Source organism: uncultured Oscillibacter sp. (assembly GCF_950073225.1).
In the GTDB taxonomy this organism is placed as follows: Bacteria; Bacillota; Clostridia; order Oscillospirales; family Oscillospiraceae; genus Oscillibacter.
In genome coordinates, this window is the sequence record NZ_CATMPS010000010.1 from 1 (window position 1) to 56445 (window position 56445).

At 60.4% G+C, this 56445-nt stretch carries 53 protein-coding genes and 2 tRNA genes (1 of these 55 only partly in view); 28 read left to right on the forward strand and 27 right to left on the reverse strand.

The features are described 5' to 3' along the window. Positions 1–32: 32 nt before the first annotated feature. From Q1M04_RS07005 to Q1M04_RS07020, 4 genes are all read right to left on the reverse strand, one after another. The gene (locus tag Q1M04_RS07005; RefSeq protein ID WP_300447080.1) at positions 33–2369 is read right to left on the reverse strand and encodes a hypothetical protein; all 2337 of its coding nucleotides are present in this window, start codon (positions 2367–2369) and stop codon (positions 33–35) included. A 420-nt stretch (positions 2370–2789) separates the two neighbouring features. Further along, positions 2790–3086, reverse strand: coding sequence for a hypothetical protein (locus tag Q1M04_RS07010; protein ID WP_297983628.1), 297 nt, complete (start codon positions 3084–3086; stop codon positions 2790–2792). A gap of 6 nt (positions 3087–3092) precedes the next feature. Next, positions 3093–4295, reverse strand: a complete 1203-nt coding sequence (locus tag Q1M04_RS07015; protein WP_297997786.1) for a hypothetical protein — start codon at positions 4293–4295, stop codon at positions 3093–3095. Beyond that, positions 4292–5287 (reverse strand): hypothetical protein, encoded by a 996-nt coding sequence (locus tag Q1M04_RS07020; protein WP_297997787.1) that lies wholly within the window; start codon positions 5285–5287, stop codon positions 4292–4294. The genes Q1M04_RS07015 and Q1M04_RS07020 overlap by 4 nt, the downstream gene beginning before the upstream one ends. 150 nt (positions 5288–5437) lie before the next feature. On the opposite strand from Q1M04_RS07020, the gene Q1M04_RS07025 reads away from it, so the two are divergent. Next, positions 5438–6577: a site-specific integrase gene (locus Q1M04_RS07025; RefSeq protein WP_297997789.1), complete on the forward strand. Its 1140-nt coding sequence runs from the start codon at positions 5438–5440 to the stop codon at positions 6575–6577. 127 nt (positions 6578–6704) lie between these two features. On the opposite strand, the gene Q1M04_RS07030 is transcribed toward Q1M04_RS07025, so the two are convergent. Beyond that, positions 6705–6781 (reverse strand) — tRNA-Arg (locus Q1M04_RS07030). A 248-nt stretch (positions 6782–7029) separates the two neighbouring features. Here Q1M04_RS07030 and Q1M04_RS07035 point away from each other — a divergent pair. Then, the gene (locus Q1M04_RS07035; protein WP_204790937.1) at positions 7030–7278 is read left to right on the forward strand and encodes an HPr family phosphocarrier protein; all 249 of its coding nucleotides are present in this window, start codon (positions 7030–7032) and stop codon (positions 7276–7278) included. A 44-nt stretch (positions 7279–7322) separates the two neighbouring features. Here the strand turns inward: Q1M04_RS07035 and Q1M04_RS07040 are convergent, their stop codons facing one another. From Q1M04_RS07040 to mtaB, 3 genes are all read right to left on the reverse strand, one after another. Continuing rightward, positions 7323–9503 carry an S-layer homology domain-containing protein gene (locus Q1M04_RS07040; protein ID WP_297997790.1) on the reverse strand — a complete coding sequence of 727 codons (2181 nt, stop codon included), beginning with the start codon at positions 9501–9503 and terminating at the stop codon, positions 7323–7325. A gap of 83 nt (positions 9504–9586) precedes the next feature. Beyond that, positions 9587–10162 (reverse strand): 5'-deoxynucleotidase, encoded by a 576-nt coding sequence (gene yfbR, locus Q1M04_RS07045; protein ID WP_297997791.1) that lies wholly within the window; start codon positions 10160–10162, stop codon positions 9587–9589. Between the two features lie 4 nt (positions 10163–10166). Further along, positions 10167–11468 (reverse strand): tRNA (N(6)-L-threonylcarbamoyladenosine(37)-C(2))-methylthiotransferase MtaB, encoded by a 1302-nt coding sequence (mtaB, locus tag Q1M04_RS07050; protein WP_297997792.1) that lies wholly within the window; start codon positions 11466–11468, stop codon positions 10167–10169. A gap of 117 nt (positions 11469–11585) precedes the next feature. On the opposite strand from mtaB, the gene Q1M04_RS07055 reads away from it, so the two are divergent. From Q1M04_RS07055 to Q1M04_RS07090, 9 genes are all read left to right on the forward strand, one after another. Then, positions 11586–12713 carry a cysteine desulfurase family protein gene (locus Q1M04_RS07055; protein ID WP_297997794.1) on the forward strand — a complete coding sequence of 376 codons (1128 nt, stop codon included), beginning with the start codon at positions 11586–11588 and terminating at the stop codon, positions 12711–12713. A 32-nt stretch (positions 12714–12745) separates the two neighbouring features. Then, a complete protein-coding gene (locus tag Q1M04_RS07060; protein WP_295738134.1) occupies positions 12746–14134 on the forward strand; it encodes an MATE family efflux transporter in 1389 nt (462 codons plus the stop codon). Further along, entirely contained in the window at positions 14131–14952 is an 822-nt protein-coding gene (locus tag Q1M04_RS07065) for a putative RNA methyltransferase (protein ID WP_297997795.1), read from the forward strand. The genes Q1M04_RS07060 and Q1M04_RS07065 overlap by 4 nt, the downstream gene beginning before the upstream one ends. Positions 14953–14965: 13 nt before the next feature. Continuing rightward, entirely contained in the window at positions 14966–15667 is a 702-nt protein-coding gene (locus Q1M04_RS07070; protein WP_293279992.1) for a cysteine hydrolase family protein, read from the forward strand. Positions 15668–15928: 261 nt separating this feature from the next. Next, entirely contained in the window at positions 15929–16831 is a 903-nt protein-coding gene (iolE, locus tag Q1M04_RS07075) for a myo-inosose-2 dehydratase (protein WP_293279993.1), read from the forward strand. A 156-nt stretch (positions 16832–16987) separates the two neighbouring features. After that, positions 16988–17788 carry a 5-deoxy-glucuronate isomerase gene (locus Q1M04_RS07080; protein ID WP_297997797.1) on the forward strand — a complete coding sequence of 267 codons (801 nt, stop codon included), beginning with the start codon at positions 16988–16990 and terminating at the stop codon, positions 17786–17788. Between the two features lie 21 nt (positions 17789–17809). Continuing rightward, positions 17810–19738, forward strand: coding sequence for a 3D-(3,5/4)-trihydroxycyclohexane-1,2-dione acylhydrolase (decyclizing) (gene iolD, locus Q1M04_RS07085; protein ID WP_297997798.1), 1929 nt, complete (start codon positions 17810–17812; stop codon positions 19736–19738). Positions 19739–19741: 3 nt separating this feature from the next. Further along, positions 19742–19954: a PF20097 family protein gene (locus Q1M04_RS16125; RefSeq protein ID WP_366131689.1), complete on the forward strand. Its 213-nt coding sequence runs from the start codon at positions 19742–19744 to the stop codon at positions 19952–19954. A gap of 17 nt (positions 19955–19971) precedes the next feature. Continuing rightward, entirely contained in the window at positions 19972–21009 is a 1038-nt protein-coding gene (locus Q1M04_RS07090) for a Gfo/Idh/MocA family protein (RefSeq protein WP_295758199.1), read from the forward strand. A 139-nt stretch (positions 21010–21148) separates the two neighbouring features. On the opposite strand, the gene Q1M04_RS07095 is transcribed toward Q1M04_RS07090, so the two are convergent. The 5 genes from Q1M04_RS07095 to Q1M04_RS07115 form a co-directional block, all read right to left on the reverse strand. Next, on the reverse strand, positions 21149–22066 hold the full coding sequence (locus tag Q1M04_RS07095; protein ID WP_295758197.1) for a diguanylate cyclase: 918 nt from the start codon (positions 22064–22066) through the stop codon (positions 21149–21151). 221 nt (positions 22067–22287) lie between these two features. Beyond that, complete coding sequence (locus Q1M04_RS07100) at positions 22288–22938, reverse strand: AAA family ATPase (RefSeq protein WP_293281663.1); 651 nt, start codon at positions 22936–22938, stop codon at positions 22288–22290. Positions 22939–23082: 144 nt separating this feature from the next. After that, complete coding sequence (locus Q1M04_RS07105; protein ID WP_204790211.1) at positions 23083–23238, reverse strand: rubredoxin; 156 nt, start codon at positions 23236–23238, stop codon at positions 23083–23085. A 20-nt stretch (positions 23239–23258) separates the two neighbouring features. After that, the gene (locus Q1M04_RS07110; protein ID WP_297294225.1) at positions 23259–23825 is read right to left on the reverse strand and encodes an NADH peroxidase; all 567 of its coding nucleotides are present in this window, start codon (positions 23823–23825) and stop codon (positions 23259–23261) included. A 200-nt stretch (positions 23826–24025) separates the two neighbouring features. Then, complete coding sequence (locus tag Q1M04_RS07115; protein ID WP_293280651.1) at positions 24026–25567, reverse strand: 4Fe-4S dicluster domain-containing protein; 1542 nt, start codon at positions 25565–25567, stop codon at positions 24026–24028. Between the two features lie 442 nt (positions 25568–26009). On the opposite strand from Q1M04_RS07115, the gene Q1M04_RS07120 reads away from it, so the two are divergent. From Q1M04_RS07120 to Q1M04_RS07140, 5 genes are all read left to right on the forward strand, one after another. Further along, positions 26010–27140: a DUF4340 domain-containing protein gene (locus Q1M04_RS07120; protein ID WP_297997806.1), complete on the forward strand. Its 1131-nt coding sequence runs from the start codon at positions 26010–26012 to the stop codon at positions 27138–27140. A 12-nt stretch (positions 27141–27152) separates the two neighbouring features. Then, the gene (locus Q1M04_RS07125; protein WP_297997808.1) at positions 27153–27830 is read left to right on the forward strand and encodes a response regulator transcription factor; all 678 of its coding nucleotides are present in this window, start codon (positions 27153–27155) and stop codon (positions 27828–27830) included. Between the two features lie 101 nt (positions 27831–27931). Continuing rightward, positions 27932–29161 (forward strand): cell wall metabolism sensor histidine kinase WalK, encoded by a 1230-nt coding sequence (locus Q1M04_RS07130; protein WP_297294222.1) that lies wholly within the window; start codon positions 27932–27934, stop codon positions 29159–29161. A gap of 75 nt (positions 29162–29236) precedes the next feature. Beyond that, positions 29237–29383, forward strand: a complete 147-nt coding sequence (locus Q1M04_RS07135) for a hypothetical protein (protein ID WP_297311461.1) — start codon at positions 29237–29239, stop codon at positions 29381–29383. A gap of 166 nt (positions 29384–29549) precedes the next feature. Beyond that, complete coding sequence (locus Q1M04_RS07140; RefSeq protein WP_297997810.1) at positions 29550–30809, forward strand: S41 family peptidase; 1260 nt, start codon at positions 29550–29552, stop codon at positions 30807–30809. Between the two features lie 134 nt (positions 30810–30943). On the opposite strand, the gene Q1M04_RS07145 is transcribed toward Q1M04_RS07140, so the two are convergent. From Q1M04_RS07145 to rsmA, 4 genes are read right to left on the reverse strand one after another with little or no spacing between them, the layout of a single operon-like run. Beyond that, positions 30944–32683: an NFACT family protein gene (locus tag Q1M04_RS07145; protein WP_297997812.1), complete on the reverse strand. Its 1740-nt coding sequence runs from the start codon at positions 32681–32683 to the stop codon at positions 30944–30946. Continuing rightward, on the reverse strand, positions 32673–33089 hold the full coding sequence (locus Q1M04_RS07150; protein WP_297997815.1) for a Mini-ribonuclease 3: 417 nt from the start codon (positions 33087–33089) through the stop codon (positions 32673–32675). The genes Q1M04_RS07145 and Q1M04_RS07150 overlap by 11 nt, the downstream gene beginning before the upstream one ends. 35 nt (positions 33090–33124) lie before the next feature. After that, positions 33125–33298: a hypothetical protein gene (locus Q1M04_RS07155; RefSeq protein WP_293280014.1), complete on the reverse strand. Its 174-nt coding sequence runs from the start codon at positions 33296–33298 to the stop codon at positions 33125–33127. 20 nt (positions 33299–33318) lie between these two features. Next, positions 33319–34170, reverse strand: a complete 852-nt coding sequence (rsmA, locus tag Q1M04_RS07160; protein WP_297997818.1) for a 16S rRNA (adenine(1518)-N(6)/adenine(1519)-N(6))-dimethyltransferase RsmA — start codon at positions 34168–34170, stop codon at positions 33319–33321. Positions 34171–34306: 136 nt separating this feature from the next. On the opposite strand from rsmA, the gene Q1M04_RS07165 reads away from it, so the two are divergent. Continuing rightward, positions 34307–34927 (forward strand): CatA-like O-acetyltransferase, encoded by a 621-nt coding sequence (locus Q1M04_RS07165; protein WP_297997820.1) that lies wholly within the window; start codon positions 34307–34309, stop codon positions 34925–34927. Positions 34928–34969: 42 nt separating this feature from the next. On the opposite strand, the gene Q1M04_RS07170 is transcribed toward Q1M04_RS07165, so the two are convergent. Together Q1M04_RS07170 and Q1M04_RS07175 are read right to left on the reverse strand one after the other, a co-directional pair. After that, complete coding sequence (locus Q1M04_RS07170; RefSeq protein WP_297997821.1) at positions 34970–36805, reverse strand: hypothetical protein; 1836 nt, start codon at positions 36803–36805, stop codon at positions 34970–34972. Then, positions 36798–37280, reverse strand: a complete 483-nt coding sequence (locus Q1M04_RS07175) for an RNA polymerase sigma factor (protein WP_293280018.1) — start codon at positions 37278–37280, stop codon at positions 36798–36800. Before Q1M04_RS07175 ends, Q1M04_RS07170 begins: the two co-directional genes overlap by 8 nt. A 162-nt stretch (positions 37281–37442) precedes the next feature. On the opposite strand from Q1M04_RS07175, the gene Q1M04_RS07180 reads away from it, so the two are divergent. Then, a complete protein-coding gene (locus Q1M04_RS07180) occupies positions 37443–38105 on the forward strand; it encodes a nitroreductase family protein (RefSeq protein ID WP_297997824.1) in 663 nt (220 codons plus the stop codon). Positions 38106–38142: 37 nt separating this feature from the next. Here Q1M04_RS07180 and Q1M04_RS07185 read toward each other — a convergent pair whose 3' ends face one another. Continuing rightward, positions 38143–38652 carry a QueT transporter family protein gene (locus tag Q1M04_RS07185; protein ID WP_293280020.1) on the reverse strand — a complete coding sequence of 170 codons (510 nt, stop codon included), beginning with the start codon at positions 38650–38652 and terminating at the stop codon, positions 38143–38145. 218 nt (positions 38653–38870) lie between these two features. Here Q1M04_RS07185 and Q1M04_RS07190 point away from each other — a divergent pair, with 218 nt between their 5' ends. The 6 genes from Q1M04_RS07190 to Q1M04_RS07215 all read left to right on the forward strand — a co-directional run bounded on the left by Q1M04_RS07190 (position 38871) and on the right by Q1M04_RS07215 (position 47147). Next, complete coding sequence (locus Q1M04_RS07190) at positions 38871–39869, forward strand: LacI family DNA-binding transcriptional regulator (RefSeq protein WP_297997826.1); 999 nt, start codon at positions 38871–38873, stop codon at positions 39867–39869. 459 nt (positions 39870–40328) lie between these two features. Beyond that, positions 40329–40694 carry a hypothetical protein gene (locus Q1M04_RS07195; RefSeq protein ID WP_297301186.1) on the forward strand — a complete coding sequence of 122 codons (366 nt, stop codon included), beginning with the start codon at positions 40329–40331 and terminating at the stop codon, positions 40692–40694. Continuing rightward, on the forward strand, positions 40691–41986 hold the full coding sequence (locus Q1M04_RS07200) for an IS4 family transposase (RefSeq protein WP_297997828.1): 1296 nt from the start codon (positions 40691–40693) through the stop codon (positions 41984–41986). Before Q1M04_RS07195 ends, Q1M04_RS07200 begins: the two co-directional genes overlap by 4 nt. A 487-nt stretch (positions 41987–42473) precedes the next feature. Beyond that, on the forward strand, positions 42474–45236 hold the full coding sequence (locus Q1M04_RS07205) for a DNA methyltransferase (RefSeq protein WP_297997830.1): 2763 nt from the start codon (positions 42474–42476) through the stop codon (positions 45234–45236). Between the two features lie 24 nt (positions 45237–45260). After that, positions 45261–45911, forward strand: coding sequence for a hypothetical protein (locus Q1M04_RS07210; RefSeq protein WP_297997831.1), 651 nt, complete (start codon positions 45261–45263; stop codon positions 45909–45911). Positions 45912–46262: 351 nt separating this feature from the next. Next, positions 46263–47147, forward strand: coding sequence for a hypothetical protein (locus tag Q1M04_RS07215; protein WP_299963936.1), 885 nt, complete (start codon positions 46263–46265; stop codon positions 47145–47147). A 60-nt stretch (positions 47148–47207) separates the two neighbouring features. Here Q1M04_RS07215 and Q1M04_RS07220 read toward each other — a convergent pair whose 3' ends face one another. From Q1M04_RS07220 to Q1M04_RS07230, 3 genes are all read right to left on the reverse strand, one after another. Then, positions 47208–47348: a rubredoxin gene (locus tag Q1M04_RS07220; protein ID WP_297997892.1), complete on the reverse strand. Its 141-nt coding sequence runs from the start codon at positions 47346–47348 to the stop codon at positions 47208–47210. An 82-nt stretch (positions 47349–47430) separates the two neighbouring features. Next, positions 47431–48429 carry a GGGtGRT protein gene (locus Q1M04_RS07225; RefSeq protein WP_297997833.1) on the reverse strand — a complete coding sequence of 333 codons (999 nt, stop codon included), beginning with the start codon at positions 48427–48429 and terminating at the stop codon, positions 47431–47433. A 19-nt stretch (positions 48430–48448) separates the two neighbouring features. After that, positions 48449–49141 carry an iron-sulfur cluster assembly scaffold protein gene (locus Q1M04_RS07230; protein WP_295758066.1) on the reverse strand — a complete coding sequence of 231 codons (693 nt, stop codon included), beginning with the start codon at positions 49139–49141 and terminating at the stop codon, positions 48449–48451. 270 nt (positions 49142–49411) lie between these two features. Here Q1M04_RS07230 and Q1M04_RS07235 point away from each other — a divergent pair. Together Q1M04_RS07235 and Q1M04_RS07240 are read left to right on the forward strand one after the other, a co-directional pair. After that, positions 49412–49503 (forward strand) — tRNA-Ser (locus tag Q1M04_RS07235). Positions 49504–49892: 389 nt separating this feature from the next. Then, positions 49893–51125, forward strand: coding sequence for an S-layer homology domain-containing protein (locus Q1M04_RS07240; RefSeq protein ID WP_297997834.1), 1233 nt, complete (start codon positions 49893–49895; stop codon positions 51123–51125). 156 nt (positions 51126–51281) lie between these two features. Here Q1M04_RS07240 and Q1M04_RS07245 read toward each other — a convergent pair whose 3' ends face one another. Beyond that, positions 51282–51929 (reverse strand): HAD family phosphatase, encoded by a 648-nt coding sequence (locus Q1M04_RS07245; protein ID WP_293280496.1) that lies wholly within the window; start codon positions 51927–51929, stop codon positions 51282–51284. Between the two features lie 13 nt (positions 51930–51942). Then, complete coding sequence (locus Q1M04_RS07250) at positions 51943–53229, reverse strand: methionine gamma-lyase family protein (RefSeq protein ID WP_297997836.1); 1287 nt, start codon at positions 53227–53229, stop codon at positions 51943–51945. Positions 53230–53520: 291 nt separating this feature from the next. Between Q1M04_RS07250 and Q1M04_RS07255 the strand changes: the two genes are divergently transcribed. Both Q1M04_RS07255 and Q1M04_RS07260 read left to right on the forward strand, forming a co-directional pair. Continuing rightward, positions 53521–54459, forward strand: a complete 939-nt coding sequence (locus Q1M04_RS07255) for a DnaD domain protein (protein WP_297997837.1) — start codon at positions 53521–53523, stop codon at positions 54457–54459. A 3-nt stretch (positions 54460–54462) separates the two neighbouring features. Beyond that, positions 54463–55458, forward strand: coding sequence for an ATP-binding protein (locus Q1M04_RS07260; RefSeq protein ID WP_293280490.1), 996 nt, complete (start codon positions 54463–54465; stop codon positions 55456–55458). Here Q1M04_RS07260 and Q1M04_RS07265 read toward each other — a convergent pair. Both Q1M04_RS07265 and Q1M04_RS07270 read right to left on the reverse strand, forming a co-directional pair. Next, on the reverse strand, positions 55401–56081 hold the full coding sequence (locus tag Q1M04_RS07265; protein WP_295757124.1) for a VTT domain-containing protein: 681 nt from the start codon (positions 56079–56081) through the stop codon (positions 55401–55403). The genes Q1M04_RS07260 and Q1M04_RS07265 overlap by 58 nt on opposite strands. Before the next feature lie 105 nt (positions 56082–56186). Then, positions 56187–56445: the 3' portion of a VanW family protein gene (locus Q1M04_RS07270; RefSeq protein WP_297997838.1), read on the reverse strand. Its footprint extends 1538 nt past the window's final position; only the last 259 of its 1797 coding nucleotides appear in the window; its start codon lies off the right edge, out of view; the stop codon is at positions 56187–56189.

Consider the following 56445-nt stretch of genomic DNA (forward strand, 5'->3'; position numbering starts at 1 on the left):
ATATGTACACTTACAACATCATTGATGAAGTATCAGTGCTCTTGTAAATGAACATTGTCGTATGTATCCCTCGGTTTGCTATGTTTCCGAGGGAATAAAAGTCGTTGTATGTTGATTGTATAGCTTTCCCGAATAGCGGTATTGGCCATTCGGAATAAGTGTTCTTTGTCTTGGATTTCCATTTTGTGTTCAGGATGCAGTAATGATTGTATCACATCCTCCTCTGTTACCACGGTATTGGCCAAACCAACGAAAAAGCCTGACCGATTACGATTTGATACCGTTACTTCAACAAGATCGACTTGAGAATCCTGCACGCTGGCAGACCTCTGATTGGCAATCCGTTTTGCGGAAAGATATTTTATCCTGTTGAGTTCCGTATACCGGTTCCAAATGGTCTCAATATTGATTCGACTGTCAAAACGCCCCTTTTTATTCTGGAGCGATTGCATGAAGTGGTAAATCAAAAGCTCGTCGAGATGGATGAAACGCGGCGTCCAGTACAGCCGCTCTTGATCTAGAGTTAGAGTATCCGAATTGCTCCAGGGATCCTTTTGAATCTCCAGGAAGGAATATGTGGATATCTGGTCGAACGGCAGGTAATTCAGCAGGGGAAAGGTGACTAAATTGTGGTTGAACATATTGCTTTTTCGAAACTTTTTTGCCAGCTCGATGTTCTTTTGGGATTTTTGCGAGGTCGTGTTCCAGCGATAGTCCAGCGCCATTGCAATTGAGATAGATATGCCGCGCTGCTCCTTTAAGCTTTTCTTCAACTGTCGGTAAATGGTGGGTTTCTTCTTTGCATATACCGCTTTATCTTCTAAATGGTCAAGGGTAAGCTCGTGATCGATATATTCCGCTATGCCGCGATAAAATCTCTGCGCGAATGGGTCGTGCCGTTTTTTGTCACAGCTCAAAACTTTTAGTTGAAGGATCAATTCAAAAATAGATGTCCAGCTTCCTATAAATTCAAATGCGGAGCTCCCGCTGTAAAATTCCAGGAGATCCTCGATGAACTCCACAATCTTTTTTCGATTGGACTCTGGGATATATGTGTTTTTGATTAGCTGCTTCATCATAGTAACGCTTCTGGAAACAGCGTAATTATTGCTCTGCAATACGCCGATATCACGAATTTTTGTGCTGCCTCCAATGCTGTTGAAGAAGTACGCCGTGTCATTGAAACAATCTTTGATTAGATCAAACTCCGGAAGAAGGTTTGCCTCACTGGAATTGCATTTGATCTGCTTTTCCGCGACTTCTATTAAGACATTAGGAGCGCTTTGCTCAAAGAAAAAGCAGTTGATCTTTCTTTTTTGAATGGAGATCGACTCAAAGCCAGAAAAAACATAGTCCTCACCCTGTGTTGCGTATTTTTTCTTGATTACTCCCCGCTTTATCAGCAGCTCGCAAATAAACTCTGGTGTGACTTGACTCGCGTGAACCTCCGTGGGAATGATGATGATCATATCATCAACATATCTGCCGTAATGGATCGGGGTAAGGGCTTCTCCAATATTCTGGTCAAATTGATATAGATATAACTCACGCAGGAGGATAGGGCTTAACAGGCCGATGGGGAAAATAGTTGCGTTGTTCTCAATGTCGATTCCTATCTTATATTGAGAGATCAATTTTGTATAAGCCTGATAGATCTGTTCCTCGACGTCGGTGATGAAAGTAATCTCCCTCAAACGGGGATCATCGTCCAAAAGTGAACACAGTGTGTTGAATTTGAATCTGACTGAATAATAAAAACTTTTTAAATCCAAGCTGAACATCAATTGGTCGTACTTTTTCAAGCCTTGACGTAGCCGGGTAAACGCATCTTTCTGCCATTGGGAATAATTTTCAAAATACGGCTCAAAGCACCGGTTGGATTCAAAGTCTATACCCTCATATAGGTCATCCTGTCCGACATGAAAAATGCTGGATTTGAACTTGCCGGCATAAGAGCATGTGCTTGTCCCATATTTTTGCTGTCCGATCTTAGCTAGATATAGTGTCCAGAGGCAGTCAATGATAAGCAGTTCAATCGGGACATCAATAAAAAAATTGACCTTTGCTATATTTTTATGATGATCGATAGTTCCGACTATAGCGGCGGGCGGCGCGGAGACGGCGGCGAGACTCTTGGGAAGGACCACGTAATCCAACTCCGCAATTAACGCATCGAAATATTCCCTGTCTTCTGAAACGAGCGCCTCGGTCAGCTTATCGAAGGTCTGGGAAAACAGCATGTCGTCAGACTCGAATTCCGCGATCTTCTTTTTTGTGAAAAGCAGAGTTTTGTCATAAAAATAATATGACTTCAGCTTCTTGTAAGCTCCATGCAGCATGTTTTTCATTTGTTCATGGGTATATTGCATATGTTCCGCCTCCACTTCAAAGGCCTTAAAAATATGACGGAATTAGGACACGACTGATCTGTCATGACAGCGGCAAGCCTGTTACGAACCATTATAATCCCAAATGTCAAAAATTGCAATAAAATAGAAGGACAGCACAGTTTTTGCCGGCTTCTGTCTGATGGGTATACGAGGAAAAAGGTTCCTGAAATATCATGAACACGATATTCTGACGATAAAAGCCGACCCTATTTTTGCGCGCCCTCAACAACAACGGCTCCGTCCCGGGAGGGACGGGGCCGTTGTTGTTGAGGGCGCGGAACCGATTAAGGTCTCACTGGACCAGGTTCCGGTAGAAGTACGTCACAATGTCAGCCGGGGCAACATCTGGGAGGGCACGAAAGTGCCGCCTACGCCAGTGGCGACGCCGTTTTCCAATGCCTACAGCACCGTGTTGTGGTAGTAGATCCTGTTCGGTACACCGGTGAAGAGGTTGGAGCCGCCGGAGGCGTTCAGAAAAACGTAGTTCAGCTCGTCAGATATTAGAGAGTTGCCGCTATTTCGCAGGGCCAGGAAGCGGCTGTCAGAGATATTCACCAGCTGGGGAGTGAAGCGGTGGCAGCCAGCAAGCGTGTGGGTTTTGATGGAGTGCCGGTCAAAGTCGCTTTTGCTGACGGTGTAGATGATGGCGGAGCGCAATATGAAGGAGATATAATTGATATACAATTTTAAGCTCAAGCGTTTTCACAACTCCCGCCGCCGCTGGGCGCGGCAGGCCAGGACGCACGATGCCAATCCTATTGCCAGCAGCAGCGCCGCGCAGAGGATCTCACCGCCCGGAAAAGCCAGGAAGCGGGTGACATAGTTTCCGAAATAAAAGGCAAACGTCGTTACCAGCACGCCCAAAACCGTCAGCAAAACGATCAGCGGAATGGCCTTCAGCAGCATCGCCACATAGTTCCCGCTGTACTGAGACAGCGCCGCCGTCAGACCAGACGCCCCCAGGGACAGGGCCAGGACCAGCCCCGCCAGCGCCAGCAGGTACTGCCCATAGGTCCAGTCAAACCAGGGATAGCTGCGGAGAACGGCGTGCAGCGGACAGCGCCAAAAGGCCAGCACGCCGGTGGAGACGAAGGGGACCATGTATATGGCAATATTCAATAGGGTCAGAAGAAGACCGGAGACCAGAGCCGCCATGAATTGGACACTCAGGATCCGCCGCCCCCGCCGGGAGGCCCACTGGGCCGGACGCATCCGGTGAAGCCGGTCCCGCACCAGGGTTGGCGAGAGCAGAAGGATGGCGCTGACCACGCACCAGACCGCAAGATACCTGACATAGGTGCTGGTGGAAAATTCCACATGGGGCGGCAGGACGCTCCGCCCAATCCGGTCCTCCCGCATGGCCCGTACCCGCTCCCGGCACAGCTCGTCCAAACGCCTGGTCTTCCCAAAGGAACCCTCCTCCGGATCGGGAAGTCCTTCCCCATCCCAGGCTTCCAGAAAACGGCGCAGCTCCAGGATGGTGAAATAGTTGGTCTCACCGGAGTACAGCACATGATCCTCTAACGCAAGATCTCCCCGCTCTTTTGCCGCTTGATACGCCGCGTCACTGATGTAGCTGATGTCATTGAACGCCTCGAAGCTGTCGAAGTCCGTGATGCCCCGGCTTGCCATCTCCGTATTGCCTTCCGCGTAGTCCGCGAACCGAGCCTCTTCCTCCGCCAGCCGTCGCCCGATCTCCTCCCGCTCCGGCTGTTCAATGGTTGGCCCGTACCGCTCCACCCAGTCCAGGGCCAGGGTAAAGTCCGCCTGCTCCTGAGAACCGTTGTTGAAATACTCGATGTAAAAGGCGGGACGGATGTAGTAGTATACCGCTCCCAGCGCCACCAGCGCCGCCAAGACGCCGGGCCGCCAGATCTTCCGAAGCTCCTGTAAAAAAAGATTCATGTCACGATGTCCTTTCTTCTGAACAGCCGCAGGGACAGCGCGGTCCCCAGACCGAAAGCCAGCAGATCCAGCCCCGTGGAGACGGTCTCCTGCCAGGGCGCCGCGCCGGAGAGGCCCAGCTCGGTGAACCAGCCGCCGATCCCCAGCCAGACGCAGGCGGGGTGGACCAGCGACGCGAAATAGCCGCACCACAGCCCCATCTGGGCAAGCATCGCCGTCAGGCCCACGCCGCCGAAGCACACCACCGCCAGCACCAGTGCAGAGGCGTAGACGTTCCGCAGAAGCAATCCGCAGACCGCCGCCAGCAAAGCAAAATCCGCCGTCAGCAGTGCCCCCAGAGTCAGCTCTGCCGCCAGGTACCCGCCCACGGTGAAGTCCCCCCAGGTGAGGAAGGGACGGCGGAACAGCATATCCGTCAGGTAGTTGAACTGGCTGGAGACGCTCCCTCCCCAGACGCCGCCGTAATCCCAGAGGCAGAAGTAAACGCCCAGGGTCACCGCCGCCAGCAGAATGTAGAGGAACACCGCCGCCGTCAGGCCCGCCAGCACCTTCTTTCCATATAGCTTCCTCCCACTGCGGGAGGCGCAGATGAGAGACACCGTCCGCCGCTGTCCTTCAAAGCCAAGAAGGTACAGCATGGAGAGCATCCCCACCAGGAGCGATTCCGTCACGACGGCCCGGAACAGCGTATCGTAGAGGAACTGGTGGGCGTCATGGGTCACAGGTCCCGCATAGAGGTCCATAGCCGCGCCGGTCCCGCTCAGATGCGCCGCCCGCTCCGCCAGCAGAGTGTACTTCCAGCTCATGAGCCGGACGGCGGCGGGACTGTCCTTCACCACGCCCTCATAGAGACCGGCGAGATCCCGGGTGTCATAGTCCTCAAAGATGTCCGTCATCTCCCTGGCGGCGGAGAGCACCAGATCTCCGTACTCCGTCCGGGGGAGTCTTTCCAGGCCAACCAGAACCAGTTTTCGAGAGTTCATACAGCGCAAAAATTGCGCCGCCTAATCAAAGAATAGGTCTTTTTTCTCTCTGCCTTTTTCTACCGCAGACTATGAACTTTCTGATAACTCTCCGATGAATCCCTGGCTATTCACCGAGGTTACTGGTAATGTGTGTCGCTGAATAGGAGGCGATATGCAATGGCAAAGCGGAGGGCTAATGGAGAAGGAAGTATCCGCAAGCGAAAGGATGGCCGCTGGGAGGGACGCTACACTGCGGGCCGTGATCCGGTGACCGGAAGGACGATCTACAAAAATGTCTTGGGAAAGACCCAGGCGGAAGTCAAGGCAAAACTCAAGTCGGCAATTGAGAAGAGCGGCGTCCAGTCCCTGCGGACAGAGCGCTACACTGTAGGCCAGTGGCTGGACACCTGGATGGAGAACTATGCCAAGCTGCAAGTTCGCCCCTCGTCCCACAAGACCTACCAGGGTTTTATTGAAAACCACATCAAGCCTGCCCTCGGGGATATTCCTCTGGAAAAGCTGACGGCGATGAACCTCCAGAGGTTATACAAACACCTGCTGGAGAACGGCAGGGTGGAATGCACGGAGTCCCGCAGCAAGCCCAAGGGTCTCAGCGTCAAGACAGTGCGAAATATCAACCAGATGATTTCCTCCGCCCTGAACTGTGCGGTAGAGCAACGGCTGATCCCCGCCAATCCCACGAAAGGCTGTGTTCTCCCGAAGCTGGAGCGGAAGGAGATGAAAATCCTGCCGCCGGAGAGTCTGGGCACCTTCTTCGAGGAGGCACGGCGCAGCGGTGTGTTCGAGCTGTACTACATCGATCTCGCAACTGGACTCCGGCGGGGAGAACTGCTGGGGCTGAAATGGAGCGATATTGATTTGGATAAGGGCATCATCCACGTCCGACGACAAATTCTCCGTCAGAACGGTGAGGTGGTGGAAGCTCCCTTGAAAACGAAAAACTCCTACCGCAACATTGCGATAGGAGCAGATGCCATCGAAGTCCTCAAAGGTATGGAGCGGAAAGACGAATACGTCTTCCCCTCTCCGTTCGGAGGCCCCATGTCCCCGGACAGCGTCCTGCACATGCTCCAGCGGGTGCTGAAACGGGCAGGGCTAGAACGAATACGCTTCCACGACCTGCGTCACACATTTTCGGTGCTGGCCCTGCAAAACGGAGTAGATGTCAAAACCCTCTCCGCCATGCTGGGCCACTACTCGGCGGGCTTCACCCTGGACACCTACGCCCACGTCACCACCTCCATGCAGAAGCAGGCGGCGAATGCGGTGGGCAGTTTCCTCTCCAGCGCTCTCTGATGATTTCCGCTCCGAACTCTGGTATGGGTCACGGCTTGGGTCAAACCGGAGCCACAAAATTCAACCACCAGAAAAAGTGATGAAAACAAAAACAAAACCACGGAAATTCAACGAATTTCCGTGGTTTTGGTACGCCCTGAGGGATTCGAACCCCCGGCCTTCTGGTCCGTAGCCAGACGCTCTATCCAGCTGAGCTAAGGGCGCATATGCCATCCTTCCGGACAGCTTTATTATAATAGCACACTCTTCCTAGAAATGCAAGCCTTTTTTTCGTTTTTCTCAAGCGGCAAAAACCTTAAGGGTTTTTAACAATTTCCACAGCGGTCTCCCGCCGCCTTTTTGGGGAGACGACGAAAATGTACCAAGGCCCGAAAACTTCTTTAATAAAAATTGGCATCCGCTCAAAACCGTGTTATACTATCCCCAATTATTTGACGGAACGGAGTGGGCACATGAATCGTACGGCAGTCGTACAGATCCCGGAGGAACAGCTGGACCAGGTCGCCACCAGCTTTATCAAGGCGGCCAGCGGCTTTTCCAGCCAGATTACCATCGCCCGGGGCGGGCACTGCGTCAACGCCAAGAGCTTCCTTGGCTTCCTCTCCTTGATGCGGGACCAGGGCGAGGTGGCGCTGACCGCCGAGGGACCCGACGCGGGGGAGGCGCTGGACCGGCTGGCCGGCATCCTGGAAGCGAAATAAGGGCAAAAAGGGGACTGCCTTCCGGCAGTCCCCGCTTCTTATGCTCAGGCCGCCCGCTCCAGCACCCGGCAGAGCATGGAGGCCGCCTCCCCCCGGGTGGCGGTCCGGCTTCCGGCGTAGGTCCCGGAGGCCAGCCCCAGGGCCTGGGCAAGGGCGGCGTAGCCCAGCCCTTCTGCGGGAATGCTCCCCTTGTCGCTGTACGCGCAGGTGTAGATTCCCCCCAGCCGGGCGGCGGGGCCGTAGCCCGCGGCGTCCAGCAGCATCCGCACCACGTCCGCCCGGCTCAGGACGGCGTTGTCGTCCCGCTCCGCAGGGCGTAGGAGCCCGAGACGGTAGGCGCTGTAATAAGCGTTCTCCCGGCTGTCCTTGTCCGCGGCCTCCGGCTCCAGGGCCGTTCCCTGGAGGCTGCAGGCCAGGGCCACCAGCTCCCACTGGGTTACGTTCTTGCTGGGGCGGAACTTGCCCCCGGCGTAGCCCGCGCCGTACTGGGCCAGCTTCTCGATATCCGCCTTGGCCGGGCTCTTGGCCAGGTCGTCATAGGAAAGGGGCTCCCGGACGGCTCCCCGCTCCTCCCGGACCGGCGCACCGGTCTTGGCGTCCACGCCGGAGTAGGACTGCTCCCGCTCCAGGCCGTAGGTCAGGCGGAGGGCGTAGTAGTATTCCAGGCCCTGCTCCAGCAGCTTCGCCTGGGCCGGGCCGGCCTTGGTGAGCTTCTGGGGGACGTTCCGGTAGGCCAGCGCCGCTTCATAGGTCCCCGCCCAGGCGGAGAGGGCGGTTTCCATGGAAACAAGGCCGTTGGCGTCGTCAAAGTCCGCGTCCTCGTCCCAGCCGCCGGAGAGGCCGTAGACGGACCCGTCCGCCGCGTCGATGGAGACCCAATAGGAGTTTTCCGGGAAGGGCAGGCCGTTGACCGTCCGGGCGAAGCGGAAGCGGAAATAGGGGGCCTGGTCCTGTCCCCGGGCGATGGGGACGGCATAGGCGGCGTCCTGATAGAGCTCCAGGGTCCGGCCGGGACAGAGGGCTTTCAAAAAGGCCTCCGCCTTTTTCTGGGCTGCCTCCTCCGTGAGCTTTCGCTCCCGGCCCCAGGGGGCGGAGGATTGGACGCCCTCCACCGCGCCGGTTTTGGCGTTGACCGTGATGTTCCGGGTCAGGCGCTCTCCGCCGTCGGTCCGGGCGTAGCGCAGGGTGCAGAGAAAGCGGCCCGCCGCGCCCTCCTTCCCGGGCTCCACCCCATAGGACGAGCCGGTCAGGGCATAGCCCCGGAGGCCGTAGGCGCCCTCCGCCCGGAGGGCCTTGTCCAGCTCCTCCTTGGGCAGCACGCCCTCCATTTGCTCTATGCCCTCCTGCTCCGCCTTGGTGAGGCCCGCTTCCTCGGCGGCCGTGTCCGCCGCCTTGGCGGAGGGAGCGGCGTTGGCCCCTCCGGCGGCGGAGCGGTAGCCCAGGCGCAGCTGCTCCTCCAGCTCCGTCAGGTCTATCAGCTCCCCGGTTTTGGCGTCCGCCAGGAAGGTGTGGGCCCCCGCCTCCGGCACATAGCGGAGGACGGCCTTGGCGCTGCCGGGGTCCCGGACATACTCCAGCCGGAGCTTCAGGGTTCCGGCCAGGGCCTCTTCCGCCTCACCGGCGGAGGCGGCGGCCTCCGGCCCGGGCACGCCGCCGATGGCGGCGGTTTCCGGCACGTCCCGGCTGAAATGCTCCACCAGCCCGTCCTCCACCCGGATGGAGTAGTGGAGGGGAGAGGGCAGGCTGTTGAGGACGAGGGTCCCGGACCAGGCGCTGCCGGAGCCCCCCAGGGAGGACGCGCCCTCCGGGCCGCTCAGCTCCGCGGCTTCTCCCGTCCGTAGGACCCGGGCCAGGAAGGCCTCCGCCGCTGCCCGGTCCTCCGCGCCGCCGTTTTCCGGGAAGGAGGGGAAGCCTCCTTCGTTGGAAGCGGGGGCGGAGGCCCGGGATTCCCAGCGGGAGAGGCTGACGACGGTGCCGTCCTCCAGGGCGGAGACGGAGAGGGAGCGCCGTTCCCCCTCCCAGCTCAGGTCCCAGACAGGAGCCAATTCCTCGGACAGGCTGCCCCGGAAGGTCTCATAGGCTTCCGTGTCCAGGGCCAGGGCCTCCTTCACCAGGGCGGTGACCTTGGCAAGGCGAACGTCCTGGGATTCCTCCGCCGCCGCGGCGGGCAGGGTCAGCGCCGCCAGCAGGGCGGCGGCCAGGGTCAGGGAAAGCAGGCGTTTCATGGTCATCCCTCCAAATCTTGTTGTGTTCCTTTAGACGGCGGGGGCGGGAAAAAGGTTCCCGCCCCCGCCGCGATTGAAACGTCTTATTTCAGCTGGTCCAGGGTCAGGGAAAAGCTGTCCATGAAGGTCTCCAGGAAATATTCCACCTCCGGCAGGCCGTAGCCCTCCAGGACCTTTCGCGTCTGGGCGGCGGCGTCCCGGAATTCGGTGTTTCCGGCCTTCAGCTCCTCCACGCATTTGATGTACGCCGAGAGCTTGTCCGCCGCCTTCACCAGCCGCTCCACCTCCGGGTCCACCTCCGTGAGCACCGGGGCGTAGGCCTCCCGCAGCTCCTGGGGCAGCATGGCCAGCAGCTTCCGCTCCGCCACCGCCTCCACCTCCTTATAGGCGTGCTGGATGGCGGGGTTGCCGTATTTGATGGGGGTGGGCATGTCCCCGGTTAAAATCTCGCTGGCGTCGTGGTACAGCGCCGCCGCCGCCACCGCTCCGGGGTCGGCGGTCCCGCCGAATTTCTCGTTGCGGATCACCGCCAGGGCGTGGGCCAGGACGGCGGCCTGGTGGCTGTGCTCCTGGACGTTCTCCGGCGCGGTGTTCCGCATCAGCGCCCAGCGCTGGATAAACCGCATCCGGGAGAGGTAGGCGAAAAAGTGGCTTTTCATATCCTCACTCCTTCAGTTCCCCGAAGAGGGTTTCCCCGTCGGTTTGGGTGATGGCCACGGGGCGGATCTGGTTGTGCAGATCCGCCCCCTTTACCAGCACCTCCGCGTAGTTGGGGGCGTGGCCCAGGAAGAGACCCTCCTTTCCGGCGGGCTGCTCGAAGAGCACCTCCTCCGTCCGGCCCACGCACTCCTCCAAGTAGGTCCGGCGCATGGCGGCGGCGGCCTCCGCCGCCCGGCGGGCCCGCTCGGCCCGAAGGGCCTTGGGAAGCTGCTCCATCTCCGCCGCCGGGGTGCCGGGGCGCTGGGAGTAGGGGAAAATGTGCATCCGGGCAAAGCCGCAGCTTTGAATAAATTCCAGGGTTTCCTGAAACTCCTCCTCCGTCTCCCCGGGGAAGCCGGTGATGAGGTCCGTGGTGATTGCGGGGTGGCGGAAGGTCTTTTTCAAAAGCTCCACGGCTTGGAGATACCGCTTTGTGTCGTACTTCCGCCGCATCCGCCGCAGGGTGGCGTCGCAGCCGCTTTGGAGGGAGAGGTGGAACTGGGGGCACAGGTCCGGCAGGATTGCCGCCCTCTGGCAGAACTCCTCCGTGACGGTCCGGGGCTCCAGGCTTCCCAGCCGGAGGCGCACGCCCGGCACGGCGGCGCTGACGGCCTCCAGAAGGTCGATGAGGGTGGTCCCCTGGCAGAGGTCCCGGCCCCAGGAGGAAATCTCAATGCCCGTCAGCACAATTTCCTGATAGCCCTGGTTTTTCAGCTCCAGGGCCTGGACCGCCGCCTCCCCCATGGGCAAAGAGCGCACCGGGCCCCGGGCATAGGGGATGATGCAGTAGGAGCAGAAGTTGGCGCAGCCGTCCTCCACCTTCAAAAGGGCCCGGGTCCGGCCCTCCAGCCCCCCGGCGGGGAGCCATTCAAAATGCCGCCGCTCAAAGGGCGGGTCCACGGCCTCCAGGGGGGCCTTGCGCTCCCGCTCTTGGACGGCCTGTTCCAGAAGGCTTAAAAAGCCCATGCGGTCCCCGGTGCCCGTCAGCACGTCGGCCCCCAGGGCCCGGGCCTCGGCGGCGTGGGTCTGGGACCAGCAGCCGCACACGGCCACCACGGCCCCCGGGTACTCCCGGCGGGCCCGGTGGACGGCCTGGCGGGACTTCTGGTCCCCGGCGGCGGTGACGGAGCAGGTATTGATAACGTAGGCGTCTGCCTCCTGGCCGAAGGGGACCGTCTCGTGGCCCCGGGCCCGGAGCTCCCGCTCCATGGCCTGGGTCTCGTACTGGTTCACCTTGCAGCCAAGGGTGTAGATGGCGACTTTCATAGTGGATCAGATTCTCCTTGCGCTTTGTAAGATTGTTCGCTATAATGGCTTGGCATGCCCTATTATACTGGAATCTCCCGGTTTGGGCAAGCCCCCTGGAAAGGAGTTTTTTACCAGATGATTTACCTGGATTACGCTGCCACCGCCCCCGTCCCCCGGGCCGTGGCGGACGCCATGATAGAAGTCCTGACGGAGCGGTACGGAAATCCCAGCTCCCAGTATCCCTTCGGCGCGGAAATGAAAAAGCGGGTCGAGGACTGGCGGAGGGCCGTGGCCGCCCTGCTGGACTGCCCGGCGGAGGGGCTGCATTTCACCTCCTGCGGCACCGAGGGGGACAACTGGGCCCTCCGGGCCGCCGTGTGGCAGAACCGGCACGTTGGAAACCACATCGTCACCACGGCGGTGGAGCACAGCGCCGTGCTGGAGTGCTGCAAGTGGCTGGAGCGGGAGGGGTGCGAGGTCACGTACCTCGCACCGGACCAAAACGGTAGTCTTACGGCGGAGCAGGTTTTAGAGGCCGTCCGGCCCGACACCGCCGCCGTCTCCGTCATGCTGGTGAACAACGAGCTGGGGACCGTGTACCCCGTTGCGGACATCGCCAGGGGCCTTGCCGCCCGAAATCCCAAGACCCTCCTCCACACCGACGCGGTGCAGGGCCTGGGGACCTTCTCCGCCAGGGCCCTGGGGGCGGATTTTGTAACGGTTTCCGCCCACAAGATCGGCGGGCCCAAGGGCGTCGGGGCCCTGTACATCGGCCCCCGGGCGCGGAATCCCCGGCCCCTTCTGGCGGGCGGGGGGCAGGAGCGGGGGCTCCGCTCCGGCACCGAGGCCACGGCCCAGATCGCGGGCTTTGCCAGGGCGGCGGAGCTGCGCCTGGAAAACCGGGAGCGGAACCGCGCCCATTTGGAGGCCCTTCACGCCGTAGCCCTGGAGAAGCTGCTTGCCATACCGGACATGGTTTGCGTGGGGGCGGGGACGGCCCCCCATATCCTGTCCGTCTCCCTGGCGGGCTGGCCCGCCGGAAACATCGTCAACGACCTGGGAAGCCAGGGAATCTGCGTCTCCGCCGGGTCCGCCTGCCACCAGGGCAAGCCCAGCCATGTCGTTGCCGCCCTGAAGCTCCCCAAGCGGGTGGCCGCCGGGGTGATCCGCCTCAGCTTTGGCCCCGGCACCACCGAGGCGGACATCGACGCCTGTGCCCAGGCCCTCCGGCGGCACCGGGACACCCGGATGCCCATGCTGTAAATTTTATAATAATCGTTTGATAAAGGTGACTTATGTTCAATTTCCTCCGCCGGGAACCCGGCTTTTACAAGCGGCTTTTTAAGCTCTCCCTGCCCATGATTCTGCAAAACCTCATCACCTTTTCCCTGGGGCTCATCGACACCTTCATGGTCTCCCGCCTGGGAAACGCGGAGATGGCGGCGGTGACCACCGCCAACGTCCCGGTGTTCCTCCTCACCAGCATTGTCTTCGGCTTCCAGAGCGGCCTGGGCATTCTGGTGAGCCAGTACTGGGGCAAGGGGGACGAGAAGAGCGTCAGCCGCGCCATGGGCGTTGCCTCCCTGCTGGGAACAGCCGTCACGCTGCCCCTGGCCCTGGCCTTCTGGGCCTTTCCGGTGCCCGTGATGGACCTCCTGTCCAACAAGCACGAGCTTTCCCTGCTGGGCGCGCCCTACCTCCAGGTCATCGGCTTTGCCTATGTGTTCAACATGCTCTCCTCCATCTACGTCAGCGCCCGGCGGAGTGTGGAGGACCCGGCCTTCGGCATGAAGCTCTTCGGCTTTTCCACCATCCTGAACACGGGACTGAACTACCTGCTGATTTTCGGCAATTTCGGCTTCCCAGCCCTGGGGGTGGCCGGGGCCGCCATTGCCACTTTACTGGCCCGGATCAGCGAGTTTGCCATCTGCGTTGTCTGCGCCCTGCGGAGCAGGCTCATCCCCCTGCACCTGGGGCTGTTCTTCCGCCCGGGCCTGGACATGATGCGCCGCTTTGTCAAGTACGCCTCCCCGGTGGTGCTGAACGAAACTGTCTGGGGCCTGGGGAACTCCCTCTTGACCGTTATCCTGGGCTACACGGACAACTCTGTGGAAATGCTGGCGGCCAACGCCGTCATGGGCAATCTGAACCGCCTGTTCCTGGTGGTCTGCTTCGGCCTGGGAGCCGCCACGGCGGTGATAGTGGGCAAGGCCATCGGCGAGGGCCAGGGCCGGGAGAAGGTCATGGACCTGAGCCGGGCCCTCCTCTGGTTCGCCGTGCTGGTGGGGACGGCGCTGACGGTGTTCTCCATCGCCCTGGTGCCTCTGCTGTTCGTGCCCGTTATTTTCCCCATGTTCAAGCTCTTCGGCCTCTCCGCTGAAATCGCCACGGCCCTGGCGGTCATGGGCTTCGCCTCCATCCCCCTCCACGCCTGTGCCATCTCCGCCATCACCGGGGTCCTCCGGGCCGGGGGCGACGTGATGTGGTCCACGGTCCTGGACATCGCCCCCCAGTGGGTGGTGTGCCTTCCCGCCACGGCCCTGGTGGCCCTGGTTCTGAAACTGGGATGCTGGCCCATTGCCTTCGCCATCCAGCTGGAAAGCATCGTGAAATTCCCCCTCTGCCTCTGGCGGGTCCGGGGCGGGAAGTGGATCAACGACGTGACGGGAGGCGGAACGGAATGAGTCTCTTCCGCTGTCCCCTCTGCGCCGCCCCCCTGGAGCGGGCGGCGGGGGCGTACCGCTGCCCTGAGGGCCACAGCTTTGACATCGCCAAGGAGGGCTACGTCCACCTGCTGCCCCCCAACCAAAAGCACTCCGCCCTCCCCGGAGACGACCGGGAGATGGTGCTGGCCCGGCGGGAATTCCTGTCCGGAGGGTATTACCAGCCGCTTCTAAATACGCTTTGTAGTCGAATTTTGGCCCTTTCCGGTGAAACGCCCGCCCTTCTGGACGCGGGCTGCGGCGAGGGCTGGTACACCGCCGGGGTGGCCCAGGCCCTGCGGGCCGCCGGGAGACGGCCCCAAATAGCGGGGACGGACATCTCGAAATTCGCCCTCCGCACGGCGGCCAGGCGGGAGAAGGGGGCGGAGTTCGCCGTGGCCTCCTCCTACCGACTGCCCCTGGCGGACGGCGGCGTGGACGTGCTTTTGAACTGCTTTTCCCCCCTGGCGCTGGAGGAGTTCCGGCGGGTGCTGAAGCCCGGCGGGTGGTTCCTCTATGTGGTCCCCGGGGCGGAGCACCTCTGGGAGATGAAGGAAATTCTCTACGATAAGCCCTACCCCAACGAGGAGAAGGAGACCCCCTACGAGGGCTTCGCCTATCGGGAGATTGTCCCGGTGGACGGGACGGTTTTGCTGGAGCGGCGGGAGGACCTTCAAAACCTCTTCCGCATGACCCCCTATTTTTGGAAAACCCCCAGGGCCGGGGCGGAGCGCCTGGCGGCCTTGGACCGGCTGGAGGTGCGGACCTCCTTCCGGGTGCATGTGTTTGAAAAGCTGTGAAAGGAGCATTGCCATGAAACCCAATCCCACCCGTTCCGCCCTCATTCTCATTGACATGGAAAACGGCTTTGTGGACCGCCGGGGCGGCCACTGCATCAAGGGGGCCCAGGCCACCGTCCCCGCCTGTGCCCATGCGTGCGATTTGGCCCGGAGCAAGGGCATCCCCGTTTTCTTTGTCAAGCGCATCTACCGCGCCGACGGCAGCGACGTGGAGCTGACCCGGTACGCCGCCTGGAAGGCCGGGGGCCACGCCTGCCGCCCCGCCTCCGCCGGGCCCAACAGCGCCCAGGCCCCGGAGGCCCTCCGCCCCCAGCCGGGGGATTACACCATCATCAAGCCCCGGTGGAGCGCCTTTTTCCAGACGGAGCTGGACCTGATCCTCCGCCGCCTGGACGTGCGGACGGTGATTCTGGCGGGCACCACCACCCCCAACTGCGTCCGCACCACCTGCTACGACGCCATTGCCCTGGAGTACAACACCGTGGTGCTGACGGACTGCTGTTCCTCCCAGACGGAGGAGATCCAGCGGGTGAACCTGGAGGACATGGAGCGGGCCGGGGCGCTGCTGATGGACAGCGCCGCCTTCGCCGCCTACGGGCCCGAAACGGTCCCGGATCTCTCCGCCGCCATCCGGGAGGAAATGCTGGCCTCGGATGCCTTCCCGGAGCCCTTCGCCGCCCAGGGGGACGCCGTGGGCTGGACGGACCTCTGGTGAGGTCCGCGTGCAGATTGTGAACGTTTGCGTAAATTCCGTCAAGCCTTCCGTCAAAGCGTAAAAAAAGCCGGAGAGCCTTTGGCGAATTTGGAAAATTTTCTAAAACACGGAGAAAAACCGTTGATTTTTCAGCGGGAAAATGCTAATTTCTTTATAGCGAAAACGATTGCGGCAGCGCTTCGCTTCCGCCGGTTTTCCCCTCTGCCCCGGAGGGCCCCTGCCGGGCCCCAGGACGACAATTTTTCAAGGAGGTCGTTTCCCATGTTTGATTCCAAAAACGTTTCCCTGGGCATTGCGCCCATTGGCTGGTGCAACGATGATATGCCCGAGCTGGGCGGCGAGAACACCTTCCAGCAGATCGTCAGCGAGATGGCCCTGGCGGGCTTTACCGGCTGTGAGATCGGCAACAAGTACCCCACGGACCCCGCCGAGCTGAAAAAGGCCCTGGACCTCAGGGGCATGCGGATTGCCAGCCGCTGGTATTCCTCGTTTCTCCTGACCCGCCCCTTTGAGGAGGAGGAGAAGGACTTTAAGGCGAACCTGGACTTCCTGGCCGCCGTGGGGGCGAACCGGATCAACGTCAGCGAGCAGAGCTATTCCATCCAGGGCCAGATGGACACCCCGGTCCTCACCGGCGGGCACAAGCATGTGATGAACGACGGGGAGTGGGCCCTTTTCTGCGAAGGGCTGAACAAGCTGGGCAAGATCGCCGCCGACCGGGGCTTCAAGCTCTGCTTCCACCACCACATGGGCACCGTGGTCCAGACCAGCGAGGAGACGGACCGGATGATGGCCAACACCGACCCCCGGTATGTGTTTTTGTGCTATGACACCGGCCACTTCACCTTCGCCGGGGAGGACCCCCTGACCATGCTGAAGAAGTATGTGGACCGGGTGGGCCATGTGCATCTGAAGGACATGCGGCTGCCGGTTGTGGAAGAGGCCCGGAAGAACAACTGGAGCTTCCTCCAGTCCGTGCGCAGCGGCGCGTTCACCGTGCCCGGCGACGGCGACGTGGATTTTGACCCGGTGTTTAAGGTTCTGGCGGACGCCGGGTATCAGGGCTGGCTGCTGGTGGAGGCCGAGCAGGACCCCGCCAAGGCGAATCCGCTGGAGTACGCCATGAAGGGGCGGAAGTACATTCGGGAGCATACGGGGCTCTAAGGCTCAAAGAGGGGACTTCGTCCCCCCCTTTGGATTCCCCCCTCCAGTGACACCGGTCACTGGAGCCGCCGCCCCAGGCGGCTGGAGTCAAGGAATTTTTGTGACGCGCGTGTCGTCGCAAAAATGATTTGAATTACAATTTGGGAGATGATTCCAATGACCTATTTTAACAAAAACGCCGAACTCAAGCAGGGGTACAATCCCTACATCGATATGTCCGCGGACGACATGGGCACCCAGATGGACGTGGGCCTCCTGGTCATGGAGCCCGGCGACGACTTCACCTTTGAAGAGGCCGAGAAGGAAATCGCCGTCCTCCTCTTCGCCGGAACGGTGACCTATCAGTGGGCCGGGAAGACCGTGGAGGCCGAGCGTCCCGACTGCTTCCACCATGAGGCCTACTGTCTCCTGGCGGGCCGGGGGGAGAAGATCGTCCTCACCGCCAAGGCCCACAGCGAGCTGTACATCCAAAAGACCCTCAACGAAAAGCCCTTTGAGGCGGTCATGTACACCCCCGACACCGTCCAGACCCAGCACGCCGGGTGCAATGGCGAGCTTTTGGGCTGCATGGAGCGGGAGATCAAAACCTTCTTCGACCACGACAACGCGCCCTTTTCCAACATGGTCCTGGGCGAGGTGCTGAACCACCCCGGCAAGTGGTCCTCCTATCCCCCCCATCACCATCCTCAGCCGGAGGTCTATTTCTACCGCTTTGACTATCCCCACGGCTTCGGCGCGGGCTTTGCCAACGGGGAGATTTATCAAACCGGCCACAACGGCCTTGCCGTCATCACCAGCGGCTTCCACTCCCAGACCGCCGCGCCGGGCTACGCCATGTGCTACGCCTGGGGCATCCGGCACCTGGAGGGGGACCCCTGGCTGAAAACCCGCATCGACGACGAGGAGCACGCCTGGCTCTGGAAGCCCGACGCCAACGACCACATCTATCAGGGATAAACTTTAAAGGAGGTCTTTCCAATGGAAACGATTCGCTTAACGACGGCCCAGGCCATTGTCAAATTCCTGGATAACCAGTACGTCTCCATGGACGGCGTGGAGACCAAATTCGTGGAGGGCTTTTTCACCATCTTCGGCCACGGCATCGCCGTGGGCCTGGGCGAGGCCCTGGACACGAACCCCGGCGGCCTCAAGGTCATGCAGGGCCGGAACGAGCAGGGCATGTGCCATGCGGCCATCGCCTTCGCCAAGCAGAACTGCCGCAAGCGGATCATCGCCTGCGCTTCCTCCGTGGGCCCCGGCGCGGCCAATATGGTGACGGCGTGCGCCACGGCCACGGTCAACAACATCCCCCTGCTGGTCTTCCCGGCGGACACCTTCGCCTCCCGCCAGCCGGACCCGGTGCTCCAGCAGCTGGAGCAGAGCAGCAGCCTGGCCGTCTCCACCAACGACGCGTTCAAGCCCGTGTGCAAGTACTGGGACCGCATTACCCGGCCCGAGCAGGTCATGACCGCCCTCATCAGCGCCATGCGGGTGCTGACGGACCCCGCCGAGACCGGCGCGTGCTGCATCGCCCTGCCCCAGGACGTGGAGGGCGAGAGCTATGACTTCCCCAGCTACTTCTTTGAAAAGCGGGTCCACCGCATCACCCGGCCCGTGGCCGTGGAGGAGGAGCTGGAGGACATCGCGGAGATCATCTCCAAGGCCAAGAAGCCCCTGGTCATCGTGGGCGGCGGCGTGCGCTACTCCGACGCGGGGGAGGCCGTGGAGCAGTTCTGCGAGGAGTTCCACATCCCCTTCGGCGAGAGCCAGGCCGGCAAGAGTGCCTGCAAGTCCAGCCACCCCTGCTGCCTGGGCGGCATCGGCGTGACGGGGACCTACGCCTCCAACCACATTGCCAAGGACGCCGACGTGGTCATCGCCATCGGCTCCCGGCTCAGCGACTTCACCACCAGCTCCAAGCGGCTCTACCAGAATCCGGACGTGAAATTCGTCACCATCAACAACTGCCGCTTCCACGCCTATAAGATGGACGCGGTAAAGGCCGTGGGCGACGCCAAGGTCACCGTCCAGGCCCTGGCGGAGAAGCTGCGGGCCCGGAAGTACGTCTCCGCCTACACCGACGAGATCACCAAGGCCAAGGCCGTGTGGGACGAGGAAATGAAGCGCCTGGGGTCCATCGAGTACACCGGCGACGATTTCGACCCCATCATCAAGGCCCGGGACCCCCGCACCATCCCCGAGTTTGTGAAGCTGACGGACGGCAGGATCACCCAGACCGCCGCCCTGGCCGCCATCCGCCGCTGCATCGACGCGGACGCCACCATCATCACCGCCGGAGGCTCCCTCCCCAGCTGCATGCAGCGGATGTGGACCACCGACAAGCGGGGCGGCTATCATGCCGAGTACGGCTATTCCTGCATGGGCTACGAGGTAGCCGCCACTCTGGGCGTGAAGTTCGCGGAACCTAACAACGAGGTCTACTGCGTGGTGGGCGACTCCAGCTTCCAGATGCTCCACAGCGAGATCATGACCATCCAGCAGGAAAAGCAGAAGGTCAACATCCTGGTCTTCGACAACTGCGGCTTTGGCTGCATCAACAACCTGGAAATGAACCACGGCATCGGGAGCCTGGCCACCGAGTTCCGCTATACCGACGGCAAAAAGCCCTGCGGAGACCTCATTCCCGTGGACTACGCCAAGATCGGCGAGGGCTACGGCCTGAAGACCTACACCTGCAAGACCATTGCCGAACTGGAGGCCGCCCTGGCCGACGCGAAGAAGCAGACGGTTGCGTGCCTCTTCGACCTGAAGGTCATTCCCAAGACCATGACCGACGGGTATGAATCCTGGTGGAACGTCGGGCTCGCCGACGTGTCCGAGAAGGAGAGCGTCCGGGAGGCCTGGAAGGGCGTCAAGGAAGGCCGCGACGAGGCGCGGAAATACTGATTCATGGACTGCCCCTTCTGCGGCGCGGAAATGGAGGACGGCGTGCTGCAAAGCACGCACGGAATCCACTACTATCAAGAACCCTGCTTCACCGGCGTGCCGCTCCATTTCAAAGCCAGGAACGAGGCGCTCGGGCAATCGAACGGGCCGTTTCAGCCCCCGTTCATCATAGTTTCCCGATGTGTCTCCTGTAGGAAAATCCTATTTGACTATTAAAAGAAAGGTTGATTATCATGGACAAAGTTCTGAAAATCGGCATCATCGGCTGCGGAGCCATCGGCAAGGACCACTGCCGCCGCATCATCGAGACCGTCCCCGGCGCCACCGTCGTGGCCGTGTCCGACTACGTAGCCGCCGCTGCCGATGAAACCGCCGCCAAATACGGCATCAAATCCTATGGAAACGACTGCGACGGCATGATCAAGGACCCGGATGTGGAAGCCGTGGTCATTACCTCCATCGACCCCACGCACCACGACTACGTCATGAAGACCCTGGCGGAGGAGAAGTGGTGCTTCTGCGAAAAGCCCCTGAGCCAGAACGCCAAGGACTGCGAGGAGATCATCAACCGGGAGCTGGAGATCGGCAAGCGGCTGGTCCAGGTGGGCTTCATGCGCCACTATGACCGGGGCTACGCGGAGATGAAGCGGATCATCGACTCCGGCGAGATCGGCGCGCCCCTGGTCATCAAGGCTTGCCACCGGAACGTTGCCCAGGGCCCGGGCTTCAAGACCGAAAACGGCGTCACCAACGTGGCCATCCACGAGCTGGATATCTGCCGCTGGCTTCTGGACGACGAGTATGAGGACGTCCAGTGCGTCAAGGTCCGCCAGTCCGCCAACTCCGACAAGGGCTATGACAACCCCCAGGTCATGCTGATGCGGACCAAGAAGGGCTGCTTCATCGACGTGGAGGTCCAGGTGGCCGACGGCTACGGCTATGACATCCAGTGCGAGGTGGTCTGCGAAAACGGCACCGTGAAGCTCCCCGACCCCTACGCCGTGGTCCGCCGCTCCCGCCCCGCCGGCTGGGACAGCCTGAACCCCGCCGAGTCCATGCCTATCATGACCGACTGGAAGGAGCGCTTCATCGAGGCCTATGACATCGAGTTCTGCAAGTGGGTGGAGTCCGTCCACGCCGGGAAGCTCACCGGCCCCTCCAGCTGGGACGGCTATGTGGCCTGCGTCGCCGGCGACGCGCTGAACGCCTCCCGGGGCACCTCTCAGTTCTTGAAGGTGGAGACCATGGAGAAGCCGGAGCTCTACAAGTAATCCGGAAGCCCGGCAAACGAATTTTCCCAATAATGGCGGAGGACCGGCGCAAGCCGGTCCTCCGTCCCCCTATAGAAACAGTGCCAGGAACTCCACCTTCGAGGCGCTGGTTCTACCTTGAAACGCCCCCCTGGGGCTTTTATTTTTCTCTCTGCTGCTCCATGCGCTCGTTGGTCCAAACCACCTGGTTCCGGCCGAAGCGCTTGGCGTCGTATAGCATGGCGTCCGCCATTTTGAGGTACATGTCGTAAGAGGTCCCCAGCTTGGGCAAAACGGTAATGCCGCCGATGCTGACGGTCACCCACTGGGAAACCTCCGGGTTGTGGGGAATGTGCAGATTCTCCACCGCCTGGCGGACGGCCTTCAAATGGGTAAAGTCGCTTTCGGCGCTGCCGCCCAGGATCAAGGCCACAAACTCCTCCCCGCCGTAGCGGGCGAAGAAGTCCGTTCCCCGGCGGAGCATGGAGGAGGCGGTTTCAGCCACGGCCTTGATGACCTTGTCCCCCGCGGGATGGCCGAAGGTGTCGTTGTAGACCTTGAACTTGTCAATGTCGAACATGCAGATAGAGAAGGGGACGCCCAGGCGGACGGCGTCCTGCCAGCGCTTGCCGCTGACGGCGTCGTAGCGCCGCCGGTTGGGCACGCCGGTGAGCTGGTCCACCGTGGCCTCCCGCTCAATCTGAGTGCGGTATTGGTAGAGGTTGATATGGGTATGTACCCTGGCCCGGACAATGGCGGGGTGGAAGGGCTTGGTAATATAGTCCACGGCTCCCAGGGTGAGGCCCTGTTCCTCGTGCTGGATGTCGTTGAGGCTGGTGATGAGGATGACCGGCGTGTGCCGGAGAATGACCTCTTCCTGAAGCATTTTCAAAAGCTGAAAGCCGTCGATGCCCGGCATAATCACGTCCAGGAGAATCAGGGAATAGTCCCCGGCCTTTGCCTGCTCCAAGCCTTCCTCAGCAGAGTTGACAACGGTGATTTCGTAATCCGGCTCCAGGATGGAGCTGAGGAAGTTCGCCTGGACAGGACTGTCGTCAATAATCAAAATTTTCTCCACAACAGATTCCTCCCATCATGGATGCGGCTCCGCGGAACAAGTTTCGCCGCGGTGGAAGACAGCCGGATATCCTTACTAGATGGTAATTATATCAAACATTTTCAAAAGAAGGAAGGGCTAACTTGACAAAATTGGAAAATATTTTTCCAGGGCGGAAGGCCTGACCCGCCTGCCGGAACGGGAAAGCGCCCGGCGGTCCTTGAGAACCGCCGGGCGGTTTTTTATTTCCGGGTGGGATCGGCCTCCGTGGGGCTGGGGACGGGGTGTTCCTTGTGGTCCACCATGGCGCGGATGAGCTCCACCGTGCCGCCGAGCCCCAGGTAGCTGCTGTTGACGCAGAAGTCATAGCTGTCCACGGCTCCCCAGCGCTGGGAGGAGTAATACTCATAATAGGAGGCCCGGCGTTTGTCCGTTTTGCTGATCAGGGTCCTGGCCTTTTCGGGGGACAGGTCCTGCCGCTGGGCCACCCGGCGGATTCGGTCCTCCAGGGGGGCGTGGATGAAAACGCTGAAATGGTTGGGGTTGCTGGCCAGGGCGTAGTCCGCGCAGCGGCCGATGATGACGCAGGGGCCTTCCTCGGCGATGTGGCGGATGGTGTTGAAGGTGGCGAGATACACCTGCTGCTCCAGGGACTCGCCCGCTCCGGTGCCGGGCAGGGCGAACATGTAGGAATCCATGGCGATGGAGTAGAGCAGGCTCTTGGGACGCTCGTCAAAATTTTCCAGGATTTTTTCGCACAGGCCGCTCTTTTTGGCCGCCTCCTGAAGAATTTCCTTATCATAAAAGGGGATGCCCAGTTCCTTGGCCACGCGGATGCCGACTTCCTTGCCGCCGCTGCCGAACTGTCTTCCGATGGTGATGATGGTCTTCATAGCGGGACCTCCTTTCCGGTCCACTTTATTATACTTCGATTTTTGGAAATCGTCAAATAAAAAACAGAAGGAAAAAGCGCGCAAAAAGAGGGGAACGAGCGTTCCCGTTCCCCTCCGGTTATATGGCTGCGATAAACGCGGCGCTTATTCCTTTTCGAACACGTCCTTGCCCATCTCGCAGATGGGGCAGACCCAGCTCTCGGGGACCTGCTCCCAGGGGGTGCCGGGGGCCACGCCGTTGTCGGGATCGCCCACGGCGGGGTCGTAGACATAGCCGCAGGGGCATACGTACTTATCCATAGCTGTATGTCCTCCCGCTCTTACTTGAAAAACCGCTCCAGCAGGCCCTTGAACGCCTTGCCATGGCGGGCCTCGTCACGGGCCATCTCGTGGACGGTGTCGTGAATGGCGTCCAGGTTGTACTGCTTGGCCAGTTTCGCCAGGGCGAACTTGCCGGCGGTGGCGCCGTTCTCGGCCTCTACCCGCATTTCCAAATTTTTCTTGGTGCTGGTGGTCACCACGTCGCCCAGCAGCTCGGCAAACTTGGCGGCGTGCTCAGCCTCCTCATAGGCGGCCTTCTCCCAGTACAGGCCGATCTCGGGATAGCCCTCCCGATGGGCCACGCGGGCCATGGCCAGGTACATGCCCACTTCGGTGCACTCGCCGGCGAAGTTGGCGTTCAGGCCGTCAATAATTTCCTTCTGAACCTCGGCGGGGACGTCCGCGCCGAAGGTCTTGCCCACGCCCACCACATGCTCGGCGGCCCAGGTCATATCCGCGCCCTGCTCCTTGAACTTCGCGCCGGGAACGCCGCACTGGGGGCACTTCTCCGGGGCGGTCTCTCCCTCGTGCACATAACCGCAGACAGGGCAAACCCACTTTTTCATAATTGTATTCCTCCTTAAAATGTAAGACCTCCTGGTCCTGTTCAGTTCGTGTTCTGAGTATAACAGGTTCGGGGACGAACCGCTAGTTGCAAATGCGACAAAACAAAAATTTGATTGAAATTTACGGTTTATTTAAATTTCAGGGCGGCGGAAAAATTGACGGGCAAAGCCTGCCAATTTTTCCCATGCCCTCCGGCGGATCAGTCGTGGTGGTTGATCTCGTACTTCTGCTCCACTTCCTCCAGCCGGTCCAGATAGGGGCTCTCGGTGCAGCTCATGGAGGGGGCGGCGTTTTTGAACTTCTCCACGGTCATCATGCTGTCCCGGATGGGGGCGATGGTGCCCGCGCCGGCCACGCAGCCGCCGGGACAGCCCATGCCCTCCAGCAGGTAGCCGTCCCGCTTGCCCGCCTTGGCCATGGCCAGCATCTTCCGGCAGTTCTTCAGTCCGTCGCCGTACTCGATCTGGATCTTCCGGTCCGGGTCGATGTGCTTCACGGCCTCCACCACGGCGGCGGCCACGCCTCCGCCCACGGCGAAGCCCCGGCCCATGCCGGTGCCCTCGTCCATCTCGTCCTCCGGGTTGGCCTGGAGCTTGGAAAAGTCGATGTCCGCCGCGTCAAAGATGCCCAGCATCTCCTCAAACGTCAGCACGAAGTCCACGTCGGAGCGGATGGTCCGGCGGTTGGCCTCCAGCTTCTTGGCCGAGCAGGGCCCGATGAAGACCGTTTTAGCGTCCGGGTGGTCCTTCTTCACCATCCGGGCGGTGATGACCATGGGCGTCAGGGCCATGGAGATGTAGTCGGTAAACTCGGGGTAGAGCTTCTTGGCCATGACGCTCCAGGCGGGGCAGCAGCTGGTGCCCATCCAGGGCTGCTTGGCGGGGACCTCCTCCAAAAAGTCGTGGGCCTCCTCCACGGTGCAAAGGTCCGCGCCGATGGCCACCTCCACCACATCGTAGAAGCCCAGCACCTTCATGGCGGCGTGGAGCTTGGCGGGGGTGGCCTCCTTGCCGAACTGGCCCGCAAAGGCCGGGGCCACGCAGGCGACGACCTTTTCCCCCTTGTGCAGGGCCTGACAGACCTGGTAGATCTGGCTCTTGTCGGCGATGGCGCCGAAGGGGCAGTTCACCAGGCACATGCCGCAGGAGACGCACTTGTCATAATCGATCTGGGCCCGGCCCAGCTCGTCGGACTTGATGGCGTCCATGCCGCAGGCGGCGGCGCAGGGGCGCTCAATTTTGCTGATGGCCCGGTAGGGGCACTGGTTGAAGCATTTGCCGCATTTGATGCATTTTTCCTGGTCGATGTGGCAGTGCTTGTCCTTGTCCATGTAGATGGCGTCCTTGGGGCAGACGTTCATGCAGGGGTGGGAGATGCAGCCCTGGCAGTTGTCCGTGATGCGCAGCTGCTTGGGGGGGCAGGCGTTGCAGGCGAAGGGAATGATGTTCACCAGGGGATTTTGGAAATGCTTCTGGGACTTCTCTGCGGACAAAAGGTCCTCGCTGACGGGGATGGTCTCCCCGGCGAAGCGGATGTTCAGGCCCAGGGCCAGGCGGACCCGCTCCTCCACGATGGCCCGCTCCAGGAACACGTCGTGGCGGTGCTTCGCCACCTCGCCCTGGATCATCTTCAGGGGGATCTGGTCCAAAAGGCGGGGGTCTCCGCCTTCAAAGGCCAGCTTGGCCACCTCTTTGAATACGGTGCGGCGGATGTCGTCAACCGCGCTGTGTACACCTCTCATAGCAGTCTCCTCCTATTTTTCAGGCGGCGCGCCCCGCCCGTTCTTTGTGAAACAAGTAACCATCCCGGTTCAAGCCTATTATAGCGAAGGTCCCGTTATAATGCAAGAGGTTCTTCGTGGCAGGAAACCGATGAAGCGGCGCAAAAAAAATCCGGCGGACGGGAGAACCCGCCGCCGGCTGCAAAGAGGGAAAAGAAACAGAAAGAGAGGAAATCGTGTCTCCTCCGCAGAGGATGGTCTTAGCATACCCGGAAAATTTGAAATCAATCTGGATTTTTTATAAATAAACTGTGAATCTTGAACCAAATTTTTTCAGAAAGCTTTCAGCCTGGGGCCGTAAAATTGACAAATACGGGACCGATGGGATATAATGGCTTCCTGTAAACGACCGTTGGACACTTCCCGGCGGCACGCCGCCGGGCCGGATATAGGAGGACCTTTCATGACCTGGAAAGAAAGACGGACCGTCACCATATTGCTGAGCATCGTCGGAGCGCTGTTCCTGGCCCTGCTCATCGTCTTCGGCATGATTTACCGGGAGGGACGGGAGGAGGCCTTGGCGGGAACGGCCGCGCCCGCGGGCCTTTCCGCCGACGGGAAAGCGGTGGACCCCGGAGCGTATACCGCCCTGCGCTGGTACAACGGGTCGGCCACCCTCTCCTTCGCCCTGGACGAGGAGGGGAAGTGGATCTGGGCCGACGGGCCGGACTTCCCCTTGAAGGACGACACGGTGAACGCGATTCTGGAAGCCCTGTCCTCCCTGAAGTTCCAGCAGGTCCTTCCCGCCGGGGAGGATAAGTCGGAGCACGGCCTGGACACGCCCGGGGCCACCCTCACCGCCTCGGCGGGGGAGAAGGAGCAGACCCTGGCCTTCGGCAAGGCCACCACCGACGGGGACAGCTACTACATGTGCATGAACGGGGACGAGTCCACGGTCTACATCGTGGCGGACACCCTGGTGAAGCTGATGCAGACCCCCATCTACGACATGTGCGCCCTGCCGGAGCTGCCGGATTTGAGCGAGAAGAATCTGCGGGCCATTACCATCCAGGGCCCTGTCCCGGCGGCGGAGGCGGGCGGCGGAGAAGAGGACGGAGCGGAGGCCGGGGAGCCGGAAGCGCCCGGAGAGGAGCCGGAGCGGCCCGCGGTCAGCCTCAACGCCCGGCGCTCCGGCGGGGAGGACCAGCCCGCCCTCTGGTTTGAGGGAAGCGACAACGTCACCGCCGCCCCCCTGATGCAGGACCTGCTCCACGACCTGGCCTCAATGTCCGTGGCGAAATGCGTGGACTACTTCCCCAGTGAGGAGGCGGCGGAGATCTGCGGCTTCCACAGCGCCGACGCCATTTTGAAGGTGGAGTACGCCGCCAACGGCACGGACCAGACCTTCACCCTCTCCGTGGGGGCCCGGATGCCCGACCAGTCCGGCCGCTATGTCCGGCTGGAGGAGGACGGGGCCATTTACGCCTTGGCAACCGACAGCATCGACGCGGTGATGACCATCTCTGTGGCGGGGATGCGGGGCGTGGTGCAGGAGCCCGCCCCGGCGGAGGGGCAGGAGAACTCCCAGGAATAAGGAGGAACGCCCATGCGGGTGCTGGTAATTGAGGATGAGGTAAGGCTTGCCGCCACGCTCCAGGACCTGCTGGAGCTTAGCGGCTACACCGCCGACGTGCGCCACGACGGCGAGTCCGGCCTGGACGACGCCCTGACGGGCATTTACGATGTGATCTTACTGGACGTGATGCTGCCCAAGCTGGACGGCTTTACCGTGCTGCGCCGCCTCCGGGAGGCGGGGAACGCCGTGCCGGTGCTGATGCTCACCGCCCGGTCGGAGGTGGCCGACAAGGTGGAGGGGCTGGACCGGGGGGCGGACTACTATTTGACCAAGCCCTTCGACCCCAAGGAGCTGCTGGCCTGCGTCCGGGCCCTGACCCGGCGGCAGCCGGAGCTGCGGGACCCGGAGGCCCTGGAGTTCGGCGGCGTGCGGCTGGATAAGGGCAGCTTTACCCTCTCCTGCGGAGAGAAGTCCGTCCGGCTGAGCCGGAAGGAGTTTGACATCTGCGAGCTTTTGATGCTGAACCGGAACCTGGTGCTGACCAAGGAGTCGCTGCTGCTGAAAATCTGGGGCTATGAGTCCGACGCGGAGGACAACAACGTGGAGGTTTACATCTCCTTCCTGCGCAAAAAGCTGGCCCACATCGGCGCGAACGTCCGCATCCGCACCATCCGCATGGTGGGCTACTGCCTGGAAGAAGGGGGCTGAAACGCCTGTTTCGTCAACTGTGAGTTCCGCCCATCTTATCCACAGCCTTCTGGCGGTTTTACACAATTTCCACAAACTTATCAACAAGGGGTATGGGAGGCATGATTCGTAAGCTCCGGCTGAAATTTGTGGCCGTCTGCATGGCCATGGTCACCGCCGTGCTGGCGGTGGTGTGCTTCGCCATCTTCGCCGCCCTCCGGGGGAACGTGGAGGACTTGAGCCGTGAGGTGCTCCACCGGGTCATTCAGGAGGACCCCGGCGGCCGAAGGCCGGAAATTGGCGTGGAGATCGGCGGGGACAAGGTGCTGCTGCCCTATTTCACCGTCAGCGTCTGGCCCGGCGGCGGGGGGGCCTACACCGCCTACGTCACCGGCGGCACCTACGCCGCTCTGGAGGACACGGCGGAGCTCACCGCCATTTTAGAGGACTGCCTGGGCCAGGAGCCCCCGGAGGGCGTGATTCAGAGCTACAGCCTCCGCTATCTCCGGCGGGACAACGGGCTCTATCAGAGGATGGCCTTTGTGGATATGTCCATGGAGCGGGCCATGCTCCGGGAGATGATGGGGTCTTATCTGCGCATCGCCCTGGCGGCCTTTCTGCTGCTGCTGGGAGTCTCGGCGATCCTGGCCCGGTGGGCGACGGGGCCGGTGGAGCGGGCCTGGCGGCAGCAGCGCCAGTTCCTCTCCGATGCCTCCCACGAGCTGAAAACACCGCTGACGGTGATTCTCTCCAACGCGGAGCTCCTCTCCGCCCTGCCCCTGGAGGAGCGGCCCGCCCGGTGGACGGACAACATCCTCTCCGAGTCCCACCAGATGAAGCGCCTGGTGGAGGAGATGCTGACCCTGGCCCGGGCGGACAACCTGGCCCTGCCTCCCGTGCTGGCGGAGGTCTCCTTGTCCGACGTGGCGGAGGACTGCGCCCTGGCCTTCGAGCCGGTGGCCTTTGAGGCGGGGAAGCCCCTGGAGTACCATGTGGCGGAGGGCGTCACGGTGCCGGGGGACGGGGATAAGCTCCGGCGGCTGGTTTCCATCCTGCTGGACAACGCCGTGAAGTACGGCGCGGAGGGGGGAACCATCACCCTGGCCCTGGAGAAGACGGAGCGCCAGGCAAGGCTGACGGTATCCAACCCCGGGGAGCCCATCCCGGCGGAGCAGCTCAGCCGGCTTTTTGAGCGGTTCTACCGGGCGGACGCCTCCCGGGGGGAAAAGAGCGGCTTCGGCCTGGGGCTGAGCATCGCCGCAGTCATTGCCCAGGAGCACAAGGGGACCCTGAAAGCCGAGAGCGGCGGGGAGGGGACGCGGTTTTTGTTTACCCTGCCGCTGAGAAAATAGAGCTTTAGCGCCTTGACCTTTGGGCGCTTTTACGGTAAAATAGAATTATCCCAGCCAGGAAAGGAGCGTTTCAGCATGGGAATGACAGACAGCCAATTCAAGGCCTTTATCTGTTTTGTGCTGGACAGCTTGCAGGAAGTGAAAAAGGAAAAGGACCCGGCGGCGCGTGAGGAAAGGCTGAATAAGGTCATTGACAACCTGCAAAAGGCCCTGGAGGACTGACATAGTGGAAAGGCGGGGAGCTTCCCCGCCTTTTTTAATCGTAAGAAATTCTTAAGAATTTTGTCAAGCCGTTCGTAAGATTTTCCTGTTACCATGAGGAAAACCCCGGCGCTGTCCCGTATAGGGAAGCAGCGGGACGCCGCCGAAGGAAAAAGGAGACGATTTTATGAAACGCGTGTGGATTTCCCTGACCCTGGTCCTCTGCCTGCTTTTGAGCGCCTGCGCCGCCCCGGCGGCGGAGCCGGACGGCAACTGGGACCCGGCCCTGAAAAACGCCCTGGGTCTGACCCCGGAGCAGCGGCTGGAGGACTACGACTACTTTGTGAAAACCCTGAAGGACAGCTATCTCTGCCTGGGCGTTCACGACCGGGAGAACCCGGAGGACCCGGCGGAGGAGGTCTTTGCGGATTACCGGAAGACGATTCTTGAAAACGACAGCGACCAGGCCTTCTACTCCGCCGTTTACAGCTCCCTCTACCGCCTGGGGCCCTATGGGCACCTCTGGATCATCGAGCCGGAGGACTACCGGGGGATGCTGGACTGGTGCCGGACGGAGGACACCACCGGCCGGGAGCGGTGGAAGGAGCTTATCGAGGCCTCGGAGGAATCCTACAAAACACTGCAAGCCTATCTGGACGCACTGGGAGACGAGGGCGGCGGCTCCTGGAGCGGCGGCGAGGCGGGGGAGAACCTTCACACCCTCCTGCTGCCGGATGCGGGAGTCGCCTATTTGAAGGTGGACAGCTTCCTGGTGGACTATGACCCGGACTACCAAAAAGAGGCCCAGGCTATCCGGGACTTCTACGACGCCGCCGGGGACTGCACGGACCTCATCATCGACCTGACGGACAACAGCGGCGGAAACGAGGGCTACTGGCAGGACCTGCTAACGGCTCCGCTGGCGGACGAACCCCTGTCCTGCACGAACTACGCCCTGCTGGCGGACAGCGAGAACAACCGGCCTTACATCGACAATGTATTCGCCCCCTCGGACCTGCATCCCATCGCGGAGCTGCCGGAGCTGCCCAAGCTGGAGCGGCAGGGCCTGGAGGCCGCCACTCATTTTGTGGAGAGCACCCTCCGGGTGGAACCGGCAGCAAAGCGGGCGGCGTTCCATGGCCGGGTGTGGCTTCTGGTTGGGCCCATGGTCTACTCCGCCAGCGAGTCGTTCGCGGTGTTCTGCCAGACAACAGGCTTTGCCACCCTGGTGGGAAGCCGGACCGGCGGGGACGGCATCGGGGCCCTGGATCCGGTGATGATGCGCCTGCCCAACAGCGGCATTTTAATCCAGTACACGATGATGTACGGCCTGAACCCGGACGGCAGCAGCAGCGAGGAGGCGGGCACTACGCCGGACGTCCTTTCCCCGGCGGGGGAACCGGCATTGGCAACGGCCCTCCGGGCTATTCAGGCGGCCCGAGGATAGGGGGAACAGCCGCCGCCTCCCACTGGGGAGAGGCGGCGGCGGATTCATGCCCTACGTTAACAATTGACAGCCTGAAAAATCCGCAGAAGGGCTCCGCTCGGCTTTTGCCGGGCGGAGCCCTTCTTCCCGCGTCCTTACTTAGCCCGCAGCCGCTCTACGGCGGCCTCCTCCGGCGTGACGTTCACCGTGCGGCAGGTCGTGTAAATCACCATGCCCGGCCGCCCTCCGGCGGGCTTTTTCACGTTCCGGACCTCCGTGTAGTCCACCGGCACGTTTCCGCTCTCCCGGGCCTGGGAGAACCAGGCGGCAACCATGGCCGCCTCGGCAATATCCTCCTCCGACGGGGTTCGCCCGGCGCAGCGGAGGATGACGTGGGAGCCGTGGATCTTCTGGGTGTGGAGCCAGAGGTCCCGGCGGTCCGCGTCCTTCAAGGTCAGCTTGTCGTTCTGGCGGTTGTTCCGGCCCGCCAGCACCCGGAGGCCCGAGGAGGTGCAAAACTCCCAGGGGGCGGCGGGGCGGGATTTTTCCTTTTTCCCCCTGCCCTGCTTTTTGAGGAAGCCCGCCTCCCGGAGCTCGGCGCGGATGTCCAGGTAGTCTGCCTCCGTCTCCGCCTGGGCGATTTCCGCCAGGACGCTTTCCAGGTACTCCAAATCCCGCCGGGCCAGGTCCATCTGCTCCCGGAGGTATTTCTCCGCCGTCTTGGCCTTGGCGTAGCGCTTGTAGTACTTGGCGGCGTTTTGCTGGGGGGTCAGCAGGGGGTCCAGGGGGATAGACGCCGGGGCGCCCGCCTCGTAGTAGTTCTCGCATTCCAGCCGGGCCTGGCCCCGCTCCATCCGGTAGAGGTTGGCGGTGATCAGGTCCCCCTGGATGCGGAGCTTGTCCCGGTCTTGGGTGGCCGCGTACTCCTTTTCCTGGAGGGCCAGCTTCCGCCGGAGACGGTCCCGGGCCGTCGAGGCCGCCCGGAGGAGGTCCGCTCCCCGCTGGCGGGCCCGCTCCTGCTTTTCCCGGGCCTCATAGAAGGCGTCCAACAGGGTGGAAAAGCTGGGATAGGCCACACACTCCGCCGCCCCGCCGTACTGGCCCACGGGCACGCAGGCAAAGTCCAGGGGCTTGCCGTCCCGGAGGAGGCAGACAGGGGTAAAGCGCTCCTCCCGGACCCGGTCCTGGAAGTCCTCCAAAGCCCGCCACAAAGGGCCGGGGCCCCCCATCTGGAAGACCCGGGCGTCCACATCCCCCGCCGCCTGAAAGGCGAGCTCCCGGGCCATGAGGGGGGAGAGACCGAAGTACTGGTCCAGCAGGAAGGCGTCCAGGGTCTTCTCCGCCGCCGCGGCGGCGAAGCGGGCGGCAAAGCCCGCCTCCGTCTCCTCCAGGAAGGGAAGCCGCCCCGTGGAGGCGGGGGGCTGGTAGAAAAGGCCCGGCAGCACCTGCCGCGCGGCGGACATGTCCGCGTCCACCCGGCGGAGGCTGTCGATGACCCGGCCCTCCCCGTCCAGCAGAATCAGGTTGGACCTGCGGCCCATGGCCTCCAGCACCAGCGTCCGCCTCCCCGCCCGGCCCAGCTCGTCTGAGGCGTCGAACTCAATTTTCACCAGCCGTTCCAGGGGCGGCTGGGTGAGGCCCGCCACCCGGGCCCCGGAGAGGTGCTTTCGCAGGAGCATGCAGAACATGGGGGGCTCCGCCGGGTTGTCCCGGAGAATCTCCGTCAGCTGGAGGCGGGGGGCGCCCGCCCCGGCGTTCAGCAGCAGGCGCTTTCCCCGGAAAAGGAGGACCACCTGGTCCCGGGCGGGCTGGTGCACCTTGTCCACCCGAAGGCCCAGAAGCTGGGGGCGCAGCTCCCCCGCGACGGCCTGTAAGCAAATCGCGTCAATCGCCATGGGCTTCCTCCTCCATCATGATGCAAAAGAGCTGGTTGATCCGCTCCGTCTTTCCCTGGAGGTAGAGCCAGCCCAGCAGGGCCTCCAGGGCCGTGGCCTCGCCGTACTGGGCCCGGCTGGCGTGGTGGGGGACGGTGTGGACCTGGGCGTTCCGCCCCCGGCGGAAGACGGCCGCTTCCTCCTCCGTCAGTAGGGGCTTGATTTTCTCCGCCTTCTCCGCCTGGGACTCGGCGCAGACCAGGCGGACGGCGGAGCGGTGCATCCCCCTTCCCGTGGCCCCGCCGTGGGCGCAGAGCCAGGCGCGGACCAGCAGCTCAAACACCGCGTCCCCCATGTGGGCCAGGCCGATGGAGCTGATTTCCAGAAGGCGGTCCCGGCTCAGCTCCGGGTGAAAGTAGTTTTCCATAGTACGCTCCTTATTTTAAGTCCCGGCGCCGCCGGTCAATACCGCAGGATGTAATAAATAACGTACAGCCAGCTCATGAGGCCGTGAATGACGGCCCAGCCCACAGAATGCCAGTTGGTATAGCTGATAACCATTGCCAGGGCGCTTCCAAACGTAATGCCCGTTTTCACGGACTTTTCCACAATCTCAATCTTGTTGTTTTCTTGCATGGCTTCAACGCTCCGTTCCATCAGTTTTGCAGGGCCGCCGCCAACCGGGCGAAGTCCTCCAGGGTCAGCTTCTCCCCCCGGACGGCGGGGGGGAGGCCGCAGTCCTGAATGACCGCCTGGACCCGCTCCTTCCCCGCCTCCGGCAGGGCGGCGGAAAGGCTGTTCACCAGGGTTTTTCGCCGCAGGAGGAAGGCCCCCCGGACCACCCGGAAGAAAAACGCCTCGTCCTCCGTCTCCACAGCGGGCCGCTCCCGCCGGACGCAGCGGAGGACGGCGGAATCCACCTTGGGGGCGGGGAAGAACTTGGCCGCGGGCACGTCGAAAAGGACCTCCGTCTCCATATGGTATTGGAGCCACAGGGTAAAGGCCCCGCCGGCGGAAGATCCCTGCGCCGCCGCCAGGCGGCGGGCCACCTCCTTTTGGAGGAGGACGGTAACGCTCTCAAAGCAGGGGGTCTCCACCAGCTTCGTCAGCACCGGGGTGGTGATGTTGTAGGGGAGGTTCGCGCAGACCAGGGGCCGCAGGCCCCGAAATTTCTCCGCCGCCAGGGCGGCAAGGTCCAGCTTCAGCGCGTCCCCGGGGACGATTTCAACATTTGGGTAGGGGGCCATGGTCTCCGCCAGCACGGGGAGGAGCTTCTGGTCCAGCTCGATGGAAACCACCCTCCCGGCCCGCTCCGCCAGCTCCGCCGTCAGGCACCCCACGCCCGGCCCGATTTCCAGCACGCCGCAGCTTCCCTCCGCCTGGGAGGCGGCGGATATTGCCGCCGGGACGGCGGGGTCAATGAGAAAATTCTGTCCCATGGACTTGGAGAAATGGAAGCCGTGCCGCCCCAGAAGGGCGCGGAGGTCTTCCCGGCCGCAGAGATTCATGGCTTGTCCGCCTTTCGGTTTGAGTTTCAAGGGCAGTATATCAGAAAACCGGCCGGGAGGAAAGGGGAAAACTGCACAGGACTTGCAATTCCTAGAGAATTTGATATACTATTTCCATCAGAAAGGAGGGCCCTCCATGACCCACATCGTCGACCGGGCCGCGTGGCCCCGGCGGGAGCTGTTTGACTTCTTCTCCCCCATGTCCCAGCCCTTTTTCTCCGTCACCTTCCGCCAGGACGTCACCCGGCTGTACCAGTTTACCAAGGAAAACCGCCTCTCCTTCTACCATTCCCTGGTTTACCTCTGCACCCGGGCCGTCAACGGCGTGGAGGCGTTCCGCTACGCCCTCCGGGGGGAGGACCTGGTCCTCTTTGACCGGAGAAATCCCAGCTTCACGGATCGAAAGCCCGGGGCGGAGCAGTTCCACATCGTCACCCTGCCCATGGAGGAGGATATCCGGGCCTTCTGCGCCGCCGCCAGGGCGAAAAGCGCCGCCCAGACCACCTTCCTGGACCAGGAGGACAGCCTGGATTTGATTTACTTCACCTGCCTTCCCTGGGTGGAGCTGACGGCCCTGACCAACGAGCGGAACTTCGACCCGGACGACGCCGTGCCCCGGATTGCCTGGGGGAAATACGCCCAGGAGGGGGAGCGGAAGGTGCTCCACATCTCCCTGGAGCTGAACCACCGCTTCGTGGACGGCCTCCATGTGGGCCGGTTCCACCAGGAATTGACCAAGCTGATCGAGGCGCTGTAAAAGAAGAGCCGGGAACGGATGTTCCCGGCCCTTCTTTTGTCCTTATGGCTTCTCGCCCATATAGCGGATACTCCACAGCCACACATCCGACTCGAGGGAGAAAATCCGGAGCCTTCCCTCCGCCCGTCCAAACCACACCGTCTCGCCGAGGGCCGAAGCCAGCCCGCCGCCGCCGTCCAAAACCGGCTCCGGGTCCGCCCGGAGGTCCGCCGCCAGTGTGCTTCCGCCGGTTCCAAAGGTCTCGCCGTAGCACTCCAGAAATTCCTCCGGCGTGTTTGCCGTCCACTCGCCGCCGGGGGCCTTCACCTGGGCGGGGTAGGCCAGAAGGTTCGCGATTTCCTCCCGCTCTCCCCGGTCGATGAGGTCCGCCAGATGCAGGAGAAATTCCCGCCCCTCGTCCAGGGAGAGGGCTTCGTACAGATCGTCCCCGCCGTCCTGGGTGATGTTTCCGGTTCCCGCCCGGATGCTCCACTGATCCGTTTGGAGGGTGAAAATCCGAATCACGCCGTCCTCCACCAGCCCGAACCACACCGCGCCGTCAGCCGCCGAGACCAGGCCGCTGCCGTCGCTGAACACCTCCGAGGGGGCGGGCTCCCAGGCCATGTCCGCCGCCAGGGACAGGGCGCTTTGCCCCACGGTTTCATCATAGTACCGCAGAAATTCCTCCGGGGAGCTTACCGTATCAATTCCGCCGGGGGTCTCCACCTGAGCGGGGTAGACCAGAAGGTCCGCGATTTCCTCCCGCCGTCCATCCTCGATGCGCTCCGCCAGCAGGAGAACAAAGTCCCGGGCCACGTCGCTCCGGATTCCCGTCCGGGTATACAGCGGGTCCTCGGACTCCGAAGGCAGAGTTTCAACGGGCTGGTTCTCCAGGTCCTCCAGATACCGGGCGTTGGCGTCCAGGAGGGCGTCCCGGTCCGGCTCCCTCACCGGCGTCAGGGCGGAATAGAAGAAGCTGTCCGCCAGCTCCTCCATCTCCTCCCGGCCAATGGGGCCGGAGGAGAAGACGTCGTCCCCCTGCCGCCCCGCCAGCACGTTCACCAGCACGAAGCTGTCCCCCAGGTCCGCCAGAATCAAGGAGCGGTTCCGCTCCCCCAGGCCCAGGGTGACGGATGTCCCGTCTGACGCCCGGTATCCCCACTCCTCAAAGCCGCCGAGATCCCCGATGTTCAGCGCCACGTCGTCAAAGGTCCCCTTGACGGAGCGGCTGAACTGATACTCAATGGGTCCGTAGCCCTTCAGCTCCCCGGCCCCCAGCTCCGCGCCGCCGTCGAAGCGGAAGGTGCCGTTTTCGTAGATATAGCCGGAGTAAGGGGCAACATTCTCCTTAAAAAAGTTCCCCACGGCCGTGGGCCAGATCTCCGGCATAACGACTTCCATCCACTGGTGGAGCTTTAAATCATATTTGGCGATGATCTCCTCCAGCTTGTCGGCCATCTCCTGGGTGTAGACCAGATAGTGTCCATAGCGCTCCTCAAAGCCCGTGGGGCTGTTTCCAATCTCGCTGATAATGGCCCCGTCCTGGTCATAGCCCTCCAAAAACGCCTGCCACTCCGCCAGGGCCCTGCTCTCCGGGGTGTCCGCCCAGCCGGAGAGGCTGACGAAATCCTTGAACTCCTTCTCGCCGGGGACCACGATCCCGTTCTCGTCCACCACGTTTACGCTGCCCTTCTCCGGCAGCAGCGCGTCCCGCAGGCCGAAGAAGTTGGCCGCCACCGCCAGGGCGGACAACGCCGCCAGCAGGGCGACGGACGCCGCCAGTGTTACCAGCCATCTCAGGCTCTTTCCCCGTCTTCTCATCTCATAATCCTCCCATCGGATTTCTCCGGTTCCCCGGACCTGGGAGAAGGTCTCCTGGTAAAATTCCCGGTTACTCATCCTGCCAGTCCTCCCCCAATCGTTCTCTCAGCCGCTTCCGGGCCCTGGCCAGCCGGGTGGTCACCGTGGAGGCCTCCACCCCCAGCAGCGTCCCGATCTCCCGGACGCTGAGCTCTTCATAGTAGAAGAGGTTCAGCACCGTCCGGTATTTCTCCGGCAGGGCCATGACCTCCCGGTACAGCGCCGCCTGCCCGGGCCGGTCGAAAACCGGAATTTCCGGCGTCTCCTCCCAGGAGACCCGGCGCTTCCGCCAGGGGCTTTTCAGCAGATCCCGGCCATAGTTCACCGTCACCCGCAGCAGCCAGCGCCGCAGGTGCTCCTCACTTTCAAAGGTTCCCCTGTACTGAAACAGGCGCAGGAAGACCTCCTGGACGGCGTCCTCCGCGTCCTGGGGGCTTCCCAGGGCGTGGAGGGCGGTCCGGTAGACCATATTCTGATAGCGCCGGGCGGCGTCGTTAAAGCAGGCCTTGTTCATATGTCGTCCTCGATTTGTCGGGATGGGAGTACTCTCACTGATTGTACGACGGGAGGAGGGGCCTTGTCTCAAAATTCTGGGAATTTTTAAAAAATTCACCAAGCCCGCCGGAGGGCGTGGTAACATGAGTCATCTCAAAACACCCGAAAGGGAGGCGCTTTTATGACCCTGGAAGAGGCCATGCGGACCCGCCACACGGTCCGGCGGTACACGGAGGAAAAAATTCCCCAAGACCTTCTCGCCCGGCTGGACGAGCGGATGCGGGGCAGCAACGAACGCCGCGGCCTGGCCATGAGCCTGGTGACGGAGAATACGGAGGCCTTCGGCCCCGCCCTGAAGCTCTTTTTGGCCAAGGGGGTCCGCAACTACCTCATCCTGGCGGGCCCGGACAGGCCCGGCCTGGACGGGGCGGTTGGGTACTGCGGGGCGGATATGATGCTCTTCGCCCAGACCCTGGGGCTCAACTCCTGGTGGGTCGGGGGGACATACAGCCGGAAGGGCGTGGAGCGGAACGCCGCCCCCGGGGCCGGGAAAATCCTGGGCCTCATCGCCCTGGGCTATGGCCGGACGCAGGGCGTGCCCCACAGGTCCAAGCGGCCGGAGGAGGTTGCCTCCTATGCCGGTCCTCCTCCGGAGTGGTTCGTCAAGGGGGTGGAGGCCCTTTTGCTGGCGCCCACGGCGCTGAACCGGCAGGCATTCACCGTCCGGGGAGAGGGGCGGAAGGTCTCCATAACCTGCGGCGGCGCGTTCTCCGGCGTGGATCTTGGCATCGGGAAGTACCACTTTGAAATCGGGGCCGGGAGGGAAGCCTTCTGCTGGGCATAAGGAAAGGGACCGCAAAAGCGGTCCCTTTTCTCTCATCTCAACGGGCCTCCAGCGTGCCCTGGGCCGCCAGGGTCTTTCCCAGCAGCTTTGCCAGAGGCACGCCCAGAAGATAGCACGCCGCCAGCTCCCCCAATCCCACGGTGAGGGCGTTCAGCCCATAGGCGGGCCAGAAGGCCCCGCCGTCCTGCACCACGAACCAGGCGATTTCCGCCCCCACGATGACCGCGTTGCAGACAACCGGCGGCAGGGCGGCTAAGTACACGTTGGGCATCCTCCGGCTCCAAAGAGCGGCCAGGAGCGTGGCCAGCGTGCCGAAGATCCAGTCCAGCATGATGGGAGAGCCCAGCAGGTTCGCCAGGAAGCAGCCCACCGCCAGGCCGGGGATGGCCTCCGGAAACAGGAAGGGCAGCACCGTCAGGGCCTCCGCCACGCGGAACTGGACGCCCATGTATTGCGGGATGGGCAGGATCAGGGTAGCCGCCGCGTAAATAGCGGCCACAAGGCCGGCCAGGGCCAGCCTCCGGGTATGGAAGCGGGTTTTCATCATGTTCAATTCCTCCATTTTTTTGGTTCGTCCCGCGACGGGGCGGGCAGGGTGATGGCACCTGCCGCAAGAGAGTATAGCACAGAGCGGCGGCCTTGGCAAGGGAAAAATTTTCCTGTCAAAAAGAGTCAAAAACGCTTGACGGGAATCAGAAGCTATCTTATACTACAAGGTAACCGCTTGCGCAAAAGCGATTTTTTGTTACGTAAAGGATTCGATCAATGAAAGCCACCATCAGCGACGTGGCCCGGCTGGCGGGGGTCTCCACCGCCACCGTTTCCCACACCATCAACTCCACCCGCTACGTCTCCGGGGAAACCAAGGAGAAGGTCTATCAGGCCATCCGGCAGCTGGGCTACACCCCAGACGCCTCCGCCCGGAGCTTCCGCACGGGGAAAAAGAAGACTATCGGCTTCATCGTCCCCGATATTTCCAACAAGTTTTTCGGCACCATCATCGAGTCGGCGGAAAATTACCTCTCCGCCCAGGGCTATCACCTCATCATCGCCAACACCAAGGAGAGCATGGACCGGGAGGAGACGAACCTGCGCCTCCTCACCGCCGGGCTGGTAGACGGGCTTTTGGTCGCCAGCACCATGGACGATTTCGCCCGGCTGGACGGCCTGATTCCCGCCGGGTTTCCGGTGGTGCTGGTGGACCGGACCTTTGAAAGCCAGAAGTACTCCTCCGTTTCCGTCTCCAACTTCCAGCCCATCTACCGCAGCGTCTGCCGCCTGGCGGCGCAGGGGAAGCGGCGGATTGGGGTCATCGGCGGGCTGCGCAGGCTCTCCACCACCCAGGAGCGGATTGCCGCCTGCCGGACCGCCATGGCAGACTGCGGCCTCCCCCAGAACGAGGACCTCATCCTCTACGGCGACTCCATGGAGGACAGCGCCCCGCCCTGCCTGGAGCGGCTGCTGGAGCGAGGCTGTGACGCCATCCTGGTCTGCCAGGGCCTGATGGCCTCCGTCACCATCGCCTACCTCCGGGGGAAGGGAATCCGCCCCCGGAAAGATCTGGAGCTGGTGAGCTTTGTGGACTACGACACCCGGGCCTATGAATTTTACTATGACCAGGTGGACCGCATCGTCCAGCCGGTGGAGGAATTGGGCCGCGTCGCCGGGGAGCAGATTCTCCTCCGGGTGGAAAAGCCGGACGCCCCGGTGGTGGAGCGGGTGCTGACCTCGGAGTACCGCCCCTGCGGAGGAGAGGAGGTTTAGCGGTGAAACACCTGAAAAAAATACGGTCCATAGCGCCAATGTCATTAAGTTAAGCGCAGGAATGCTTTTTCCTGCGCTTAACTGTTTTTATGTAATCAAAAACTAGGTTAAGTTAATATATTCAAAGATTGTTTACATATTCCCGCTTGACACATTTTGCGTCTATGATGTATCATAAGAATGGCATTGGCCTTGGCGGCCCACAGCCCGCATATGAGAGATTTTTGATTGTTTAATTTATTTTATGTATTAAGAGATTAAAAACAAGCGACGAGTTGCCGTCATATTGAAGAGTGACTAGCACCGCGCACGATAACAGAATTTCCTGCCGAAAGGGGGTTCTGTTGTTGTGTGCGGACTTATTTTGCTCTTTTTCGGTGGCAATCGTTGCATATTTGAAAGGCGAATGTGCGTAAATCGGTTGTCAAATTAAGTGGCCTTTTAGTAAAGGAGTAAAAAATGCATCGAATTTACGTTCAGTTCGCTATCTATTTGAATGGAGAAAATATTTCCAATCGCCGATTCTCTTCTGCATCTCCCAAAAGTTTTGAGCAAGTGCATTGCCTTGCCGAAATGCTGTTCTATTATCTGCTAGTACTACTACTCAATGCACTTAAGCCGGAGAAAAATTGCATTCGAATTGGCAATCTATCCGTTCGGGCTACTTGTGGTAATCTGACTGTTGAAATTATCAACGTACATGGTGTTCTTCCAGTTAGCAAGCAGGAAATCTTAGATTTACTCGAAGAAAATGGAGCCTTGCCCAACTTAGCACATGTCGTTGTTAATTATTTGCTATCAAAAAATAGCGAGGAACGGCCATGAGCGCCGCAACAAATACTTGCCTTAAACAGGCACTTGATGATTCAATTAAAGCGGCGGCGGAGAAAGCAGGGGCGGGCCAGATGTCACGCAATCGCAAGCTGTCCGTTGCTGATATCATCCGCCTTTTGATCGGCGCAGAGGGCGGCTCTTTAGATAAGATTCTGCACACTGCCGGTATCGATGTCACTGCATCCGCCGTCAGCCAGCGCCGGGCGCAGATTGCCCCGGAGACATTCCGAGATGTGTTCCGCCGTTTCAACGCTGATTGTGTAGATAATGAACTTTTCCGAGGATACCGCCTTGTCGCTGTAGACGGCACAGCAGTTAATCTTCCTCACAATCCTACAGCCCCATCATTTGTTTGCAATGAGGGCATCCCCAACGGTGTCAATCAGTTGCATTTGACGCCCATATACGATCTTCTTTCTCGTACCTTCACCGATGCTGTGATACAGCCAGAGCCGAGGAAAGACGAGATCGGGGCGCTAATCACAATGCTGAAACAAAATACCTTTGACCAAAAGACGCTTATCACGGCGGATCGCGGCCTAGAGGGATATAATCCCATTGCGTATATGATAGAAAAACCCAATGTAGATTTCCTTATACGGGTTAAGCAGAGCCGTTCAGCCATGCGTGAGGTAGCGAAACTACCCATGTTGGAGCTGGACTGCGACATTTCCTTTTCCATCTGCACTACCCAGAAAAATACAGACAAACAAAACAAAAATTATGTGTTTCTGCAAATTCCAAAGAAGTCAAAACCGGGTTCCAAAACCAGACGCGGGCGCTGGGATTTTGGCAATTACTACCCCATGCATTTCCGTATATGCCGTTTCCTGCTGGACAATGGTGAGTTTGAGACCGTTGCCACATCCTTGCCGCTTTCCTTCACGTTGGAGGATGTGAAAGCCCTTTATCACCTTCGCTGGGGGATAGAGACAGGCTTTAGAGACTTAAAGTACGCGCTGGGATTAGTCAATCTTCACGGAAAATCAGATGCTTTTGCGGAACAGGAGATTTTTGCTAACCTGACCGCCTTTAACTTCGCAAGCCGCATTTGTCGGGAGGCCGTTATCCGACAGCCGAAAGACGGCATATACGCCTATAAAGTCAATTTCAAAATGGCCGTGGCGTTGTGCCGGGAGTTCATCCGAACGCCGAAGGCAGATGCCGACAAGCTACTGAACGACATCGCGAGATATACCGTACCCATCAGGCCGGGACGGCAAGATCAACGCAATCTTCGCGTCAAAGGTTTTCCTGGTTTTGTTTACCGGGTAGCCGCTTAAAAAAGAGGGGGTGGAAGTTTAAACTTCCGCCCCCTCTCCATATATATTTTTTGAAAAGGCTGATTTAGGGGCCAAAATCAAGGAATTTTTCTAAAAGATGTGCCGCCTTATCTTAACAGTAGGAAAATCGGCCTTGAAAGTGAACGTTTTCAAGTAAATATCAACATCTCCCATGAGTGTATCAAAAAATATAGTGTTTTTGAACTTGCCAGAATAATTCTGATTAGCAGGAAAAATCAACTTGTCTGTGCTCTGTAGCAAAAATTATAAGAGTGCATTTTTTCAACCCCATATTTTTTTGAGAATCCATTATCTGAAAATCCCTGTTAAGTTAAGCGAAAAACAAAAATTTCAACTTGTCTGCACCATGTATCAAAAATAGCCGTTATTATCTCAAAAACGCAATAGCTGATGATTTCCAGTTTGCTCTGGAAAAATGCGCCGCTTTGTGGTATCCTATAGAAAAAACGACCGGGAGGATACCGCTATGACAGATGCACAGCGCCGTGCCGCCGCAAAACAGTTTGCCGCCGATTGGCAGGGCAAAGGTTATGAGAAAGGCCACAGTCAGAGCTTTTGGCTTGCGTTGCTGCAAAAGGTTTATGGCGTGGAAGAACCGGATAAATTTATCACCTTTGAAGATCAAATCATGCTTGACCATACCAGCTTTATTGACGGCTTTATCCCGTCCACCCACGTCCTGATCGAACAGAAAAGCTTGGGGAAAGAACTGAACAAGCCCATCAAGCAGTCTGACGGCTCTCTCCTGTCCCCGTTTCAGCAGGCCAAACGCTACGCCGCCGAGTTACCCTATTCCCAACGGCCCCGCTGGATTGTTACTTGTAACTTTGCCGAGTTCTATGTTTACGATATGGAGCGGCCCACGGGCGACCCGGAAATCATTAAGCTGTGCGACTTGGAAAGGGAATATTACCGCTTGCAGTTTTTGGTGGATACAGGTGATACCAATATCAAAAAAGAGATGGAGGTATCGCTGCAAGCGGGCGAGATTGTCGGTGTCCTCTACGATGCCCTGTTGAAGCAGTACAAAGACCCGGAGGCCGAGGAAACTCTGAAAAGTCTGAACGCGCTGTGTGTCCGTCTTGTGTTCTGCCTCTATGCCGAGGATGCGGGGATATTCGGTGCTCATGGGATGTTCCACAACTATTTGGAGCGCCATCGGGCTGAGGACAGACGCGCCCTTATCAACTTATTCCACGTTCTTGACCAAAAGCCGGAACAGCGGGACAAATACCTTGACGATGATCTTGCCGCATTCCCCTATGTCAACGGTGGTTTGTTCGCGGATGAAAATATAGAGATTCCCCGTTTAGGGGATGAAGTGATCGACCTGATTTTAGCAAAGGCCAGCGCAGATTTTGATTGGTCTGCTATCAGTCCGACGATATTCGGCGCGGTCTTTGAAAGCACCTTAAACCCGGAAACCCGGCGTAGCGGCGGGATGCACTACACCAGTATTGAAAACATCCACAAAGTCATTGACCCGCTGTTTCTGGATGGACTGCGGGCCGAGTTGGAGGATATCAAGGAAATCACGGTAGACAAGACCCGCAAGGCCAAGCTGAAAGCATTTCAGAGCAAATTAGCAAGTCTGACATTTCTTGACCCCGCTTGTGGTTCTGGAAACTTTCTGACAGAAACTTACATATCTCTCCGCAAGCTGGAAAATGAGGTTTTGCGGTGCATGACAGATCAGATCAGCATGGATTTTGATGGGATTATTCAAGTCTCCATCGGCCAGTTTTACGGTATTGAAATCAATGATTTTGCTGTGACAGTAGCAAAGACCGCCCTATGGATTGCAGAAAGTCAGATGATGAAAGAAACCGAGGATGTTGTCCATATGACGCTGGACTTCCTGCCGTTGAAATCCTATGCCAATATCACCGAGGGGAATGCCCTGCGGCTGGATTGGGAAAGCGTTGTTCCCAAACATGAGTTGGACTATATCATGGGAAACCCGCCGTTTGTGGGCGCGTCTATGATGACGAAAACGCAGAAAGACGAAGCGGTTGCCGTGTTTGGCAAAGGCAAGCGCGTCAACAGCATTGATTATGTCGGCGCATGGTATCACAAAGCCGCCGCTCTGATGCAGGGAACCAATTCCCGTTCCGCTTTTGTCTCCACCAACAGCATTACACAGGGGGAACAGGTTGCGCCGCTTTGGGACAAGCTGCTGAACCAATACCACGTCCATATTGATTTTGCACACCGTACATTCAAATGGAACAGTGAAGCAAAGGAAAAAGCCGCTGTTCATTGCGTGATTATCGGTTTCAGCATTGCGGGAAATACCCAGCCCAAGTATATCTATACCAACGGAGTAGCATCACAGCCCGCAAAGAATATCAATCCTTATTTGATCGATGCTCCCGATGTTCTCATTTCCAGCCGTGGTGCGGCGTTATGCGCTGTGCCGCGCATGACAGCGGGAAATAAACCGTCAGACGGTGGCAATTTCATTCTTTCGCAGGAGGAACGGGACGCGCTGATTGCCAAGGATGAAAGTATTGCCCCGTGCGTGCGCCGCTATGTCGGCTCTAAGGACTTTATCAATAACGATGAAGTTCGGTATTGTCTTTGGCTGAAAGGGGTATCCCCTGCGCTGTATCGTAAAAATGCGGAAGTGATGCGCCGTTTAGAAGCAGTTAAACAGATGCGGCTTGCAAGTTCCGCCGCCCCCACACGCGCGTTAGCGGAAAAGCCGTACCTGTTTTTCTCCACGCCGCAGACAGACAGCAACTATCTTTGTATCCCGGAAGTATCATCAGAACGGCGGCGATATATTCCTATCGGATTTATGGACAAGAGCGTAATTGCCAGCAACAAACTTTTGATTGTCCCGGATGCGACCCTATACCACTTTGGCGTTTTGACTTCCAATGTGCATATGGCATGGACAAGAACCGTGTGCGGGCGGCTGAAAAGTGATTATCAGTATTCGGGCGCAACCGTTTATAATACATTCCCGTGGCCCGACCTTTCCGTAGAACAACAGGAGAAAATTGAGCGAACCGCTCAAATGATTTTGGATGCCCGCGCACTCTATCCTGATTGCAGCTTTGCCGATCTCTACGATGAAACAACTATGCCGCCAGAGTTACGCAAGGCCCACCAGCAGAACGACCGGGCCGTCATGCAGGCGTATGGGTTCGACGTGGGTAAGACTACCGAGACAAGCTGCGTGGCGGAACTGATGCGGATGTATCAGAAATTGACGAATAGCTAAAATATTTACATATGGGTAAGACATATGGACAAGAAAAGTATAAGTTTAATTAGTAAGATTCACAGAAAAATAATCTCTCATTCTTTTGATGAAAACGATATTTTTATATTGCTTGTTCTAGTTCGAGAAGAAGCTGCTACTAATCGTGACTATTCAAAAATCGAGTGGGAATATGGATTTTTGCGCGAAATTTGTGATTTTGTTGCCCATCGTTATCGTAATAAAGGGTTTGCCTTTGAGGAAGCAAGGTACATATACCAGCGTTGTACAACAACAGGCGTTTTTCATTTTGACACGGAATCAAAAAGAAATATCGTATCAGGAATGTTTGAAGATGTTATTATCAAAGAACTCAATGAAATTTTCCTTGGATTATCTCTCGCCCCAATACCCTCAATTTATGAATCAGAAGTTATTCTTTGCATTATTTCATTGCTTCAATTTGCAAAAATTGAAACAGATGATATGAAAGTAAACGGGTATTTGTATGCGGAAATTAACGATGATGGTATATACTTGCTCTATGATATCTTTGAAGCGGGATTCTCTCCAGCGGTATTGCAAGTTGAGGACGAGCAGTATTGTCATTTAGTTGACTCTCCACTTTCGCTAAATAATGATTGTTTTAGTCTGGAGCGTGTTGGTACGGCCTTAAAAGTGGTATTACCTAAATAAGCAATTTATGAAATAATAGGGATAGATAATCCCTATTGGAAAAAGTCCACCCCCTGTTCATTCTAAGCAAGGGGTGGACTTTTTATTGTGCGGCCCAAAACGCTTAACTTAATGACATTGTCCATAGCGCTCTGCGTTTTCCTGGCGCTCTCCTTGTCCGCCTGCTCCAAGGAGGCCAAGCAGTCTAACCCTCTTCCCGAGGACTCTGCCGCCTCCGCAGACTTTGCTGTATCCGAGTCCGCGCCGGAGGAGGGCGGGAAAGATACCATCGAGTGCCAAACCCATGAAGTTCCCGTTTTTGGCATTGCGTTTGACTGCCCCACAGCCTTTGGCACGGAGGGAGAATCCAAAGTGGTTGCGGAGGATGAAATCAATTATTCTATAGACGGCGGGGATAAGGGCTTAGTGCTGATGTGTTCTCGAATTTCCTCTCTGAGTAGGGCTGAGGAACTCCTTGTTTTGGCGGGAAAGGATCCCGCGATTCTGTATGAAGATTTTGAAAGGCTGGACCTGGCTGACGAAATCATCAGCTGGAGCGGGATGTATCAGACCTTTAATTTGCTGGACAGCTTTTCCACTCCTGAGAGCTATGGCTTTTCCTATACCGCGGCAGACGATTCCTTTGGGGCGCTCATTACGGAGCTGGGCTATAGATATAAAAACTATGGCGGCTTTGTGGACGATGGCGGTATCATCCGAATCGTTTTGATAGTCACCGCGCCCGAGGATACGGACCGGGAGGACTTTTTTACCCTCTGTGAAACCGTCACCAATTCCATACGCTTTTCCGAACCGAAGGCCGGAGACAGCGTGGCCCAGGACACGGCTGAGGAGTTGCACGACAGCAGTTATGAGGAGTTTCCGGTCTATGGAGAGCCCCTTCCCGAGGAAGCGGACGAACTGCCCCTTGAGATAGAGGCGTATGAAAAACGATACACCCACCTCAATGCACCGGAGCTGCAGTATACATATGGCACAAATTCCCAGATACCCGACGATCTGTTTCAGGAGATTATTCAGTATATTCAAGCCGGCGACCAATGCTGGGCCCAGGCGGAATACACCAGCGCCAGTATAGAAAAAAATTTTGCCGGTTATGACTATGGCATGGACCTGGATTCGGCTATCGACGCTTATGAAGCCGCCTGCCTGCTTTTGGAGGCTTCCGAGTATACGGACACGCCGCTATACGATTATGTGAATCGTCTGTGTGTATTTGGTCCCTACCTGGGTTGAACAAATTTCCACTGGGAACGCACGCAAGGGCGGAGCCAAAGCTCCGCCCTTATCTTATCCTTATTCCTTCTCGAACACGTCCTTGCCCATCCCGCAGACGGGGCAGACCCAGCTTTCGGGGGCCTGGTCCCAGGGGGTGCCGGGGGCGACGCTGTTGTCGGGGTCGCCCACAGCGGGGTCATAGGCATAGCCGCAGCGCAAAAAACAGGAACCACGTCCCGGCGCTCTTCCGCCGGGGAACGCGGCTCCTGTTTTTCGTTTCATGGACCGGCGAAGGTCCTGCTTACTTCTTGCTCTCGGACACGGCAACCGCCACGGCCACCGTCGCGCCCACCATGGGGTTGTTGCCCATGCCCAGGAAGCCCATCATCTCCACATGGGCGGGGACGGAGCTGGAACCGGCGAACTGGGCGTCGGAGTGCATCCGGCCCATGGTGTCGGTCATGCCGTAGGAAGCGGGGCCCGCGGCCATGTTGTCGGGGTGCAGGGTCCGGCCCGTGCCGCCGCCGGAGGCCACGGAGAAGTACTTCTTCCCCAGCTCTACGCACTCCTTCTTATAGGTGCCCGCCACGGGGTGCTGGAACCGGGTGGGGTTGGTGGAGTTGCCGGTGATGGACACGTCCACGCCCTCCAGGTGCATGATGGCCACGCCCTCCCGGACGTCGTCCGCGCCGTAGCAGCGGACATTTGCCCGCTCGCCCTCGGAGTATTTGAACTCCTTGACCACCTTCACCTCGCCGGTGCCGTAGTCAAACTGGGTCTGGACATAGGTGAAGCCGTTGATCCGGCTGATGATCTGGGCGGCGTCCTTGCCCAGGCCGTTGAGGATAACCCGCAGGGGCTCCTTCCGGGCCTTGTTGGCGTTGCGGACGATGCCGATGGCGCCCTCGGCGGCGGCGAAGGACTCGTGGCCCGCCAGGAAGGCGAAGCACTTCGTCTCGTCCCGCAGCAGCATGGCGCCAAGGTTGCCGTGGCCCAGGCCCACCTTGCGGTCGTCGGCCACGGATCCGGGGATGCAGAAGGCCTGGAGACCCTCGCCGATGGCCTCGGCGGCCTCGGCGGCGGTGGAGACGTTCTTTTTCAGCGCGATGGCCGCGCCCACGCAGTAGGCCCAGCAGGCGTTTTCAAAGCAGATGGGCTGGATGCCCTTGACAATCTCGTAGGGGTCGAAGCCGGCGGCCTTGCAGATGTCCCGGCACTCCTCCACGCTCTTGATTCCGTACTGAGACAGGACGGAATTGATCTTCTCGATTCTTCTCTCGTAGCTTTCAAACAGAGCCATTTCTCAATTCCTCCTTTTCTTACTCGTGACGGGGGTCGATATACTTGGCGGCCCCGTCGAACTGGCCGTAGTGGCCCTTGGCGCCTTCCAGAGCCTGGTTGGCGTCGGTTCCCTTTTTGATGGCGTCCATCATTTTGCCCAGGTTCACGAATTCATAGCCGATGATTTCATCGTCTTTGTTCAGGGCGATGCGGGTGACGTAGCCCTCGGCCATTTCGAGATACCGGGGGCCCTTGGCCTTGGTGCCGAACATGGTGCCCACCTGGGACCGAAGGCCCTTGCCCAGGTCCTCCAGGGACGCGCCGATGGGCAGGCCGCCCTCGGAAAACGCGGTCTGGGTGCGGCCGTAGACGATCTGGAGGAACAGCTCCCGCATGGCGGTGTTGATGGCGTCGCACACCAGGTCGGTGTTCAGGGCCTCCAGCAGGGTCTTGCCGATAAGAATTTCAGAGGCCATGGCGGCGGAGTGGGTCATGCCGGAGCAGCCCAGCGTCTCCACCAGCGCCTCCTCAATCACGCCGTCCTTGACGTTGAGGGTCAGCTTGCACGCGCCCTGCTGGGGGGCGCACCAGCCCACGCCGTGGGTGAGGCCGGAGATGTCTTTGATCTCCTTGGCCTGGACCCATTTGCCCTCCTCGGGAATGGGGGCGGGACCGTGGTACGCGCCCTTGGCGACGGGGCACATGTTCTGCACTTCGGTGGAATAGATCATAGTCGTCCAATCCTTTCCTTTTCATATTTTTTCGGGCTCCCGCCGGAGGGCGGGACTCCCGGAGTTTCGCGCGGTTCATATTATATCGGTAAACGATTACCTTGTCAAGAAGGGAGGAGGAGACTTTCTTTTCCGGGCCGGAAAAGAACCCGCTTAAGAAAAATTGAAAAAGGGCTTGACTTTGGGAAATCCTCTGGTATAATAACTACTGTTCTGCACTGGTTGTTGAAAGAACGCCGGGATCATCTCGGCGGAACAACCGGCAGCGATGGAGAAGTCGCCTAGTTGGTCGAGGGCGCATGATTGGAAATCATGTAGGCCCCTAAAGGGTCTCGAGGGTTCGAATCCCTCCTTCTCCGCCATCAAAAACCCTGTAGCCGCAATGGTTACAGGGTTTTCTCTTTGCTTTTTCCTTATAATACCTTGCTTTTTGCGGCTTGCGGGATTATAATGGAAGCATGGGATAAACAAAGGCAGGGCGAAAGGGACGGCAATCCCTAACGCCCCTATGCGGGAGCTCCAACCTCCCACACAACAGTATAACTGTGCCAGTCTCATTATACCGGACTTTTCATGAATTTACAAGGCCGGGTTTGGGGTTTGTGTCTGATATGCGGTGGGGATTTTATATCTCGCACCGCTTTTGTTTGTCTCGGCGGCCCCGCGCAAACCCGAGGGGGACGGGAGAACCCCGCCCCCACGGGCCGGACCGCTGAGCGGCAGCAAATATGATATGAGGAGAGCGGTACTGATGAAACGACTATGTTCCTTGGTTTTGGCTCTGGCGCTGTGCCTGGGCCTCTGCGTCCCGGCGGGGGCGGCGGAGTTTTCGGATGTTCCTGCCGGCCACGCCTTTTATGGCGGAATTTTATACTGTGCCGAAAACGGCATCGCCGGCGGCTATTCCGACGGGACCTTCCAGCCCAGCAAGACGGTCACCCGCAATAACTTCGTCGTCATGCTCTCCAGAGCGTTTTTCGCGGACGACCTTGCCGAGTACAACACGGAAACCTATCTCAAGTACGGAACCTTTGTTCCCAACAGCATGGCTCTGTATGTGAACGACATTCTCACAAATACCAGCTTCGAGACCATCTTCAAGAACAGCCAGGAGATGAACCAAGGCATTTCCCGGTATGACATGGCCCAGCTCATGACGAATATCATGACCAAGAAGGGCTTTGCCGCCGGAGAGGCCGAAAAAGCCGCCGCCGTCTCTCAGATTACCGACTATTCCAGCATTCCCAGCCAGTACCGTGACGCGGTTGCCAACGTGTACGCCCTGGGCATCATCGGCGGCTACTCCGACGGGACCTTCGGCGGGGAAGTCACGATGAACCGCGGTCAGGCGGCGGTGGTCATCTACCGCATGACACAGGCCGTTCCTGTCGAAGCCCCCGCGTCGGAAACCCCCGCAGACCCTGAGCCTGAGACCCCCAGCACTCCCACGACTCCCGAAACGCCCAGCACTCCCGCTGCTGGCACTCTGACCAACGGAAAGCCCATTACGGAAGCTAACATCACCGAGATTCTGAACCAGTTGAAATCTCAGTATCCCAATGGCACCAGCTTTATCAACGGCTATGCTGGACTGAACTCTGGCAGAGGCCCATACGCCAACTGTATTGACAAAACTGTCAAGCAATATATTGACTCAGACGGCAAGAAATGCAGCACAACTATCGGCTGCGGTGGCTGGGCCGCGTTCGTCGCTGACGAAATCTTCGGTCAGACCGGCGTCACCTGGAAAAAGACGACTACAAGCAATCTCCGCTCTGGAGACCTGATGGTCAAAATTGATAATGACGGCTACCTAATGCACGTCACAATGTGCGTTGGCCCTGTTGACGGATACGCAACAAGCACACGTGTATACACTACAGATGCAGCTTCTGGAAAAAATGGTTACGTCATTGGTTGGAACCGAACCCCAACAAGCACCTCCAATGGCAGCTTCGACTGCTACACCGCATATCCCGACTAAGTTTTCAAAAAAATGGCTTCTGTCAGAAATGACAGAAGCCATTTTTCTATCATCCCGGCGGAAAGCTCCGCCGGGCGGGGAATTTCTTCGCGTTCACCTGCGAACCGCGCGGCGGGGCTCGCGGACGCTTTTTTACAAGAGGCGCACCGACGGCCCTCACTCCGCCAGCGTCATTTCCTCAAAGCTCTCAATATAATAATCCGCCAGGCGGCGCAGCTCCTCCTGCTCCGGCTCCGACTCGTCGTACACCGCCGCCGTGCGGAAGCCCGCCGCCTTGGCGGTCCGCAGGGCGTGGAGGGCGTCTTCAAACACCACGGTATCCTTCTTGTTGGACCGGAGGCGGCGCAGGGCCCGCTCGTAAATCTCCGGCCCCTCCCGCTTGGTCTGGCCCGCCTCCCGGCTGGTGATCATCCCCCGGAAGAAGCCGTCGATGCCCGCGGTTTTCAGCGCCGCCTCCGCCAGGGGGCGGTCCGTGGCGGTGGCCACGTACATCCAAACCCCCTCCATCTTTAAAATGGAGAGGAAGCGGACCAGCCCCGGCTTGGGGCGCACGTCATGGCGGTAGAATGCCTCAATCTGCCCCCAAATCTCCTGCACCAGCTCCTCCACCGTGCCCGGAAGGCCGCAGGCCTCCTTGCAGTAAGCCGTGCCCTCCCAAAGGCCCAGGGAGGCCACCCGGAGATCCAGACCCGGCGGGGGAACCGCCCCGTGGTTTTGCGCCAGGGTGCTTCCCAGGGTCCGCCACATGCCCATGGAGTCCAGCAGCGTCCCGTCCATATCGAAAATCGCGCTTTGCAGTCTCATGATACCATCCTCCTCACTCCGGCAGCTTCGCCAGCCCCGCCTCCGCCAGCTTCTGAAGGCTCATCAGGATGCCAAGCTTCGCGTGCTGCCAGGTGAGCCCCCCCTGGAAGTACACGGCGTAGGGCGGGCGGATGGGCCCGTCGGCGGAGAGCTCGATGGAGCTGCCCTGGACGAAGGCCCCGGCGGCCATGACCACCTCGCTGTCATAGCCCGGCATGGCCCAGGGCTCCGGGGTGACGTAGCTGTCCACCGGCGCGGCGGCCTGAATCCCCCGGCAGAAGGCCAGCATGGCCTCCCGGCTCCCCAGGGTGACGGCCTGGATGATGTCGTGGCGCTCCTCCGCGGCATTGGGCACGCAGGGAAAGCCCAGGCCCTCATAGAGGTTCGCGGCGAAGACCGCCCCCTTCAGCGCCCCCGCCGTCACCGTGGGCGCCAGGAAGAGGCCCTGGTAAAAGGCGGGCATCAGCCCCAGGTTGGCCCCCACCTCCTGCCCCAGGCCCGGGGCGGAGAGGCGGTAGGCGCAGCGCTCCACGCATTCCTTTGTGCCGCAGATGTACCCGCCGATGGGGGCCAGGCCCCCGCCGGGGTTTTTGATGAGGCTTCCCACCACCATGTCGGCCCCCAGGTCCGAGGGCTCCCGCGTCTCCACAAACTCGCCGTAGCAGTTGTCCACCATGACCTTCACGTCCGGCTTGACGGATTTGCAAAAGGCGATGAGCTCCCCAATCCCGGCCACGGAGAAGCTGGGCCGGGTGGCGTAGCCCTTGGAGCGCTGGATGGTGATGAGCTTGGTCCGCTCGTTGATGCGGGAGCGGATGGCTTCATAGTCAAAGCCGCCCCCCGGCAGCAGATCGGCCTGCCGGTAGGTGACGCCGTATTCCCGCAAGGAGCACTTGGAGGGCCGGATGCCGATGACCTCCTCCAGCGTGTCGTAGGGGGCCCCCACGGGGGAGAGGAGCTCGTCCCCCGGCAGAAGGTTGGCGGACAGGGCCACGGCAAGGGCGTGGGTGCCGCAGGTAATCTGAGGCCGGACCAGGGCGGCCTCCGTGTGAAAGACGGCGGCGTAGACCCGTTCCAGGTTGTCCCGGCCCTCGTCGTCATAGCCATAGCCGGTGGTGGCGGCGAAGTGGGTGGCGTTGACCCGGTTTTGCTGCATGGCGCGGAGGACCTTGGCCTGGTTGTACTCGGCGGTGCGGTCGATGTCCGTGAAGCGGTCCCGGAGACGTTCCAGCGCCGCCTCCCCGTAAGCGAAGACCTCGGGGCTGACGCCCAGGGTTTGATAAATGGCTTGCAGTTCCATGAAAGGGCTCCTTCTCATTTGTTTTCAACAGAGCCTATCATAGGCGATAGGGCCGGGACTGTCAAGGGAAAACGAAACGCCCGCCGCAAAAACGGCGGGCGCTGAAACAGCCCCGGGGCTTGACAGCGGGGGGAGCCCTGGGCTATAATGTAGCCAGGCGCCGCGGCAAGCGGGCGGCCCATTGAGGCAGCTAGTTTCTAATCAATAGAAACCGTCACCGTGCAGGGTGGCGGTTTCTGTGTTTCACAGCAATCGCAGCCGTAAGCCCCACAAAAGAAAGGAGGCGCTCCCATGCCAAGCGTCCTCGTCCACGCCCCCGACGACCCCGTCACCCTCTCCCCCCAGGCGGTAAAGCGCCTCCTGGACCGGGGGGACGGGGACGCCGCCCTGCTGTATCTGGCCCTGCTCCGCCGCCATGGCGACACGCCTCCCCGCTCCCTGGCGGGGGAGCTCCGCTGGGACAAGGGCCGCATCGAGGCGGCGGAGGCCGCCCTCCGGGACCTGGGGCTCATCGCCCCGCAGGCCCCTCCTCCCGAGCCCGCCGACGAGCCCCCCGTCTACCAGCAAAGCGAGGTGGCCGGGAAGCTGGAGGAGAGCGCGGACTTCCGCCGCCTCACCGCCGAGGTAGAGCGGAAGCTGGGCAAGCGCCTCACCACGGCGGATATCTCGGTCCTGCTGGGGCTGTACGATTACTTAGGCCTTCCCTCCGACGTGATCTACCTCCTGGTGTGCCACTGCGCGGAGCGCACCGCCGCCCGCCTCGGGCCGGGCCGGAGGCCCACCCTCCGCCAAATCGAGCGGGAGGGCTACGCCTGGGCCCGCCGGGGCATCGACACCCAGGCCGCCGCCGCCGGGTACCTCCGGGACTATGGCCGGAAGCGGGAGGCCGTCCCGGCCTACATGCGGGCCCTCCGCCTGGGGGACCGGCTCCCGGTGCGGGAGGAGGAGAAATTCCTCCTCCAATGGCTGGAGTGGGGCTTCTCCCCGGAGGCCGCCGCCCTGGCCTATGAGAAAACCGTCCTCAAGTGCCACGAGTTCAAGTGGAGCTACTGCAACGGCATTCTCCGCCGCTGGCACGAGGCGGGGCTCCACACCGTGGACGAAATCGAGGCCGGGGACAAGCGCACCCGGCAGACTCCGGCGGCGTTCAACATCCGGACGTCCGACGGCAAGGGCGCGGGCAACGCCTGGATGCGCAAGTACATCCGGCAGCGAGAGAAGGAGGGATGACCCATGGCCTATGACGGGAAGATTGTCCGCCGGGCCCTCCGGCGGTTCGAGGACGACAAGCGGGACCGGGAGGACCGGGCCCGGGACCGGCGGGAGAGCGTGTTCCTCCGCCAGCCCCGCCTCCGGGAGATCGACGCGGAGCTCCGGGCCACCATGAGCCGCATCCTCTCCACCGCCCTGCGGAAGGGGACGGACCCCCGGGCGGCGGTGGAGGCCCTGAAAAAGCAGAACCTGGGCCTTCAGGAGGAGCGGAGGCTGCTTTTAGAGGGCCTGGGCCTCCCGGCGGACTGCCTGGAGGAAAAGCCCGCCTGCCCCCTGTGCGGGGATTCCGGCTGGCGGGAGGGGCGGATGTGCCGGTGCCTCCGGGCCTACTGCGCCCGGGAGCAGCAAAAGGAGCTCTCCCGGATGCTGGACCTGGGGAACCAGAGCTTCGAGTCCTTTTCTTTGGAATGGTACTCCGAAACGGAGGACCCGGCCCTGGGAGTCTCCCCCCGGGAGAATATGGACTGGATTTACCGGACCTGCAAGCGCTACGCCGCCGCCTTCGGCCCGGGGAGCGGGAACCTGCTCCTCACCGGGGACCCGGGTCTGGGGAAGACCTTCCTCTCCGCCGCCATCGCCCGGGAGGTCAGCGCCGAGGGCTTTTCCGTGGTCTACGACACCGCCGCCCATGTCTTCGACCGCTTTGAGGCCCGGAAATTCGGCCGGGAGGAGGGGGAGGCCGTGGAGGCCGACGTGGACCGGGTGCTGGACTGCGACCTTTTGATTCTGGACGACTTGGGCACGGAGATGACCACCCCCTTTGTTCAAAGCGCCCTGTACACCATCGTCAACACCCGCGTCATCAACCGCCGGGCCGCCATCCTCAGCACAAATTTGAAGCTGGACGACCTTGGGCGGCGCTACACGCCCCAGATTGTTTCCCGCATCGAGGGGGAGTATCAGGTCCTGCCCTTTTTCGGGGAGGATATCCGGCGGCTGAGGAAGGAGCGGGGCTGAACCGCCCACTCCCTGCCCCACACCGCCAGGGCCGCCCCCGTCAGCGCCCAGCCGAAGACGCAGGAGGCCCAGAACCGCGCCCCGCCCAGGTCCCACAGCGCCGCCCCCAGCACCGTGGCGGACAGCACCCGGGGAAAGCTCCCCAGCAGCCCCCCGGCGAAATAGGCCCGCCGGGGCGTTCCCGCCGCCCCCAGCCAGAGGCTTACCAGCTCCACCGGAAGCACCCCCGCCAGGCGCAGCAAACACACCTCCCGCCCCTTCGCCGGGCCCTCCCGCAGGGCCGCCAGCCGGGGGTGCCGGGCGGTCAGCTCCCCCAGGGCCCCCTGTTTCCGCCGCCCGATGAAATACGGCCCCGCCTGGGCCGCCGCCGCGCCGCAGAGGTTTGTCCCCAGGGCCAGGGGAAAGGGGAGCACCAGCCCCGCCGCTGCCGCCAGGGCCGTGGAGGGGAACGCCGCCGTCAGGCCCTTGAGAACATACAGCCCCAGCAGGGCCAGGGCCGCCAGCCAGGACTGCCCCGGCGTCCAGGCGGCGATCCCATCCGCCGTCAGGGCGGAGCGGCAGGACCAGGCCCCCAGGCCCAGGGCGGCCCACAGTAGCAAGGGCGTCAGGCTCTTTTTGATCATGAGAAGCACTCCTTTCCAAGACTCCTTCTAGTATGTCCCCTTTGACGAGGGAAAGGCCCCCGGCGTAAGCCGGGGGCCTTCTTTCTTATCACAGCAGCCGGGGGCTCATTCCTCCGAGGGAGGGATGACCACAATGGCGGGCGGCTCCGCGGGCTCCGCCGGGGTTTCCGGTTCGGCGGGAATCTCCGCCGGGCCCGCGGCGGGAACGCTGGGTTCCGGGGTTTCGGCGGGGGGCGCGGGCTCCTGCTCCGCCGGGGTGCCGGGGACCACAGGGGCGGAGGCCGGCGGGGCGTCCTCCTTGGGCGGGCCCACCAGGACCAGGCGGTCCCGGTGCTTGTAGTCGCTGACATCCTCCACGTCGCTG

Bases quoted from the DNA above. Each gene is read 5' to 3' on its own strand.
- Q1M04_RS07140 (WP_297997810.1), top strand. From the start codon at position 29,550: ATGAAACGCGTGTGGATTTCCCTGACCCTGGTCCTCTGCCTGCTTTTG.
- rsmA (WP_297997818.1), bottom strand. From the start codon at position 34,170: ATGAATCTCTGCGGCCGGGAAGACCTCCGCGCCCTTCTGGGGCGGCAC.
- Q1M04_RS07055 (WP_297997794.1), top strand. From the start codon at position 11,586: ATGATTTACCTGGATTACGCTGCCACCGCCCCCGTCCCCCGGGCCGTG.
- Q1M04_RS07190 (WP_297997826.1), top strand. From the start codon at position 38,871: ATGAAAGCCACCATCAGCGACGTGGCCCGGCTGGCGGGGGTCTCCACC.
- Q1M04_RS07070 (WP_293279992.1), top strand. From the start codon at position 14,966: ATGAAACCCAATCCCACCCGTTCCGCCCTCATTCTCATTGACATGGAA.
- Q1M04_RS07120 (WP_297997806.1), top strand. From the start codon at position 26,010: ATGACCTGGAAAGAAAGACGGACCGTCACCATATTGCTGAGCATCGTC.
- Q1M04_RS07175 (WP_293280018.1), bottom strand. From the start codon at position 37,280: ATGAACAAGGCCTGCTTTAACGACGCCGCCCGGCGCTATCAGAATATG.
- Q1M04_RS07240 (WP_297997834.1), top strand. From the start codon at position 49,893: ATGAAACGACTATGTTCCTTGGTTTTGGCTCTGGCGCTGTGCCTGGGC.
- Q1M04_RS07225 (WP_297997833.1), bottom strand. From the start codon at position 48,429: ATGGCTCTGTTTGAAAGCTACGAGAGAAGAATCGAGAAGATCAATTCC.
- Q1M04_RS07165 (WP_297997820.1), top strand. From the start codon at position 34,307: ATGACCCACATCGTCGACCGGGCCGCGTGGCCCCGGCGGGAGCTGTTT.
- Q1M04_RS07090 (WP_295758199.1), top strand. From the start codon at position 19,972: ATGGACAAAGTTCTGAAAATCGGCATCATCGGCTGCGGAGCCATCGGC.
- Q1M04_RS16125 (WP_366131689.1), top strand. From the start codon at position 19,742: ATGGACTGCCCCTTCTGCGGCGCGGAAATGGAGGACGGCGTGCTGCAA.
- Q1M04_RS07155 (WP_293280014.1), bottom strand. From the start codon at position 33,298: ATGCAAGAAAACAACAAGATTGAGATTGTGGAAAAGTCCGTGAAAACG.
- Q1M04_RS07230 (WP_295758066.1), bottom strand. From the start codon at position 49,141: ATGATCTATTCCACCGAAGTGCAGAACATGTGCCCCGTCGCCAAGGGC.
- Q1M04_RS07145 (WP_297997812.1), bottom strand. From the start codon at position 32,683: ATGGCGATTGACGCGATTTGCTTACAGGCCGTCGCGGGGGAGCTGCGC.
- Q1M04_RS07260 (WP_293280490.1), top strand. From the start codon at position 54,463: ATGGCCTATGACGGGAAGATTGTCCGCCGGGCCCTCCGGCGGTTCGAG.
- Q1M04_RS07205 (WP_297997830.1), top strand. From the start codon at position 42,474: ATGACAGATGCACAGCGCCGTGCCGCCGCAAAACAGTTTGCCGCCGAT.
- Q1M04_RS07255 (WP_297997837.1), top strand. From the start codon at position 53,521: ATGCCAAGCGTCCTCGTCCACGCCCCCGACGACCCCGTCACCCTCTCC.
- Q1M04_RS07005 (WP_300447080.1), bottom strand. From the start codon at position 2,369: ATGCAATATACCCATGAACAAATGAAAAACATGCTGCATGGAGCTTAC.
- Q1M04_RS07110 (WP_297294225.1), bottom strand. From the start codon at position 23,825: ATGAAAAAGTGGGTTTGCCCTGTCTGCGGTTATGTGCACGAGGGAGAG.
- Q1M04_RS07180 (WP_297997824.1), top strand. From the start codon at position 37,443: ATGACCCTGGAAGAGGCCATGCGGACCCGCCACACGGTCCGGCGGTAC.
- Q1M04_RS07060 (WP_295738134.1), top strand. From the start codon at position 12,746: ATGTTCAATTTCCTCCGCCGGGAACCCGGCTTTTACAAGCGGCTTTTT.
- Q1M04_RS07195 (WP_297301186.1), top strand. From the start codon at position 40,329: ATGCATCGAATTTACGTTCAGTTCGCTATCTATTTGAATGGAGAAAAT.
- Q1M04_RS07170 (WP_297997821.1), bottom strand. From the start codon at position 36,805: ATGAGTAACCGGGAATTTTACCAGGAGACCTTCTCCCAGGTCCGGGGA.
- Q1M04_RS07245 (WP_293280496.1), bottom strand. From the start codon at position 51,929: ATGAGACTGCAAAGCGCGATTTTCGATATGGACGGGACGCTGCTGGAC.
- Q1M04_RS07035 (WP_204790937.1), top strand. From the start codon at position 7,030: ATGAATCGTACGGCAGTCGTACAGATCCCGGAGGAACAGCTGGACCAG.
- Q1M04_RS07185 (WP_293280020.1), bottom strand. From the start codon at position 38,652: ATGATGAAAACCCGCTTCCATACCCGGAGGCTGGCCCTGGCCGGCCTT.
- Q1M04_RS07200 (WP_297997828.1), top strand. From the start codon at position 40,691: ATGAGCGCCGCAACAAATACTTGCCTTAAACAGGCACTTGATGATTCA.
- mtaB (WP_297997792.1), bottom strand. From the start codon at position 11,468: ATGAAAGTCGCCATCTACACCCTTGGCTGCAAGGTGAACCAGTACGAG.
- Q1M04_RS07105 (WP_204790211.1), bottom strand. From the start codon at position 23,238: ATGGATAAGTACGTATGCCCCTGCGGCTATGTCTACGACCCCGCCGTG.
- Q1M04_RS07015 (WP_297997786.1), bottom strand. From the start codon at position 4,295: ATGAATCTTTTTTTACAGGAGCTTCGGAAGATCTGGCGGCCCGGCGTC.
- Q1M04_RS07125 (WP_297997808.1), top strand. From the start codon at position 27,153: ATGCGGGTGCTGGTAATTGAGGATGAGGTAAGGCTTGCCGCCACGCTC.
- Q1M04_RS07265 (WP_295757124.1), bottom strand. From the start codon at position 56,081: ATGATCAAAAAGAGCCTGACGCCCTTGCTACTGTGGGCCGCCCTGGGC.
- Q1M04_RS07080 (WP_297997797.1), top strand. From the start codon at position 16,988: ATGACCTATTTTAACAAAAACGCCGAACTCAAGCAGGGGTACAATCCC.
- Q1M04_RS07130 (WP_297294222.1), top strand. From the start codon at position 27,932: ATGATTCGTAAGCTCCGGCTGAAATTTGTGGCCGTCTGCATGGCCATG.
- Q1M04_RS07135 (WP_297311461.1), top strand. From the start codon at position 29,237: ATGGGAATGACAGACAGCCAATTCAAGGCCTTTATCTGTTTTGTGCTG.
- Q1M04_RS07065 (WP_297997795.1), top strand. From the start codon at position 14,131: ATGAGTCTCTTCCGCTGTCCCCTCTGCGCCGCCCCCCTGGAGCGGGCG.
- Q1M04_RS07150 (WP_297997815.1), bottom strand. From the start codon at position 33,089: ATGGAAAACTACTTTCACCCGGAGCTGAGCCGGGACCGCCTTCTGGAA.
- iolE (WP_293279993.1), top strand. From the start codon at position 15,929: ATGTTTGATTCCAAAAACGTTTCCCTGGGCATTGCGCCCATTGGCTGG.
- iolD (WP_297997798.1), top strand. From the start codon at position 17,810: ATGGAAACGATTCGCTTAACGACGGCCCAGGCCATTGTCAAATTCCTG.
- Q1M04_RS07210 (WP_297997831.1), top strand. From the start codon at position 45,261: ATGGACAAGAAAAGTATAAGTTTAATTAGTAAGATTCACAGAAAAATA.
- Q1M04_RS07250 (WP_297997836.1), bottom strand. From the start codon at position 53,229: ATGGAACTGCAAGCCATTTATCAAACCCTGGGCGTCAGCCCCGAGGTC.
- Q1M04_RS07040 (WP_297997790.1), bottom strand. From the start codon at position 9,503: ATGAAACGCCTGCTTTCCCTGACCCTGGCCGCCGCCCTGCTGGCGGCG.
- Q1M04_RS07025 (WP_297997789.1), top strand. From the start codon at position 5,438: ATGGCAAAGCGGAGGGCTAATGGAGAAGGAAGTATCCGCAAGCGAAAG.
- Q1M04_RS07100 (WP_293281663.1), bottom strand. From the start codon at position 22,938: ATGAAGACCATCATCACCATCGGAAGACAGTTCGGCAGCGGCGGCAAG.
- yfbR (WP_297997791.1), bottom strand. From the start codon at position 10,162: ATGAAAAGCCACTTTTTCGCCTACCTCTCCCGGATGCGGTTTATCCAG.
- Q1M04_RS07115 (WP_293280651.1), bottom strand. From the start codon at position 25,567: ATGAGAGGTGTACACAGCGCGGTTGACGACATCCGCCGCACCGTATTC.